Genomic DNA, 57,060 nt, shown 5'->3' with positions numbered 1-57,060 from the left:
ACCTCTGGGACCCGGACCGGATGCGGGACGCGGAGCAGCCCGACAAGCCGGTGGACAACGACATTTCCGGTGACGAGGGTGTCACCGACCCGACGCCCGCGCCGGTCCAGGCACAGCCCGTCAAGACCCCGTACACGACGAGCACTCCCGAGGCCGGGAAGCTCTTCTTCGACGGTCCCCAGGGTTCGATGGTCTGCTCCGCGACCGTCATCAAGGACCCGGCGCATCCCGGCAAGTCCAACATGGTGTGGACGGCCGGCCACTGTGTGCACGCCGGCAAGAAGGGCGGCTGGTACCGCAACATCGCCTTCGTCCCGTCGTACAACGACACCGGCAAGTCGGCCAAGGAGCTCGACGGCGCGCCGAAGAACGAGAAGGAAATCATGCCGCACGGCGTGTGGTGGGGCGACTGGGCACAGACGTCCGAGCAGTGGATCGCCCAGGGCGGCCCGACCGGCGGCGAAGGCGCTCCGTACGACTACGCGGTGCTGCACGTCACCCCGGAGAAGGGCAAGGGCGACGGCAAGTCGCTTGAGGAGACAGTCGGTTCGGCTCTTCCGGTGGAGTTCAACGCGCCGGCCACACCTGAGATCTCGAGCATGACGGCGACGGGTTACCCGGCCGCCCCGCCCTTCGACGGCCAGAAGCAGTACCAGTGCGCCGACAAGCCGGGACGCCTGTCCATCAAGGCCGGTGAGCCGACGATGTACCGCATCGGCTGCACCATGACGGGTGGTTCCTCCGGCGGTGGCTGGACGGCCCTCGGCCAGGACGGCAAGCCCGCGCTGGTCTCCAACACCTCGATCGGCCCGGTGACGGCCGGCTGGCTGGCCGGGCCGCGCCTGGGCACGGAAGCCAAGGGAATCTACGACGCGGTGAGCGGAAAGTTCGCCAACCAGTAGGTGCAGTCGTTCAGTGAATGCTGGTCAGGGGCCCTCGGCGGGTGTGCCGGGGGCCCCTGACCTGAACTACAGGGGGAATGGTTTCCATGCGCTCCATACGTCCGTTGCTCGCCGCCACCGCAACCGTGGCGGCTCTCGCTCTGACGGCCACCGCGTGTGGCCCCGGCGAGGAACAAGCCGCCGGCGAGGCGGCCGACAGGCCCAGCGCTTCCGCACCCGCCGGGGGCGCGGAAGCCGCCCTTCCCGCCGACCTCGCCGACAAGCTCAAGGAGCACGGAGTCGACGTCGACAAGTGGAGGGACGGCGGCTGGAAGGACTGGGACAAGAAGGACTGGCTGCGCAAGGCCGAGGACTACGTCAACCCGGTCATCGAGGGCCTGTGGAAACCCGAACGGATGAAAACGGCGAAGGCCCCGGCCAAGACGATGGCCACTGCCGGCACATCCGGCGGGCAGGGCGTGTCCGACCCTGAGCCGCGTCCGGTCGAGGCCGAGCGGGAGAAGACCCCGTACCACGACCACGCGGCGCCCGTCGGCAAGGTCTTCTTCGACTCCCCCGAAGGCTCGATGGTCTGCTCCGCGACCGTCGTCAAGGACCCGGAGAACCCCGGCAAGTCCAACCTGGTGTGGACGGCCGGCCATTGTGTGCACGCGGGTCAGGCCGGCGGCTGGTACCGCAACATCGCCTTCGTTCCCGCCTACAACGACCTGGGCAAGTCGGCGGCCGCCCTGGAGAACGCCCAGCAGCGGGAGATCTCCCCGTACGGCGTCTACTGGGCCGACTGGGTCTCGACCTCGGGCGAGTGGATCCGGGACGGCGGCCCGACGGGCGGCGCGGGCGCTCCGTACGACTACGCCGTCATGCACGTGAAGCCCGAGAACGGCGGCAAGTCGCTCGAGGAGACCGTGGGCAACGCCCTGCCGGTCAGCTTCAGCGCCTCCGACACCACGAGCATCGACGCGATGGGCGCCTGGGGCTACCCGGCCGCGCCCCCGTACAACGGCCTGATCATGCACAAGTGCGTGGACCGTCCGACCCGCCTGTCGATCAGCCCCGGTACGCCCACGATGCACCGCATCGGCTGCACCATGACCGGCGGTTCCTCCGGCGGCGGCTGGTTCGCCACGCAGCCGGACGGCAAGTTGGCGCTCGTCTCCAACACCTCGATCGGCCCGGTGACTTCGGGCTGGCTGGCGGGCCCGCGCCTGGACAAGGGTGCTGAGCGGATCTTCACGACGATGAGCGAGAAGTACGGCAGCAAGTAGCCACCGCGGAGCGCACACGCCGCCGCACAGCCCGAAGGCCCGCTCCCTCGTCGTGAGGGGCGGGCCTTCGGTATCGCTTTCCCGTACTAGCGAGTCGCCGGGACGTACGGCGCCAGGTCCGCCGCCAGCTCCTCGTGCACGCGCACCCTGATCAGCGTGCCTTCCCCGGTGTGCTCCTCGGAGATCACCTCGCCGTCGGCGTGTGCCCGCGAGACCAGCCCGCCGTGCGTGTACGGCACGAGAGCCTCGATCTCGACCTCGGGCCGGGGCAGCTCCGAGTCAATGAGCGCCAGCAGCTCCGCCATGCCCGCGCCCGTACGGGCCGACACCGCGATCGCGTGGCGTTCGATCCGCAGCAGCCGCTGCAGCACGACCGGGTCCGCCGCGTCCGCTTTGTTGATAACCACGATCTCGCGCACGTTCAGCGCGCCGACGTCGCGGATCACTTCGCGTACGGCCGCCAGCTGCTCCTCCGGCGCCGGGTGCGAACCGTCCACCACGTGCAGGATCAGGTCGGACTCGCCGACCTCCTCCATCGTGGAGCGGAACGCCTCGACGAGGTGGTGCGGCAGGTGCCGGACGAATCCGACGGTGTCGGCGAGCGTGTAGACCCGTCCGCTCGGCGTTTCCGCGCGGCGGACGGTCGGGTCGAGGGTGGCGAACAGTGCGTTCTCCACCAGCACGCCCGCGCCCGTGAGGCGGTTGAGCAGCGAGGACTTACCGGCGTTGGTGTATCCGGCGATCGCGACCGAAGGCACCTGGTTGCGCTTGCGCTCCTGGCGCTTGATGTCGCGGCCGGTCTTCATCTCCGCGATCTCCCGGCGCATCTTCGCCATCTTCTCGCGGATCCGTCGCCGGTCGGTCTCGATCTTGGTCTCACCGGGACCACGGGTGGCCATACCGCCGCCACCACCGGAACCGGCGCCGCCCATCTGCCGGGACAGCGACTGACCCCAGCCGCGCAGTCGCGGCAGCATGTACTGCATCTGCGCCAGCGCGACCTGGGCCTTGCCCTCGCGGGACTTGGCGTGCTGGGCGAAGATGTCCAGGATCAGGGCGGTGCGGTCGACCACCTTGACCTTGACGACGTCTTCGAGGTGGATGAGCTGGCCGGGACTGAGCTCACCGTCGCAGACGACGGTGTCGGCCCCGGTCTCGAGCACGATGTCGCGGAGTTCGATGGCCTTGCCCGAGCCGATGTACGTGGCCGGGTCCGGCTTGTCACGGCGCTGGATGACGCCGTCGAGCACGAGGGCGCCCGCGGTCTCCGCGAGAGCCGCCAGCTCGGCCAGCGAGTTCTCAGCGTCGAGCACGGTTCCCGAGGTCCAGACACCGACCAGCACCACACGCTCCAGGCGCAGCTGCCGGTACTCGACCTCGGTGACGTCTTCGAGCTCGGTGGAGAGGCCGGCCACGCGTCGCAGCGCGGCACGGTCGGAGCGCTCGAACTGGTCGCCGTCCCGCTCCTCGTCGACTTCGTAGCTCCAGGCGACGTCCTCTTCCATCAGGGCATCGGCCCGAAGGCTCTCGGTCACGTTCTCCGTGAAGCTCTGTGCGTCCTTGGAAGCGGAAGAAGAGGAGGTCATTGGATCCTTACGTCGATAGAAAAGTCGGTTACGTTAGTCACAACGCGTGACGTGGGCGGAAGATTCCCGAAGTGTCCGGAGGTCCCCCGTCCCGGCAGCGCCGACGACCCGTTGATAGTGGCACGGTGCGCCCCGGGCCGTCACTCCGGTTTATGCCCGCTTCCCTGCCGCCTTACCTGCCGCCTTACCTGCCGCCTCGCTCCGCCAGTCCGGGTGCCCCGGCATGGCCGGCGTCTTCTTGCCGTACAGCCACTCCTTGAAGAAGCCGGACAGGTCCCGGCCCGCGATCTCCGACGCGAGGCTCGTGAAGTCGCCGGTCGTGGCCGTGGAGTCCCGGTGGTCGCTGACCCACCGCCGCTGCAGCCGTCCGAACGCGTCCTTCCCGATCTCCTGGCGCAGCGCGTACAGCACGAGCCCGCTGCCGTCGTAGACGACCGGCCTGAAGAGGCTGATCTTCTTCCCCGGGTCGGGGCTCCGGGGAGCGGCGGGCGGTCCGCCCTGCTCCCGCCACGTGTCCGACTGCGCGTACGCCCGGCGCATCCTGTCCTCCAGCGGCTGCTTCGCGTGTTCCTCGGCGTACCGCGCCTCGTACCAGGTGGCGTGCCCTTCGTTGAGCCACAGGTCGGACCAGGAGCGCGGCGAGACGCTGTCGCCGAACCACTGGTGCGCCAGTTCGTGGACCATGATCGATTCGACGTACCAGGCGGGCAGGTCGGTACGGGTGAACAGCGACCGTTCGAAGAGCGACAGCGTCTGTGTCTCCAGCTCGAATCCCGTGTCCGCGTCGGCGACGAGCAGCCCGTACGTCTCGAGGGGATAGCGGCCGACCTGCCGCTCCATCCATTCGAGCTGCGCGGGTGTCTTCTTCAGCCACGGTTCGAGCCGCGCGCGGTACGCGGTGGGCACGACATCGCGTACGGGAAGCCCCTTCGGCCCGCTCCTGTGCACCACGGTCGACCGGCCGACAGAGACCTGCGCGAGTTCGGTCGCCATGGGATGGCTGGTCCGGTACGTCCAGGTGGCACCGCCCGCCGCCTTTTCGGCCCTTCCCACCGGCAGCCCGTTGGTGACTGCCGTCATGCCCTTCGGAGCGGTGACACGGAACGTGAAGAACGCCTTGTCCGCGGGATGGTCGTTGCACGGGAACACGCGGTGCGCCGCGTCGGCCTGGTTGGCCATGGCGAGACCGTCGCGCGTACGCACCCAGCCGCCGTCCGCGCCCTCCTTGGGGCTGGGATGGCTCGTGTGCCGGACGGTGATCCGCAGCGGCCATCCCTCGTACACCGGCTCCTCGGGCGTGACGATCAGGTCCTCCCCCGCCGTCGCGAACGCCGCCCGCTCGCCGTTCACCTCGACCGACGCGACGGTGCCGTGCGAGAAGTCGAGGTTGACCCGGTCGAGCTGCTCCGTGGCCACGGCGTCGATCTTCGTGACGGCGTCCAGGGGCTTGCTGTTGCTTCCGCCGTACGTGAAGGAGATGTCGTACGCGCGAACGTCGTATCCGGGGTTCCCCAGGTGCGGGAAGAGCGGATCGCCGATGCCGAGCGCGACGGGTGGTGCGGGGGCGGGCACGGTCGCGGCGACGAGGGTGGCCGATGCGGCGGCCAGCAGGGCGGCACGCAGGCGCCGGGAGGTGAGCAGCATGATCTACCGCTATCAGCGCCCTCCCCGGCCGCCGTGACGGCGCGCGACGCTCCCACTCGAAAGAGCTCTGTGTTCGATCAAGCGGTGGTCCGGTCAGCGGTGGTCCGGCCGGGCTCCTGCTCGCTCAGGCACCGGCGGGATGCTGGGCGCGGCCCACGTCGTACACACCCGGCACCTCGCGCATCGCGCGCATCAGCGCGGGAAGCAACGCGGCGTCGGGGAGCTGGAGCGTGTACGTGTGTCGCACGCGCTGCTCGCTCGGCGGTTCCACGGTGGCCGAGACGACCGCCGCTCCCGCGGTGGCGATGGCCTCGGTGAGGTCGGCGAGGAGTCGCGGGCGGCCGAAGGACTCGGCGACGAGGGTGACCCGGCAGTCGCCCGTGGCCAGCCAGCGCACGCCCACGGGCTCCCGCCCGCGCGCCTGCATCCGGCCCACCGCCGGGCACTCCTCGCGGTGCACGGTGACGACGCCGCCGCGCACCGCGAAGCCCGTGACGGCGTCGGGCGGTACGGGCGTACAGCAGCCCGCGAATCGTACGGTCGCGTCCGGCAGGTCCACGACGGCGTTCTCGGCGACCCGGCGCACCAGCGTGTCGATGCCGGGGGCCGGTGCCGCCCCTCCCCCGGGCCTGGGCTCCGGCGGCCGGCCGGCTCCTCCCGGCGCGGTTGCCTCGTCCTGCGGATGGGCGGAGAGCCAGCCGCTGATGGCGATCCTCGCGGCGGGCGTACGGGCGTGGTCGAGCCACTCGGGCGAGGGCCCCGAGCCGATGTCGTGGGCGAGGAGCAGCTGCACCGTGTCGCCGTCGCTGAGCACCGTGCTGAGCGTCGCCAGCCGGCCGTTGACCCGCGCGCCGATGCAACGGTGCGCCGCCTCGCCGTACTGGGCGTACGCCGCGTCCACGCAGCTCGCACCGGCCGGCAGCCCCAGCACGGCGCCGTCCGAGCGGAACACGGTGATCTCGCGGTCCTCGGCGAGGTCCGCGCGCAGCGACGTCCAGAAGGTGTCCGGGTCGGGTGTGGCCTCCTGCCACTCCAGCAGCCGGGAGAGCCAGCCCGGCCTCGTGGGGTCGGCGCGCTCCCCTTCGACGGCGGGCTCCGTCCCGTCGGTCGGCGTGTAGGGGTTGCCGAGGGCGACGACTCCCGCCTCCGCCACCTTGTGCATCCGGTGCGTACGGATGAGGATTTCGGCAACCTCGCCGTCCGGACTCGCGACGGCGGTGTGCAGTGACTGGTAGAGGTTGAATTTGGGCGCCGCGATGAAGTCCTTGAACTCGGAGATCACCGGCGTGAAGCAGGTGTGCAGTTCACCCAGTACGCCGTAGCAGTCGGCGTCCTCCGCGACGAGCACCAGCAGCCGTCCGAAGTCCGTGCCGCGCAGTTCGCCGCGTTTGAGCCTGACCCGGTGCACCGAGACGAAGTGCCGGGGCCTGACGAGCACTTCGGCGGCCAGACCGGCTTCCCGCAGCACTTTCCTGACCTCCTCCGCGATGACGTTCAGCGGGTCGCCCGCGGTCGCGTCCGCCGCGATGAGGGCGCGCGTGTGCTCGTACTCCTCGGGGTGGAGGATCGCGAAGACCAGGTCCTCCAGCTCGGTTTTGAGGGCCTGTACGCCGAGCCGTTCGGCGAGCGGGATCAGGACGTCGCGGGTGACCCTGGCGATCCGGGCCTGCTTCTCGGGGCGCATCACGGTGAGGGTGCGCATGTTGTGCAGCCGGTCGGCGAGCTTGATCGACATGACCCGGACGTCGTTGCCGGTGGCGACCAGCATCTTGCGGAAGGTCTCGGGTTCGGCCGCGGCGCCGTAGTCGACCTTCTCCAGTTTCGTCACACCGTCGACGAGGAAACACACCTCCTCGCCGAACTCGGAGCGCACCTGGTCGAGCGTCACATCGGTGTCCTCGACGGTGTCGTGCAGGAGCGCCGCGGTCAACGTGGTGGTCTCGGCGCCGAGTTCGGCGAGGATCAGTGTCACGGCCAGCGGATGCGTGATGTACGGCTCGCCGCTCTTGCGCATCTGCCCGCGGTGCGACGACTCGGCCAGTACGTACGCCCTGCGCAGGATGGTGAGGTCCGCGTCGGGATGGTGGGCGCGGTGGGCGTCCGCGACGTGGCCGATCGCGTCGGGCAGCCGGTCGCGCGAGGTGGGGCCGAGCAGTGCGACGCGGCCGATCCTGCGGAGATCGAGCCTGGTGCGGCCACGCCTGCGGCTGGTGGCACCTGGGTTGGCGGCCTCTGCACTCATGGGGCACCTCCGGCAGCGTCGACCGGCGGTGGACGGGTGGACCCACGTCCCCGGCCGGTGCTTGATGCTACCGAGCCCACCACGCCCCGCAGTCCCGCTCCCGCCCAGCGTGAACCGGATCACCCATTCGAGCGAAGCTCTATGCGATGCCCGTTTCCCGCTGGTCGTACGGGCCTCGGGAGACGTAGTGCTACCGGGCCGGAGCGATCCACTCCGGATCGATGGTGCCCTCGGCGACGATCACGGCGGGCCCGGTCATCTCGACGGCCCCGTCCGGCTGCTCGGTGATCACCAGTCGCCCGCCGGGGAGGTCCACGGTGTACGTCACGGGCTCACCGGTGGCGGCGGGATCCGCGCCGTCCCTGCGGGCCGCTGCGACGGCCACGGCGCACGCGCCCGTACCGCAGGAGCGGGTCTCGCCCGAGCCGCGCTCGTGCACGCGCATCGCGACGTGGCGCGGGCCGCGGTCGACGACGAACTCGACGTTGACGCCCTGCGGGTAGGCGGAGGCGGGGCTGAAGGGCGGGGCGGTGAACAGATCGCCGGCGTGGTCCAGGTCGTCGACGAAGGCGACGGCGTGCGGGTTGCCCATGTTCACATGGCGGGCCGGCCATTCGCGGTCGCCCACAGAGACCGTTACGTCGCCCTCCGGGAGAACCGCGCGGCCCATGGAGACAGTGATGTCACCGGTGTCGCCGATGTCGCCGCCGGCCTCGGCCTTGGCGATGTGCACCTGCTTGACGCCGCCGCGGGTGGCGACGGCCAGGTCACCCTCGCCGACGAGGCCCGCGCGCTGGAGGTAGCGGGCGAAGACGCGGACGCCGTTGCCGCACATCTCGGCGATCGAACCGTCGGCGTTGCGGTAGTCCATGAACCACTCGGCCGCGTCCGCCATCGGCCGGGCCTCGGGATGCTCGGCGGACCGTACGACATGCAGCAGGCCGTCGCCGCCGATTCCCGCCCTGCGGTCGCACAGTTTCGCGACGAGGGACGAGGGCAGGTCGATGTTGTTGCCCGGGTCCGGGACGATCACGAAGTCGTTCTCGGTCCCGTGGCCCTTGAGGAAGGCGATCGGCGAGGTACTCACGGCGTCAATCGTACGGGGCGGGTACGACAGCCGGTCAGCGGAGGCGGGCCACGCGCCAGACCGCCAGCGCGACCAGGCCACTGCCCACGACGACGTACAGCGCGATCAGCCGCCAGTCGGGCCGCTTGCCCGACTCCCTGGACGGCAGGCCCGGCCAGGTGTGCCCCACGCGGCGGGCGGCCATCATGCCCCAGCCCGCGGCGCAGCAGCTGATGAGCAGTCCCAGCATGGCGACGACCGCTCCGCCGTCGCCGAACTCGAAGGCGAGGGGGAAGGCGAACATCAGGGACCCCATGGCGGCGAGTCCCACGATCGGCGCGAGCTGCCAGATCCGCAGGCGCCGCTGCGGGCGCAGCTCGACCTCGACCTCGGGGCCCGTCCCGGTTCCGGGCGCCCCGTCCTGGTCGTCGGGCCCGTCGGGGCTCAAACGGTCCGGTTCGTCCTGTGCTGTGTCACGAGGGCCGGCTTCCATCGCCACACGCCCTCCCAACTTGGACTCACTGGTCGATCGAAGCTTGATGATGGCACGGGCCCGGGCACCCGGATGACGGGCGGAGCGTCCCGATGCCATCACGTGATCAGGCTGTAACCGCTCGTTCGACCAACGCCAGCGCCCGATGCGGGAGTTCCGCGCGGTCCTGTGCCGCGCCGCTCAGCCAGTGGACCCTGGGGTCCCGGCGGAACCAGGAATCCTGGCGACGGGCGAAACGCTTGGTGGCGCGTACGGTCTCGGCGCGTGCTTCTTCCTCGGTGCATTCCCCCGCCAGCGCGGCCAGTACCTGCTGGTAGCCCAGAGCGCGCGCCGCCGTACGCCCCTCCCGGAGGCCCTGCGCTTCGAGGGTGCGCACCTCGTCCACGAGGCCCGCTTCCCACATGCGGTCGACGCGCAGGGCGATGCGCTCGTCGAGCTCGGGGCGGGCTACGTCGACGCCGATCTGAACCGTGTCGTAGATCGAGTCGGGGCCGGGCAGGTTGGCCGTGAAAGGCTTCCCGGTGATTTCAATCACTTCGAGGGCGCGGACGATGCGCCGGCCGTTGCTCGGCAGGATCGCGCGCCCCGCGTCGGGATCGGCGGCCGCCAGCCGCGCGTGGAGCGCGCCCGGGCCGCGCAGCTCCAGCTCATCCTCCAGGCGGGCCCGTACCGCTGGGTCGGTGCCGGGGAATTCGAGGGCGTCGATGGCGCCCCGTACGTACAGTCCGGAGCCGCCGACGAGGACGGGCGTACGGCCCTCGGCGAGCAGCCGGTCGATCTCCGCGCGGGCGAGCTTCTGGTACTCGGCGACGCTCGCCGCCTCGGTCACGTCCCAGATGTCGAGGAGGTGGTGCGGGATGCCGCCGCGTTCCGCGGGCGTCAGTTTGGCGGTGCCGATATCCATCCCCCGGTAGAGCTGCATGGAGTCGGCGTTGACGACTTCCCCGCCGAAATGCTGGGCGAGGGCGACGCCCAGATCGGACTTTCCGGCTGCCGTGGGGCCGACAACGGCGATGACCCGCGGTGCGGGAGCTGCAGTTCTCACTCGCACAGTCTCGCAAACCTCACGCCCCCTCCCCGAACGAGTTACGTGACGGCACGCGGCCGGGTTCGTTGCCTGTTGCGAGGTTCCGACCGCCGGTTTACGGACCGGTGCCCCCGGGCGACGCAATGAGACGCTCCGGTCGGGCGCGGGATTTCGCCCACACGAGTAAGGTATGGAGCAGATATGGGCGTTTTTGCATGGTTTCGCCGCAAGTCCACGGATGCCGTTGAGGCGTCAACCGAGGAGGCGCAGGCCGCCACTCCGACGGCCGACTCTCCGCAGGCCGCCGCGACGGAAGCTGAGGAAGCCGGTGCCGCAAAGGGCGCCGAGGTTTCCGAGGCCGACGCAGGGGACAACGTGGAGATCCCCAAGCAGCAGTCCGCGGACGAAGCGGCGGACAATGAGGCTGGAGAGAGCGCCCGTAAGTAGTCCCCCGAAGAGCGAAGGTGATCCATGGGCTTCCTGGATTCGTTGAAGGCCAAGCTTGCTCCTGCGAAGGACAAGGTCTCGGAGCTCGCGCAGCAGCACGAGGGCAAGATCGAGCAAGGTCTGAGCAAGGCCGCCAAGGCGGTCGACAGCAAGACCAAGGGCAAGTACAGCAGTCAGATCGAGTCGGGCACGGGCAAGGCGAAGCACGCCCTGGACCGCATCGCGCACAAGGACGACGGGCCTGGCGGAACCGGGGGCCCCGGCACTGGCACCACGCCGCCGCCTTCTCCCCCTCCGGCCGGCTGACACGTGGCCTCCTGAACGACAGCAACGGTGGACGGCCGTGGAGCACATCGCTCCACGGCCGTCCCGTGCTTCCGTCCCGTGCTTTCCGCTGCCCCCTCAGGACCAGACGGCGACGAAGTATCCGACGCCATAGGGGGCGTCCTCGTACAGCAGCTGTCCGGCGAGACCGGCGCCCTCCGCGGCGCCCGCCAGGACCTGCCAGGGCGCCCGGCCCGCCGCCTTGAGTTCGTACGCCAGGTGCTCGTCCAGGGCCGTCAGCGCGGCCGTGTCGGCCGCGCCCAGCGCACGCGCGGCCGCCGCGTCGAACCCCTCGGCCCGTTCGTCCAGATAGCCGGGCGCCTTGAGCGTCCGGCAGGCGCTGCCGTCGCCGAGCACGAGAAGGGCGACCCGTTCCGCCCGTGCGGCGAGTTTCCGGCCCTCCTGTACGCACAGGGCGCCGGCGAGCCGTTCACCGACTCCGAGCCCTTCTACAGGGGCGTCCGCCCACTGCGTACGGGAGAGCAGCCAGGCGCCCACGGAGAGCGACGGCGGAAGCTCACGCTCTGCGGCGCTTCCCGGGAAGCTCTCCTGCGGCGTTTCCGTCGTTCCAAGGAACACTCCGAAATCCACGCCGAAGCCCTTGAAGCTTCCAGTAGCCCCCTGGGCATACGTTTCGGTGCCGTCCTGTCCTGCGGGGCCGACCACGACGAGCAGGTCGGGGCGGGACGCGGCCAGCAGCCCCAGGGCGTCCGCGCAGGCCGTCCGTACGGCGTCGAGTTCCGAGGCGGCACCGGAGGCGACCTCGGGGACCAGCAGGGGCGGGCAGGGGCATACGGCGGCGGCGACAAGCATGCCCGGCAGCCTAGTGCCCCGGCGGAAACCGGTCGCTGCGGTTACCGGGCCGCGGTTACTGGACGGAGCAGCCGCCGGTGGCCACCGGCAGCGGCTCCGGTACGCCGACCTTCGGCAGCCCCAGCAGAACGCCCGCGCCCTGCTGCGGCTCGGCCGTGCGCTTCTCCCAGGCGTCGCCCGCGCGAGTGCGGCGTACCGCCTTGGCGGGGCCCTCGGCCAGCAGGTGGTGGGGTGCGGCGTAGGTGATCTCGACCGTCACCACGTCACCGGGACGTACGTCCTGGTCCGGCTTCGCGAAGTGGACGAGGCGGTTGTCGGGGGCGCGTCCGGAGAGGCGGTGCGTGGCGCCGTCCTTGCGGCCCTCGCCCTCGGCGACCATGACCTCCACGGTCCGGCCCACCTGCTTCTTGTTCTCCTCCCAGGAGATCTCCTCCTGAAGGGCGACCAGACGCATGTAGCGCTCCTGGACGACCTCCTTGGGGATCTGGTCCTCCATGGTGGCGGCCGGGGTCCCGGGGCGCTTGGAGTACTGGAAGGTGAAGGCCTGCGCGAAGCGCGCCTCGCGGACGGTGTGCATCGTCTGCAGGAAGTCTTCCTCGGTCTCGCCGGGGAAGCCCACGATGATGTCGGTGGAGATGGCGGCGTGCGGCATGGCGGCCCGCACCTTCTCGATGATGCCGAGGAAGCGGTCCTGCCGGTACGAGCGGCGCATCGCCTTGAGCACGGTGTCCGAGCCGGACTGGAGCGGCATGTGCAGCTGCGGCATGACGTTCGGCGTCTCGGCCATCGCGGCGATCACGTCGTCCGTGAAGTCACGCGGGTGCGGCGAGGTGAAGCGGACGCGTTCCAGGCCCTCGATCTTCCCGCAGGCGCGCAGCAGCTTGGAGAACGCCTCGCGGTCACCGATGTCGGAGCCGTACGCGTTGACGTTCTGGCCGAGCAGGGTGATCTCGGAGACGCCCTCGGAGACCAGTGCCTCGATCTCGGCGAGGATGTCGCCCGTCCGGCGGTCCTTCTCCTTGCCGCGCAGGGCCGGGACGATGCAGAACGTGCAGGTGTTGTTGCACCCGACGGAGATGGACACCCAGGCGGCGTACGCGCTCTCGCGACGCGTCGGCAGCGTGGAGGGGAACGCCTCCAGCGACTCGGCGATCTCGACCTGCGCCTCTTCCTGGACGCGGGCGCGCTCCAGCAGCACGGGCAGCTTGCCGATGTTGTGCGTACCGAAGACCACGTCGACCCAGGGGGCCTTCTTGACGATGGTGTCGCGGTCCTTCTGCGCGAGGCAGCCGCCCACGGCGATCTGCATCCCGGGCCGCTTCGTCTTCATCGGGGCGAGCCTGCCGAGGTTGCCGTACAGCTTGTTGTCGGCGTTCTCCCGCACCGCGCAGGTGTTGAAGACGACGACATCGGCGTCACCGTCGGCACCCTCCGGCGCCCGCACGTATCCCGCGCCCTCCAGGAGGCCCGAAAGCCGCTCGGAGTCGTGGACGTTCATCTGGCACCCGTAAGTGCGCACCTCGTATGTCTTCTCGCTCATCTCGTACACCAGAGTACGGGGCCGGGACCCCCTGGTCGTCGAGGGGAGTGAACTGGCAGGATCGCGCGCATGCTCAAGGCCCTCCCCCGCATCAGCCGCCGCCGCGCCCTCCTGGGGGCCGTCGCCGCACTCGTGGTGTCCGGACTGCTGCTGTGGTGGCTCCTGCCGCTCGGGGAGTCCGCACCGCGCGGAAAGATCACCTTCAGTACGGGCGTGACGACCGGGGTCTACCAGCGCTACGGCGAGCTCCTGGACAAGGAGGTCGCCCGCGACCTCCCGGACGTGGGCATGGAACTGCGTACCAGCGAGGGCTCGCGGCAGAACCTCGCGCGGCTGGTCAACGGGCAGGCGGATTTCACCATCGCCACCGCGGACGCCGTGGCGCAGTACCAGCAGGACGGCCTCCCGGGAACGAATCGGCTGCGTGCCTGCGCGCGGCTGTACGACGACTACGTGCAGCTCGTCGTTCCGAAGCGTTCCAAGGTGCGGTCAGCGGCCGATCTGCGGAACAAGCGGGTCGCCGTGGGACAGGACGGCTCCGGCGTACGACTGATTTCGAACCGGCTGCTCAAGGCCGCGGGTCTCGATCCCGAGCTGGACATCACGCCGGTGTCCATCGGCATCGACACCATGCCGGGGCGTCTGAAGAAGGGCACGATCGATGCCTTCTTCTGGTCCGGTGGCCTGCCGACCGCCGCCGTCAGGAATCTGTCGGAGCGCTTCGACATCCGGCTCGTACCCCTGGGCGATCTGGTCGACGAGCTGCACGCGGAGGCCGGCCCCGCCCGCCACTACCGGTCCGCCGTGATGCCGGCCGACGCGTACCCGCAGGCGCAGAACGGGGAGGCGGTTTCGACGGTGGCGGTCGCCAATCTTCTGGTGACCACGGACACCGCGGACGCGCGGCTGACCGAGGGGCTCACCCGTACGGTCATAGGGAGCCGGGACAGCATCGGCAGGGAGGTGCACGCGGCCCAGCTGGTGGATCTGCGGACCGCCATCTACACGGATCCGCTGGAGCTGCACGAAGGCGCCCAGCGCTACTACCGGTCGGTCAAGCCGTAGGCGCTGTGCGCGGGACCGTCACGGTCACGCGCAGCCCGTGGGGTTCGTTGCGGGCGTACGAGAGGGTGCCGCCGCCCGCGAGCAGCAGGGCGCGCGAGATGGACAGGCCGAGGCCCGAGCCGGTGACGTTCTGGTGGCGGTTGCTGCGCCAGAAGCGGTCGCCGACGCGCGCGAGTTCGTCGTCGGTCAGGCCGGGGCCGCCGTCGGCGACGGTGATGGTGCAGGACTCGCCGTTGGGTACGACCGTGACCGTGACGTCCTCGCCTCCCGGGGTGAACTTCAGGGCGTTGTCGATCACCGCGTCCAGGGCGCTGGAGAGCGTCACAGGGTCTCCCCAGGCGGTGACGGCCGCAGGGCCTTCCCGGGTGAGGTGTACGCCCTTGTCGTCCGCCAGGGGTCGCCAGGCGGCGGCCCGCTCGGTGACCAGCTCGCCGATGTCGACGATCTGGAGGTGGGCGGGGGCCTGCTCGGCGAGCGCGAGTCCCAGGAGGCTGTCCAGGACCTGGGCGAGACGCTTGCCCTCCGTGCGGACGGAGGCGATCTCCTCGTTGCCCTCGGGCAGTTCGAGGGAGAGGAGTTCGATCCGCAGGAGAAGGGCAGCCAGCGGGTTGCGCAGCTGGTGGGAGGCGTCGGCGACGAAGGCGCGCTGCTGCTCCAGCACTTCCTCGACGTTGTCCGCCATCTCGTTGAACGAGCGGGCGAGACGCCTGAGTTCGGGCGGGCCGCCGGCCACCGCGACCCGCGAGTTCATCAGCCCCGTCGCTATGTCGTGAGTGGCCGCGTCCAGGATGCGTACGGGCCTGAGCACCCACCCGGTCAGCCGGAACGCGGCGCTCACCGCGACCAGCATCGCCGCGACCTCACCCGCCGCGATCAGCAGCCACCCGTGCAGGATCCGCGAACGCATCTGCCCGGTCGGCGAATCGGTGACCACGACCGCGACGACGTCGCCGTCCCGCACCACCGGTGAGGCGACGACAAGACGCCCTTCCTGCCAGGGCCACACCTGAGGGGGATCGTGGCTGCGGCGCTTGCCGAGCGCTTCCTCGAAGGCGTCCCGTCCCTCGCCGCTCTCGGGAACGGCCCAGTTCTCGGGTGCGCTCGCCATCGGGAATTTGTCGCGGTAGAAGACGCCCGCCCTGATTCCGTACACCTCGCTGTAGCTGGCGAGTTCGGTCTCCAGTGTGCGGCGGCGCTCGTCCTGGCCGCTCTCCATGCGTTCGGTGACGAACTGGGCGAGCGCCGCGAAGCGCGCGGTGTCGTCGATCCGGTCGACGACCACGCGCTGCTGCTGCGCGGCGGCCACGCTCAGCGCGAGGGGCAGGCCCAGGGCGAGCAGGATGCCCGCGAGCAGGACGAGGAGCAGCGGGAGGAGGCGGGTGCGCACGTTGCAGTTACCGGGCTACGGGCCCTGTACCGACGCGGCAGGGGCGACGAGCCGGTAGCCGACGCCGCGCACGGTCTCGATGAGCGCGGGCATCCGCAGCTTGGAGCGCAGGGAGGCCACATGCACTTCCAGGGTGCGGCCGGTTCCTTCCCAGCTCGTACGCCAGACCTCGCTGATGATCTGTTCCCGGCGGAAGACGACGCCGGGGCGCTGCGCGAGGAGCGCGAGCAGGTCGAACTCCTTGCGGGTGAGCTGCACTTCGCTGCCGGCGACACTGACGCGGCGCGTGGGCAGTTCGATGCGTACGCCGCCGAGCCGCAGCGCGGTGTCGTCGCCGGGCGCCGGAGCCTCGCCCGCGCCCTTGCGCCGGCTGACGGCGTGGATACGGGCGAGCAGTTCACCGGTGTCGTACGGCTTGACCACGTAGTCGTCGGCGCCGAGGTTGAGGCCGTGGATGCGCGAGCGGACGTCGGCCCGCGCGGTCACCATGATCACCGGGGTGTCGCTGCGCTTGCGGATCTTGCCGCACACCTCGTAGCCGTCCTGGTCGGGCAGCCCGAGGTCGAGCAGCACGCAACCGAAGGGCTCCTTGCCGGCCGGCAGGAGCGCCTGGATCGCCTCCTCGCCGCTGCGGGCGTGGACGACCTGGAAGCCGTGGCGGACGAGGATGGCGGAGAGGGCCGCCGCGACGTGATCGTCGTCCTCGACGAGCAGCAGTCTCATGGCACCCTCCCCCACCGGTGAAATGTTCGTGAACAGGTCTCGCGCAATATGCCTCATGGCATAAACGCCGATGTATCACGTTCCAGTCAAGACCCTTCCCGTTACGGGCATGTTCCGTTATGGAGCCGGTATCCCCGGCCGGAGTCCTGTTCACGCGGAGTGTCCGGTTGCAGCCGGATCGTTATGCTCAATTTCCGCTCAGATGTGATGACGCTGGTCGTAGCGGCTGACTAGGGTCCTCCCAACCGAGGAGGACGGAGCAAGAAGCCGATGAGCGGAGTTTCAGTGACCAAGGCCGCCGATGACGCTGCCCCCGCAGCCGACGACCTGGTCGTGCTGAGCAACGTCAACAAGCACTTCGGCGCGCTGCATGTGCTCCAGGACATCGATCTGACCATCGCCCGTGGCGAGGTCGTGGTCGTCATCGGACCCTCTGGGTCCGGAAAGTCCACGCTGTGCCGCACCATCAACCGCCTGGAGACGATCGACTCCGGCGCGATATCCATCGACGGCAAGCCGCTGCCCCAGGAGGGCAAGGAGCTCGCGCGGCTGCGTGCCGACGTCGGCATGGTCTTCCAGTCGTTCAACCTCTTCGCACACAAGACGGTGCTGGAGAACGTCACGCTGGGCCAGATCAAGGTCCGCAAGGCCGACAAGGCCTCGGCCGAGAAGAAGGCACGGGAGCTGCTCGACCGGGTGGGCGTCGGCTCGCAGGCGGACAAGTACCCGGCACAGCTCTCCGGTGGCCAGCAGCAACGTGTCGCGATCGCGCGTGCGTTGGCGATGGACCCCAAGGTCATGCTCTTCGACGAGCCCACTTCGGCGCTCGACCCCGAGATGATCAACGAGGTGCTGGAAGCCATGCAGCAGCTGGCGCGCGACGGCATGACGATGGTGGTCGTCACCCACGAGATGGGCTTCGCCCGCTCGGCCGCCAACCGCGTCGTCTTCATGGCGGACGGCAAGATCGTCGAAGAGGCCACGCCCGACCAGTTCTTCAGCAACCCGCGCAGCGACCGGGCCAAGGACTTCCTGTCGAAGATCCTTCACCACTGACGACCAACGACGACCTACGACATAAAGGGATGTTCACGATGAAGCTCCGCAAGACGGCCGCCGTTGCCATTGCTGTGCTCGCCCTGACCGCCACCGCCTGTGGCGGCGAGTCCGGTACCGCGGGTGACAAGCCGAAGGACCCGACCGGTGGCAAGGAAGCCCCCAAGCTTCCGACGTACACGGTCGCGAAGGACGTCAAGCTCGACTCGCCGACCCTGAAGAGGGCTCAGCAGGCCGGCAAGATCGTCTTCGGCGCCAAGAACGACCAGCCGTACCTCGGCTTCGAGGACACCGACGGCAAGCGCTCCGGCTTCGACATCGAGATCGCCAAGATGGTCGCCGCCGACCTCGGCTTCTCGGCCGATCAGATCACCTTCAAGACGGTCGACTCGGGTGTCCGTGAGACGACCATCTCGAAGGGTGACGTCGACCTCTACGTCGGTACGTACACGATGAACGACGAGCGCAAGAAGCAGGTCGGCTTCGCCGGTCCGTACTTCAAGGCGGGCGCCGACCTCCTGGTCCGCAAGGACGAGAGCGCGATCACCGGACCCGACTCCCTCAAGGGCAAGAAGGTCTGCTCGATCGTCGGCTCCACGCCGCTGCAGGAGATCAAGAAGCCGAAGTACGGCGCGAAGACCGTCGAGCTCTCGAAGTACTCCGAGTGCGTGCAGCAGCTCATCAACAAGGAGGTCGACGCCGTCACGACGGACGACGCGATCCTCAAGGGCTACGCCGCCCAGCGTCCGACGAAGCTCAAGGTGGTCGGCAAGCCGTTCACCGAGGAGCCGTACGGCATCGGCATGAGCAAGGACGACAAGGTGCTGCGCGAGGCGGTCACCAAGGCCCTCGAGGCGCACATCAAGAACGGCGACTACAAGAAGGCGTACGACGCGACGCTCGGCCTGTCCGGCTCCGCGTTCACCGAGCCGCCGGCGCTCGAGCGCTACTGATACCGCCGTATTCGGTGGTGACTTTCCGGGCCCCGTACGCGCTTGAGGGGAGCGTACGGGGCGCGGTGTCCCCTGCCCGTCCGCTGCTGCCGCCCACGAGGACTTCCCCGTGAATGTATTGCTCGACCACTTGCCGGAGTTCCGTGACGGTTTCATAGGAACCGTGCTGCTGACCGCCGCCAGTGCGCTGCTCGCGATGGTGCTGGGCGTCGTCATGGCCGGTTTCCGTGTCTCTCCCGTACCGCCCCTGCGGTTCTTCGGCGCCGCCTGGGTCACACTCTTCCGCAACACACCGCTGACGCTGCTGTTCCTCGTCGCGTGGTTCGTGGTGCCCGCCGTCTTCGGCACCGGCATGAACCCGTGGACGAAGGCCCTGCTGGCGCTCGGCTTCTACACGTCCGCGTTCGTCTGTGAGGCCGTCAGATCCGGTGTCAGTACGGTGCCGCTCGGCCAGGCCGAGGCCGCCCGCTCGCTGGGCATGACCTTCTCGCAGACGCTCCGCATGATCGTCCTTCCCCAGGCCACCCGCACCGTGATCCCGCCGCTGAGCAGCATCTTCATCGCGCTCACCAAGAACTCGGCGATCGCGGGAGCGTTCAGTGTCACCGAGCTCTTCGGCGTGCAGAAGCTGCTGAGCGACAAGGGCTTCGCGATCGCTCCGATCTTCCTCTGGGTGGCTCTCGCCTACCTGGTCATCACCTTCACCATCAGCGGTCTCTTCCGGCTGCTCGAGCGGCGCCTGGAGGTCGCACGATGAGTTCGAGCGTCCTGTACGACGCCCCGGGTCCCAACGCCCGGGTACGCAACCGCATCTACAGCGTGGTCGGTTCCCTGCTGGTCCTCGGTCTGATCGGTTTCTCGGTCTACCGGCTCGCGGACCGCGGTTACTTCGCGCCCGAGATGTGGAACATCTTCAACAACGCCGGTGTCCGGGCGAGCATCCGCGACGGCATCCTGTCCACCCTCCAGGTCTTCGTGGTGGCGGCAGTGCTGTCGCTGGTCCTGGGTGTGGTCCTGGCGGTGGCACGGCTCTCCGAGCACCGCCCGGTGAGCGCGCTGGCCGCGGGCTTCATCGAGCTGTTCCGGGCCGTACCACTGCTGATCACGATCTACGCCATGTGGGTCCTGTTCCTCTCGTACAAGGAGAACCTCGGCTTCATCGGCGAGAGCTCGGCGTACTGGGCACTGGTCATCGGACTGACCGTCTACAACGCGTGCGTCCAGGCCGAGGTACTCAGGGCGGGCGTCAACGCCGTGCCCAAGGGGCAGGTGGAAGCGGCGTACGCGCTGGGTCTGCGCAAGTCGCAGGTCATGACGATGCTGCTGCTCCCGCAGGCCGTCCGCTCCATGCTGCCGACGATCATCAGCCAGCTGGTCGTGACCCTCAAGGACACCTCGCTCGGCTACATCATCACGTACGCGGAGCTGCTGTACGCGGCCCGGACGATGGCCAACAACATCATCGTCAATGACGACAATCCGTATGTCCCCGTCGTCATCGTGGTCGGTGCCATTTACGTCACCATGTGTCTGGCGCTCTCGTCGCTGGCCACCTGGATCGAGAAGCGCGGCCGCCGCGCCAAGACCGGCATCATGCCGGCCGCTGCCGCCGAACCGCTGGAGGCGCCGGGCGTGCTCGAGACCGCCGTCGGACCGGTCGGACCGCACGGGGAAGGCGGGACCGAAGGTACCGAAGGGCCTGCCAGCAAGAAGAACTGACGAAATGTGAGGCAGCGGCCACCGCGCCGCTGCCGCTGTCACTTGACGCAAGCACCCGCAGTGGGTTGCATACGTTCTGTGATCGTGCACCGGGTTCCACCTGCCACTTCCCGCATGTCCGTACGGACTGGAGGGGACGCGCCGTGGACCCGGTGATCGTCGTTGGGGCCGGTCCTGTCGGACTGGCCCTTTCGCTGGCTCTCGCGGGCCACGGTGTGCCCTCCGTCGTGCTCGACGAGGGGCCGGGCAAGGACGAGCCCCGCACGGCCCGTACGGCCGTCCTGCGGCCGGACACCGCCGAGCTGGTCGAGCGGCTGGGGTGCGCCACTGTCCGTGACCACGGAACGCGCTGGTCCGGATGGCGTTTGATGCGGCGCAATCAGGACGTCAGGCAGATCGAATTCGGCGACGAAGGTGATCTGCCCGAGCTGCCCGAACTGCCTTCTCTGTCTCCTGTGCATCTGCCGCAGCACGAGCTGACGCGCGGGCTGCGGGACGCCGTCGCGGCGCACGAACTCGTGCGGACCGTGCCGCACGGGCGACTCGACACCATCGAGCAGGACGGCACCGGCGTCACCGCGCACACGCGCGAGCCCGGGGCCACCTGGTGGCGCGGCAGCTTCCTGGTCGGCTGCGACGGGGCGAGGTCGACGGTGCGCAAGCTCCTCGACGTCCGCTTCCCGGGGCGCACGGCGGTCGAAAGGCATGCCGTTGCCGCGCTGCGTACGGAACTGCCGTGGGACGGCGAAGCGTTGCTGCACCGCATGCCGCCGTGGCGGACCGGCGGGCAGGAAGTGACGGCGCGGCCGCTGCGGGACGGTGCGTGGCGGCTCGACTGGCTGCTGCCTCCGCGCGGTGAACTCGTCACGCCCGACGCGCTGGTGGCGCGGGTGCGGGACACGCTGGCCGGCTGGTGCGGTGAGACACCTCCGTACGAGCTGATCGACACGGGCGTGTACACGCTGCACCACCGGCTGGCCCGCAGGTGGCGGGTGGGACGGGCGTTCCTCGCCGGTGACGCGGCCCACCTGCTCGGCGCGCTCGGGACGCAGGGCCTCGACGAAGGCCTGCGGGACATCGACAACCTGGCCTGGAAGCTGGCGCAGGCGTGGCACCTGGGGGCGTCGGAGACGCTGCTGGACAGCTACCAGGCCGAGCGGCGTGCGGCGGTGGCCGGGCGCCTGCGCGCCGCCGACCAGGCGCTGCCGATACTGCGGGGCAGCGGACTGCGGACGTACCTGCCCGGCACCACGCGCGGTCACGACACGCTTCTCACGGACGGGCACCTGGGGCGCGGGGCGCTGGGGGCGCCGCCCGAGTACACGCGCTCTCCGCTCGCGCCGGAGCCCTCCGAGGCGCAGACGCTCGTGGGTACGCCCCTGGGGGCGCCGGTTGCGGACGTACGGGCGACGGCGCCCGACGGCACCACGGTGCGGCTGCGGGACCGGCTGGGGCGGGGGCGGCAGCTGGTGATGCTGGTCGCGCCGGGTACGGGCGTGTGGGACCGGCGGCACTGGATGACGGCGGGGGTGATGCCGCGGCTGGCCGCGGCCGTCACGGCGCTGCCGGTGCGCGCCGAGCTGCTGGTTACGGAGGGCTACCCAGGGGCGTCGGCGCACACCGTGCTGCTGGTACGGCCCGACGGGCATCTGGTCGCGGCGTTCCAGGGGGTGCGTCCCGCCGAGCTGTACGCGGCCGCGGACGCGGCGCGCGGGGGCCCGCCGGAGTCGGCGCAGGCCGGGGTGGGTCCGCAGCGTTCCGGAGAAGCCGACCAGCAGGACGAGACCGACCGTACTGACCTTACTGACCGGACAGCGGACATCAATTGACCGCCGCGGGCGTGCGTGGTGTACTCCGGAGCGTGACCGACACCAACGTGCGCCTGTGGCGGAGGGTCCATATGGACCTCGTCCGCTATGCGGGCTGCGTGTGTCGCCCGTCCTGCTGATTCGCCCTTCTTCTCGTCGCGCTGTGCCGTGCTGTGTTTCCGGCCGCGCGTTCTCGCGAACATCTTCAGGACGGTCCCCTGTGTCTCTTTCCGTACGTTCCTCCGACGCGCCCGAAAGCGTTCCCCGGAACGCATCGCCCGCTCCCTCTTCCGCGGAACTGCTCGAATTCGTGCGCCGTACCGCCGTCGACGCTCCCCTGGTGGCGTCCCTTCCGCTCGATCCCGAAGGCCGTACCTGGGTACGGCTCGACGGGCCCGGCGGAAGCGAGGCCTGGCTGATCGGGTGGCCGCCCGGCACCGGTACCGGCTGGCACGACCACGGCGGCTCGCACGGTGCCTTCGCCGCCGCGGCGGGCACCCTGCGGGAGGAGTCGCTCGCGGCGCGCATCCCCACGGAGGGCTGGAAGACCCTCGAACTGGCCGACGGGGTGGACCGGGAGCGGCAGCTGACGGCCGGCCGGGGACGGGCCTTCGGCGCGCACCACGTGCACCAGGTGCTGAATGAATCGGCGGACAAACACGCCGTCTCGGTGCACGCCTACTACCCGCCGCTGCCGATGATGCGGCGCTACAGCCGCACGGGCGCGGTGCTGCGTCTGGAGCACGTCGAGCATCCCGAGGAGTGGCAGTGAGTGGCGAACACGTCGGCATCGACGAACTGCTGGAGCGGGTGCGCGAGGGGCTCGACCGGATCGGGCCGCAGGAGGCGTACGACGCCGCAGCGGCCGGTGCGCTGCTGGTGGACATCCGGTACGCGGCGCTGCGGGAGCGGGACGGACTGATCCCGGGGGCGCTCGTCGTCGAGCGCAACGAGCTGGAATGGCGGCTCGATCCGCAGGGCAGCCACCGCGCTCCGGAGGCCACCAGCCACGATCTGCGGATCGTGGTGATCTGCAACGAGGGATACGCGTCGAGTCTCGCGGCCGCCTCCCTGCGGCAATTGGGGCTGCACCGGGCGACGGATCTCGACGGTGGGTTCCAGGCGTGGCGAGCGGCGGGCCTCCCGGTGACTCCTTAAAGAGGCACGCGGTCAGGGGCGTCCGCGCGGGAGGGCGCCCCTTACCGCGTTGCTGTCTCTACTGCTTGGCGGTGGTGGCGACCTCCACCGGGCGGGACGCGAAGGCTGCCCGGCCCGGGAGTGCCGTGGCGACCAGGGCGAGAAGTCCTGCCACGCCGACGACTTCGGTGCGCAGCATGCGCAGGACCTGTCGGCGCGTGGCGCCGGCGAGCCTGAGCGTCGCGAACTCCCGGATGCGGTCGGAGACTGGAGCGGACCTGCATCTTCGTCCGGGGGCTACCCCCTACCCCACGGACGTGGAACCGGCGGGCGGGTATGCCTGGTTGGGTACGCCTGGCAGGGGGCCGGCGCCCCGCCGCTACGATCCGCCGCGGCTAGAGCGGGTCGTAGTCCAGGCCGTCCGTGTTCTCGCCGGCCTCGCCCTCTTCCTCCAGGGCGCGTCTGACCACCCGCAGGGCCATGCCCTCGGGGTAGCCCTTGCGGGCCAGCATGCCGGCGAGGCGCCGCAGCCGACGGTCGCGCTCCAGGCCGCGGGTGGAGCGGAGTTTGCGGGCCACCAGCTCGCGGGCCCGCTCTTCCTCCTGATCGGCGTCGAGCTGCCCCATCGCGTCGTCGATGAGGGTGGGGGCGACGCCCTTGTTACGCAGCTCACGCGCGAGCGCCCGCCGGGCGAGGCCCCGGCCGTGGTGCCGGGATTCCACCCAGGCATCCGCGAAGGCCGCGTCGTCGATGAGCCCAACCTCCTCGAAGCGGGACAACACCTCGTCCGACACGTCGTCCGGGATGCCCCGCTTGTGGAGAGCGTCCGCGAGCTGTTTGCGGGTGCGCGCTGTTCCGGTGAGCAGCCGCAGGCAGATCGCCCGCGCCTGCTCACCCGGATCCTGAGGCGGCAGCCCCTTACCGGCCCTCGACGGGTCGGGGCTGCCGCTGTCCTCGGCACCCGTGCCTTCGCTTGCGCTTCCCGGCCAGTCCATCCTCCGGGTCACGGTCTAGCTCTTGGCTGCCGCGGGCTTGGCCGTCTTGGCCTTGGTCGCCGGAGCCGGTACCGACTTCGCGTCGGCCGCGGCCGGGGTGCTGACCGCCGCGTCCGCGCCGGGCTCGGCCCCCGGGGCCACGGGCTTGACGCCGACGCCCAGCTTCTCCTTGATCTTCTTCTCGATCTCGTCGGCGAGATCGGGGTTGTCCTTCAGGAAGTTACGGGCGTTCTCCTTGCCCTGGCCGAGCTGATCGCCCTCGTACGTGTACCAGGCACCCGCCTTGCGGACGAAGCCGTGCTCCACGCCCATGTCGATCAGACCGCCCTCGCGGCTGATGCCCTGGCCGTAGAGGATGTCGAACTCCGCCTGCTTGAACGGCGGCGCGACCTTGTTCTTGACGACCTTGACGCGGGTGCGGTTGCCGACCGCGTCCGTGCCGTCCTTGAGGGTCTCGATGCGCCGGATGTCGAGCCGCACCGATGCGTAGAACTTCAGCGCCCGGCCACCGGTCGTGGTCTCCGGGGAGCCGAACATCACACCGATCTTCTCGCGGAGCTGGTTGATGAAGATGGCCGTGGTCTGGGACTGGTGCAGCGCACCGGTGATCTTGCGCAGCGCCTGGCTCATCAGCCGGGCCTGGAGACCGACGTGCGAGTCGCCCATCTCACCCTCGATTTCCGCTCGCGGCACCAGGGCCGCGACGGAGTCGATGACGATGAGGTCGATGGCGCCCGAGCGGACCAGCATGTCCACGATCTCGAGTGCCTGCTCGCCGGTGTCCGGCTGGGAGAGGATCAGGTTGTCCGTGTCGACGCCGAGCGCCTTGGCGTACTCCGGGTCGAGCGCGTGCTCGGCGTCCACGAAGGCGACGGTGCCGCCGGCCTTCTGCGCGTTCGCCACGGCGTGCAGCGTCAGCGTCGTCTTACCGGAGGATTCCGGTCCGTACACCTCCACCACACGCCCGCGCGGCAGCCCGCCGACGCCGAGCGCGATGTCCAGCGCGGTCGACCCGGTAGAGATGACCTCGATGGGTTCGTTCGGCCGGTCGCCGAGGCGCATGACAGCGCCCTTGCCGAATTGCCGTTCAATCTGCGCGAGCGCGGCGTCGAGCGCCTTCTCGCGGTCGGTGCCTGCTGCCATGGGTTCCACCCGATTTGCTTGAGTCGATCGCTTCACGTCAAAGACGCTATCTCCTGCCACTGACAACGCGTCCCGGCGTCGCCCTGACCTGTGGATAAACCGTCGCAGCTTCCCGGCCAGAACCCCATCAGAATGGATGTTCGATTTTGGTGTCAAGGGCGACGGGGCCGGCGCGGTGGGCGTGGTGCGCTCATGTCCCTCCCCCGGCGCACCGTGCCGCTCGTCGTCGCGGCCTGCGTCGCCCTGGTCACAGTCGTCGGCACGCTGGTGCGCGACCGGGACTCCTTCTCTGCCGCCGCTGGAGCGGGACACCGGGGCCGATCTGTCGCCATCGTCGTGGGGCTTTCCGCGCTGCTGCTGCTCGTCGTGTTCCGGTCGGTCCTGATCCCCGTAAAGGCCGCGCTGCTCAATCTGATCAGCATCGGGGCGGCGCTCGGCGTGATCACACTGGTCTTCCAGCACGGCTGGTTCGGTGTGGAGCCCGGCCCCGTCGAGGCGTTCATTCCGGCGATGATCTTCGCGATCGTCTTCGGGCACTCCATGGACTACGAGGTTTTCCTGCTCTCCCGCATCCACGAGGAGTGGGAGCGCACCGAGGACGCGCCGGGTGCGGTGCGCGAGGGGCTCGCCGCGACGGGCAAGGTGATCACGGCGGCTGCGGCAATCATGATCGTGGTGTTCTCGGCCTTCATGCTCGGCCCGGACCGGATGCTCCAGCAGTTCGGCCTCGGCCTGGCGGTCGCGATCCTGCTGGACGCCGTCGTCATCCGCTGCCTGATCGTGCCCGCGGTGATGCAGTTGCTCGGGCGCCGCGCGTGGTGGCTGCCGGTGTGGCTGCGCAGGGCACTGCCGCGGGTGGAGCTGGAGCGCCACTGACCGCGCGTACGTGACCTCAGGCGTCGCCGTCCGAGGGCGGCGGCGCCTGATCCGTGCGCGGCTCCCGCCCGGGCTCGTCGCGCCCCGTGCGCCCCGTGCGTCGCAGACGTACGAAGGCCGAGATGCCGCGGCCTCGCGGGTGTCTGCCATGCACACGCGGGTCGTCCGTCACGGCGTACCGCTTCACATACGCGCCCAGGAAGGCCTGCAGCGTCGCGATCGCCGGAATCGCGATCAGCGCGCCGACGGCCCCCATGAGCGCCGTGCCGGCGACGACCGAGCCGAAGGCGACCGCCGGATGGATGTTGACGGTCGTCGCGGTCAGCTTGGGCTGCAGTACGTAGTTCTCGAACTGCTGGTAGACGACGACGAAGCCGAGCACCCACAGCGCGTACCAGGGGTTGACGGTGAAGGCGATCAGCATGGGCAGTGCGCCCGCCAGGTACGTACCGATCGTCGGAATGAACTGCGAGATGAGCCCCACCCACACCGCGAGGGCGGGCGCGTACGGCACGTCGAGGATCAGCAGCAGGATGTAGTGCGCGACGCCGGAGATGAGCGCCATCAGACCGCGCGAGTAGATGTAGCCGCCGGTCTTGTCGACGGCGATCTCCCAGGCGCGCAGCACCTCGGCCTGGCGGGCCGGCGGGAGTACGGAGCACAGGGCGCGGCGCAGCCGTGGTCCGTCGGCCGCGAAGTAGAAGGAGAACAGGAAGATCGTCAGCAGCTGGAACAGTCCGCCGAGCACGGTCGCCGACACGTCCAGGACGCCGGTCGCGCTGTTCTGTACGTACCTGCGCAGCCAGTCGGAGTTCAGGACGCTGGCCTGGATGTCCACCCGGGAGAACTCCGTGCGGAACGTCTGGTTGATCCAGTTGATCACCTGATCGACGTACTTGGGGAAGTCCTCGACCATCTCGATGATCTGGCCGGCCAGCATCGAGCCGAGCAGCACGATGAAGCCGACGCCCGCGACCAGCACTCCGATGAAGACCAGGAAGGTCGCGAGGCCGCGCCGCATGCCGTGGGCCGCCATCCGCCCCACGGCGGGCTCGATCGCGAGAGCCAGGAAGAAGGCGATCAGGATGTTGATCAGCAGGCCGACGAGCTGGTGGAACGCCCAGTTGCCGAGCTGGAAGCAGGCGTAGAGAGCGAGCGCGAGCACCATGGCACGCGGCAGCCACCGGGGCATGCGGGCCGGACCGCTGTCCGCCCTGGGGCGCGCGGGCGGGGGTGCGGTCGTCGAGTCTTCTTGCCCGGCGGGCTCGTCAGTGGATGCCACGGAGTCAGTCTGGCCCATGCCGGTGACATCCGGCCCCTCCGCCCCTTGCCCCCATGCACGTCAGCGCTTGTCGGCGGGCACGTCCATCGCGACGCAGACACCGCGCCAGACGCTCTTGGCGTCCCAGCCGGCCGCCAGGGCCTGGTTCACCGTGCGACCGCCGAGCTCGGCCATCACATGATCGCGGGCGAAGGAATCGGCGTACGCCTCACCGAAGTGCTCCGCCATCCGCTCCCAGAAAATCGTCAACCGCATGACTCCAGTATCGCGCCCCTGAGAGTGCAGACCGGTCCGCGGAGCTTCCCGAGAGCGCTTTCCGTCCTACGGTCGTTCCATGGCTGGATCCGGAGCATCCCCCCTTGCACGCGCCGAGCACTTCATCTGGCTGACGGCCCGCGTGCTCGAACAACGGCGGTTCGCCCATCACTTCCTGGACGGCGCCCCAGACACGGTCGAAAGGGCGCTCGCCCCGTACCAGGGCGATGACGGCGGTTACGGCTACGCACTGGAACCCGATCTGCGCGGTCCCGTGAGCCAGCCGCTGCACGTCGCTCACGCGCTGCGGGTCCTCGATTCCATCGGCCGCTGCGAGGGCGTACGGGTGGAGCGGATGTGCCGCTATCTGTCCGACGCGTCGACGAAGGAGGGAGCACTGCCTGCGGTGGACCCTTCGCTGCGCGGCTATCCGGCCGCGCCGTTCGTCCCGGTCGTGGACGACCCTCCGGGTGATCTCCTGGCTACGGGCCCTGTGGTCGGGCTGCTGCACCGCAATGAGGTGTGGCACGCGTGGCTCTTCAGGGCCACCGATTTCTGCTGGGCCGCGGTCGAGGCGCTGGAGAAGTCCCATCCGTACGAGATCCAGGCGGCGGTCGCCTTCCTCGACGGCGTGCCCGACAGGACCCGGGCGAAGGCCGCCGCGGACCGGCTCGGCCGGCTGGTGCGCGAGCAGCGGCTCGTCGTCCTGGATCCGGCGCGGGCCGGGGAGCAGCCCGTCGCCGCGGGGTACGCGCCTGGCGAGCACCATTTCGCGTACGACTACGCCCGTACGCCGGGATCGCTCGCCCGTGACTGGTTCACCGACGAGGAGATGAGCCGCTCGCTGGACTTCCTCGCGGCCGGACAACGGGAGGACGGGGGCTGGCCGATCCGCTGGCGGGAATGGGCGCCGGGGACCGCGCTGGAGTCGCGTCCGATCGTGACGATCGACGCGCTGCTGACGCTTCGGGCGTACGGACGCGTCATCGGCTGATTCCGGCGAGCCGGCGCGCGGCAACAGAGCGGCGGTTGTTCGTCAGCCGCTGATCGCCCGTACACCCGCCGTGACGACCACCGCGGCCCCGACCACCACGAGGAAGGGGGCGCGCAGGACGAGCGCGAGCGCCGCCGCCGCGAGTCCCGCGCCCCTGGCGTCCAGAGCCAGGTACTGACCGGTGCTGAAGGTCTGCTGGGCGGTGAGCGCCGCCAACAGGGCCACCGGCAGCAGGGCGGCCAGGCGCTTCACGAGCGGGCGTTCCAGGGCCCCCGCGGGCACCAGCAGGCCGAGCAGTTTGACGAGGTAGCAGCCGACGGCAGTGGCGCCGATCGCGATCCAGACACTCATCGCCCCTCCTCCTTCGCGGTGAGACGTGCCGCCCTGCGGCCCTGTACGTAGAGCACGGCGGGAGCAGCGAGCGCGGCGACGAGCACCGGCGCGCCCGCCGGCAGTACCGGCAGGAGCCCAAGGGTCAGGAGCACCGCGAGACCCGCGACAGCCCGTTCCATGCCGGTACGCAGCATGGGCGCCAGCAGAGCGAGGAAGACAGCGGGGCTCGCGGCGTCCAGACCCCACGCGTCGGTGTCGCCGATGGCCTCCGCGCCGAGCGCTCCGATGAGCGTGGTGAGGTTCCACAGCACGTACAGGGACAGTCCCGTGACCGTGAAGCCGAGCCGGGCGCTGCGGCGCGAGGGCTGCGCGAGGGTGACGGCCGTCGTCTCGTCGATCACCCAGTGAGCGGCGAAGGGGCGTACGAAACGCGGGAGAGCCAGCAGCTGGGACAGCCGCAGCCCGTAGAAGGCGTTGCGCACGCCGAGGAAGAAGGCGCCCGCTGCGGCGGTGAACGGATTGCCGCCCGCGGCGAGCGCACCGACGAGCGCGAACTGCGAGGCCCCCGTGAAGACGAGGAGGCTGAGTGCGCACGTTTGGAGGAGGGTGAGGCCCGACCCCGCGGAGGTCACACCGAAGGCGAAGCCGGAGAGACCGACGGCGACGCCCACGCCGAGCGCGTCACGGACGACGGCGCTGTCCGGTTTGGACACGGGTGGTTCTGCGGGTGGTTCTGCGGGCGGTTCTGTGCGTATTGCCGGGGGTGCTGTCTGTTCTGCCACGTCCGGACACTACGACGGGCGGCCGCGCCCGGTCTTGTACGTTCTTGCGCGCTCCCGCTGGTATGCGCCGGGCGGCACCCCGACGATCCGGGTGAAGTGCCGGTTCAGATGCGGCTGGTCGCTGAACCCCACAGCGGCGGCGGCCTCGACGGGGGCCGTCCCGGCCTCCAGGAGCCGCCGGGCGCTGCGCACGCGCGCGTTGGTGAGCCATGTGTGGGGCGGCATACCGTACGCCGATTTGAACGCGCGCAGGAGCGCGAACGGACTGGTCCCGAGTTCGTTCGCGAGCTGTTCCAGGGAAGGCGGCTCAGCCATGCGCTCCTCCAGGAGGCTCTTCGCCAGCGCCGCCGTGCGCGCGCCCGCCGCGGTCGGCGCACGTGCGGGCAGGCTCTGGCCGTGCCGGCGCAGCAGCCTGGCCACGGCGATCCGCAGGAGGCTGTCGGCGGCGAGCGCGTTGCCCTCCTCGGCCGCCTTGTGCACCGCGCGGATGAGCCGCGCGGTGTCGGCGTCCTCGACGATGGTCTCGGCGAAACCGGCTGTACCGCGCAGGCTCGTCGTCTCCTCGGCGATGCCGGCGACCACCTGCGCCGAGGGGTACAGGGTGGCGTACGACCAGCCCTCGGGCACGCCCGCGTGCGCGGCGTGCGGCACCTCCGGGTTGATCATGACGACGGTGCCCGGGCGTGCTTGGATCGTGCCCTGCGGCATGACCACGTCCTCGATTCCGCGGAAGACCGCGCCGAAGACGAACCCCTCGTGGCTGTGCCGCGAGAAGGAATGGCGCACATAGCGAGCCCGCAGCAGATCGAGGCCGGGCACACCGGGGTACTGCCAGTGCCGCGCCCATTCGTCCTTCCCGCCCGCCACCTCTCGCACGTCCCGCAGGTCTCCCGCGTTCCCCATGCCTCCCGCGTCCCCCGTGCCTGCCGCGCCTCCCGCCTCCGTCGCCATACAGCCATTCTGCGCCCCGCCCGCGCGCCGCTGACCTGCACGTCCATGTTCTGGGCGCCCGTTGTCAGTGGTCGGGTGCACGATGGGGGACATGTCCAGGACTGCGCTCGACTCCTTCTCCCCCGCGACCCGCGGCTGGTTCACGGGGGCCTTCAGCGCGCCCACCGCGGCGCAGGAAGGCGCCTGGCAGGCCATCTCCGAAGGTTCCGACGTCCTGGTGGTGGCCCCGACCGGCTCCGGAAAGACCCTGGCCGCCTTTCTCGCCGCGCTCGACGACCTGGCGTCCAAGCCCCCGCCCGCGGACCCCAGGCAGCGCTGCCGGGTGCTGTACGTATCACCGCTCAAGGCCCTCGCGGTCGACGTCGAGCGCAACCTCCGCAGCCCCCTCACCGGCATCCGCCAAGAAGCCGTACGACTCGGGATGAGCGAACCCGACGTCCGCGTCGGCATCCGCTCCGGCGACACTCCGGCCGCCGAGCGGCGGTCGCTCGCGACGAAGCCGCCGGACATCCTCATCACCACACCCGAGTCGCTGTTCCTGATGCTCACGTCCGCCGCGCGCGACGCCCTGGCCGGCATCGAGACGGTGATCCTGGACGAGGTCCACGCCGTCGCGGGGACCAAGCGCGGCGCGCATCTCGCCGTATCGCTGGAGCGGCTGGACGAGCTGCTGCCTCGCCCCGCCCGCCGGATCGGCCTGTCCGCGACGGTCCGGCCGGTGGACGAGGTCGCCCGTTTCCTCTCCCCCCAGCGCCAGGCCGCCATCGTCCAGCCGCCCTCGGGCAAGGAGTTCGACCTGTCGGTGGTCGTCCCCGTGGAGGACCTGGGCGAGCTGGGCGGCGCCCCGGCCAAGGGCGACGACGCGGGCGACAAGCCGTCGATCTGGCCGCATGTCGAGGAGCGCATCGCCGACCTCGTCCAGGCGCACCGCTCGACGATCGTCTTCGTGAACTCCCGCCGCCTCGCCGAGCGCCTGTGCAACCGGCTCAACGAGATCGCGTACGAACGGGCCACCGGCGAACCACTGCCCGATGACCAGTCACCCGCCGAGATCATGGCTCAGGCGGGCGCCGCCAAGGGCGCGCCGCCCCTGCTCGCCCGCGCCCACCACGGTTCGGTCTCCAAGGAGCAGCGCGCCCAGGTGGAGGAGGACCTCAAAGCGGGCCGGCTGCCCGCCGTGGTCGCCACGTCCAGCCTGGAGCTGGGCATCGACATGGGCGCGGTGGATCTCGTCGTCCAGGTCGAGTCACCGCCGTCCGTGGCCTCCGGCCTTCAGCGTGTCGGCCGCGCGGGGCACCAGGTCGGCGCGGTCTCGACCGGCGTCGTCTTCCCCAAGTACCGCGGCGACCTCGTCCAGTCGGCCGTCGTCACCGAGCGCATGCGCAGCGGCTCCATCGAGGCCCTGCGCGTCCCGGCCAACCCGCTCGACGTCCTGGCGCAGCAGCTCGTCGCCATGGTCGCGCTCGACACCTGGCAGGCCGACGACCTGCTCGCCACCGTCCGCCGCGCGGCCCCCTTCGCCTCACTCCCCGAGTCCGCCTTCACGGCGGTCCTCGACATGCTCGCCGGCCGCTATCCGTCCGACGCCTTCGCGGAGCTCCGCCCCCGCGTGGTCTGGGACCGCATCGCCGGTACGGTCACGGGCCGCCCAGGGGCACAGCGCCTGGCCGTCACCTCCGGCGGCACCATCCCCGACCGCGGCCTCTTCGGCGTCTTCCTGGCCGGAGCCGACCCCAAGAAGGGCGGCGGCCGCGTCGGCGAGCTCGACGAGGAGATGGTCTACGAATCCCGGGTGGGCGACGTCTTCACCCTCGGCACCACCTCCTGGCGCATCGAGGACATCACGCGCGACCGCGTGCTCGTCTCCCCCGCCCCCGGAGTGCCGGGCCGGCTGCCCTTCTGGAAGGGCGACCAGCTGGGCCGCCCTCTCGAACTGGGCCGTGCGCTCGGCGCGTTCGTCCGCGAGGTCGGCTCCCTCACCCCCGAGGATGCCCGGCTGCGCCTGACCGCCGCCGGCCTCGACGCCTGGGCCGCCGAAAACATCCTGTCGTACCTCGGCGAACAGCGCCGCGCCGCCGGTCACGTCCCCGACGACCGCACCATCGTCGTGGAACGGTTCCGCGACGAGCTCGGCGACTGGCGGGTCGTCATCCACTCCCCCTTCGGTGCCCAGGTGCACGCCCCCTGGGCACTGGCGCTCGGTTCCCGTCTGACCGAGCGGTACGGCATGGACGCCCAGGTCATGCACGCCGACGACGGCATCGTGCTGCGCCTGCCCGACGCCGACCTGATGGGCTTCGACCTCCTCGACGACGAACTGTCCGGACTGTCCCGGCAGAGCACCGCGTTCGACAACGACCAAGCCCCGCTCGGCGCCACCGACGTCGTCTTCGACAAGGGCGAGGTCAACCAGATCGTCACCGACCAGGTCGGCGGATCGGCTCTGTTCGCCGCCCGCTTCCGCGAGTGCGCCGCCCGCGCGCTGCTCCTGCCGCGCCGCAGCCCCGGCAAGCGCACCCCGCTGTGGCAGCAGCGCCAGCGCGCCTCGCAGCTGCTCCAGGTCGCCTCCGAGTTCGGCTCGTTCCCGATCGTCCTCGAAGCCGTGCGGGAGTGCCTCCAGGACGTCTTCGACGTTCCCGGCCTCACCGAACTCATGGGCGACATCGAGTCCCGCCGCGTCCGGCTCGTCGAAGTCACCACCCCCGAGCCGTCCCCCTTCGCCCGCTCCCTCCTCTTCGGTTACGTCGCCCAGTTCCTGTACGAGGGCGACTCACCCCTCGCCGAGCGGCGCGCCGCCGCGCTCTCCCTGGACTCCCGGCTCCTGGCCGAGCTGCTCGGCCAGGCGGAGCTGCGGGAGCTGCTCGACGCCGATGTCCTGACCGAGCTGGAGCAGGAACTCCAGTGGCTCACCGAAGACCGCCGTATCAAGGATCTGGAGGGTGTCGCCGACCTCCTGCGGGTCCTGGGCCCGCTCACCGACACCGAGCTGGCGGCGCGAGGCGCCGAACCCGGCTGGGCCGAGGCCCTGTCGACCGCCCGCCGGGCCATCCGCGTCCGTATCGCCGGGGCGGACCACTGGGCGGCCGTCGAAGACGCGGGCCGGCTGCGCGACGCGCTGGGCACCGCGCTCCCGGTCGGCGTGCCGGAGGCGTTCACCGAGCCCGTGAAGGACCCGCTCGGCGACCTCCTCGCCCGCTTCGCCCGCACCCACGGCCCGTTCACGTCCGCCACAGCTGCCGCCCGGTTCGGCCTGGGAGCGGCGGTGACGGACGGCGCCCTGCAACGCCTCACCGCCAACGGCCGGGTCGTCCAGGGCGAGTTCCACCCCGCCGGGATCGGCCAGGAGTGGTGCGACGCGACGGTGCTGCGCCGCCTGCGGCGCCGGTCCCTCGCCGCCCTGCGCCACGAGCTGGAGCCGGTTCCGCCGGCCGCGCTCGCCTCATTCCTCCCCCAGTGGCAGCACCTGGGCAGCAGCAGTCTGCGCGGCATCGACGGACTGGTGCGCGCCGTCGAGCAGTTGCAGGGCGCCTCAGTGCCCGCGTCCGCCCTCGAAAAGCTGGTCCTCCCGTCCCGCGTGGCGGGCTACTCACCCGCCATGCTCGACGAGCTCACCACCACCGGAGAGGTCCTGTGGGCCGGGTCGGGCGCACTGCCCGGCAAGGACGGCTGGGTGTCCCTCTACCTCGCCGACGCGGCGCCCCTGCTCCTCCCCCAGCCGCACCCCCTCGAACTCACCGCACTGCACGAGTCCGTCCTCACCACGCTCTCCGGCGGGTACGGCCTCTTCTTCCGCCAGATCGCCGACCAGGTCCGCGCCACCACCCACCCCGACTGCACCGACCCGCAACTCGCCGACGCCCTCTGGGACCTGGCCTGGTCGGGCCGTCTCACCAACGACACGCTCGCCCCCCTGCGCTCCCTCCTCGGATCGGGCCGTACGGCGGGCTCCACCGCCCACCGCGCCAAACGCACGGTCCCGCGCGGGCGTTACGGCACCCTCAGCGCGGCCGGCCGTCCCGCTTCCCGCACCGGTCCGCCCACGGTCTCCGGCCGCTGGTCCCTGCTTCCCGCCCACGAACCGGACCCGACCCACCGCGCCCACGCGCTCGCCCGCACGCTCCTCGACCGGCACGGCGTGGTCACGCGCGGCGCGGTCGCCGCCGAAGGGGTCGAGGGCGGCTTCTCGGCGACGTACCGCATCCTGGCCGCTTTCGAGGACAGCGGGCAGGCCCGCCGCGGTTACGTCGTGGAGGGCCTCGGGGCCGCCCAGTTCGCGATGGACGGCGCCGTCGACCGCCTGCGGGCCGCTGCCACCGCACGCGAGCGCGCCGAAACGGATTCCCCGAACCGCGCGGTGATCCTCGCCGCCGCCGACCCCGCCAATGCGTACGGAGCGGCCCTGCCCTGGCCCGAACCGCCCTCCGACGCGGGCCACAAACCCGGCCGCAAAGCCGGGGCCCTCGTTGTCCTGGTCGACGGCGAGCTGACCCTCTACATGGAGCGCGGCGGCAAAACCCTGCTGGCCTGGCCCACCGACCCCAACGACCCGGCATCCCCCGATCCGCGCCTCACCGCGGCTGCCGAAGCCCTGGCGAAAGCGGCCAGGGAAGGCGCCCTGGGCACGGTCACAGTGGAACGCACCAACGGCACCCCCGCCCTGACTTCCCCCCTGGGCAAAACCCTCGAAGCAGCAGGCTTCCACCCCACCCCCCGAGGACTCCGCCTCCGCCCCTGAGCCCGTCCGTCGTGCGATCCCTGCCGGGCTCAGTACCCCACACCGCCCGCTCCACCGCATGATGGACCCATGCCCGAAGGAGACTCCGTCTGGCAGGCCGCCCAGCACCTGCACACCGCCCTCGCCGGACACCCCCTCACCCGCGCCGACCTCCGCGTCCCCCGGTTCGCCACCGCAGACCTCACCGGCCGCACCGTCCTGGACGTCACCCCTCGCGGCAAACACCTCCTCGCCCGCATCGAGGGCGGCCTCACGCTCCACTCCCACCTCGGCATGGACGGCGCCTGGAAGATCTACGCCCCCGACGAGCGATGGCGCGGCGGCCCGGCCCACCAGATCCGCGCCATCCTCGGCACCCCCGAACACACCGCCGTGGGCTACCGCCTCCCCGTACTCGAACTCATCCGTACCCAGGACGAAGCCCAGGCCGTCGGCCACCTCGGCCCCGACCTCCTGGGCCCGGACTGGGACGCCGACGAAGCACTCCGCCGCCTCCTGGCAGACCCCACCCGCCCCCTGGGCGAAGCCCTCCTCGACCAGCGCAATCTCGCCGGAATCGGCAACATCTACAAGTCGGAGCTGTGCTTCTTCGCCCGCGCCACCCCCTGGCTCCCCATCGGCGAACTCCCCGCCCCCGAACGCCTGGTCGCCGCCGCCAAACGCCTCCTGGAGGCCAACCGCGACCGCCTCGGCCGCCGCACCACCCTCCGCGAACGCGCCCACACCTCACTCCTCTATGTGTACGGCCGCGCCGGCCGCCCGTGCCTGCGCTGCGGCACCCCGATCCGTCACGCCGACCAGGGCGACGGAAGCCGCGCACGCCCCACGTACTGGTGCCCCCGCTGCCAGTCGGGCCCAACCCCGTAACCAACACGTCCACCACGGGAAGCACGCCCGGTACCCAGCCCAGCCCCGCCACACCAGTTGACGCCCCGTCAGGTCCAGTCGTACCGTCCCCGCATGGCCCTCAAGGCGTACGACCTCACCGGCCGCACCGCACTCGTCACCGGCGCCGCGAGCGGCATAGGCCGGGCCGGCGCCCTCCTTCTCGCCGAAGCCGGCGCCACCGTCCACTGTGCGGACCTCGACGAGAGCGGCCTCCACGAGACCACCGCGCTGATCACCAAGGCGGGCGGCACCGCGCACCCCCACCACCTGGACGTCACCGACCGAACCCAGATCGCGGCGGCGGTCTCCGCAGCCGGCCGCCGTCTCGACATCCTCGCCGCCATCGCCGGAATCATGCACAGAAGCACCGTCCTGGAGACCCGCGACGAGGACCTGGACCGCGTGCTGGCGGTCAACTTCAAGGGGGTTCTGTACGCGTGCCAGGAGGCGGCCCGCGCCATGATCGCCGCCAAGACTCCCGGCAGCATCATCACCATGGCGTCGGGCGCGGTCGACGCGGCGAACCCCGGTCTGCTCTGCTACAGCACGGCCAAGGCAGCCGTCGTACAGCTCACCAGGACACTCGCCACCGAGCTCGGCCCCCACTCCATCCGCGTGAACGCCGTGGCCCCCGGCTGGATCCGCACCCCCATGACCGACCGCCACGACGCGGCGCTCCAGCACCGGGCCGAAGCCGCCATGGTCCGCGCGACCCCGCTGGGCCGCGTCGGCGAGCCCGAGGAGATCGCGCACGCGGTCCTCCACCTGGCGTCGGACGCCTCCTCCTTCACGACGGGCCAGATCCTCCGCCCGAACGGCGGCGTCGCAATGCCCTGGTAACCGCGCGGGTAACCGCCCCGGTAACCCCGCTACGCCGCAGTACCGCCCCTGGCGTACGCCCCGGCCCGCGACGCCGGCGCCGCGAATCCACCCCGGCCGCAGCCGCCGAAACCACGTGAACCGGCAGCAGGCTCAGCCCCCAGCCGCCCGCCGCCACCGCGCCCTCCACGACGCCCGTCCGCTCCGGCACCAGGACCAGCCGCAGCACGGCACCCCACCACACCGCACCGAACACCACCATCACCACCAGCGCCGCCCCGCGTCCGCGGAAGTCACGCCATGCCATGGCTGCCTCCTCCGACCGACGCTAGACGGGCCCCCGCACACGGCGGGAGGGCGCACCGGAAGCACACCCGGCGCACCCACCCGAACCGCGCACCCACGAACACCGCACACCAACCGCACCAACCGCGCCCCGCGCTCTACGCGCTCTCGGCCTGGAACATCCACGCATGCTTTTCGAGGTCCGCCGTGAGCCCGATGATGATGTCCTGGGTCACCGGATCCGGCTCAGCGGTTACGTCGATCCGCTCCCGCATGCGTCCGACCACGACCCCGAGCGCGTCCACCAGGATCCGTACGGCGTCCACATCCTTGATCCACCCCGACGGCACCTCCCGGATCGCCGTCGCACGCGCCACGCTCGCGGACCGCCCGTCCGGATTCACACCCAGCGCCGAGGCCCGCTCGGCCACGGAGTCGGAGTGCTGCCGCGCCGTGCCGACCACCTCGTCGAGCTGCAGGTGTACGGACCGGAATCGCGGCCCCACCACGTTCCAGTGGACCTGCTTGGCGACCAGCGAAAGATCCACCAAGTCCACCAGCGCCCCCTGCAGGGCCTCGCCCACCACCTTGAGATCCGCCTCGGCCAGGCTGCTCTTCACGACAGACATCCGTTTTCCTCCTCAGGAAACGACTGATTCGACCGGCCTTTCACAGTTCCCACCACCATGGCACATACACCCCAAAACGGTCACACGAAGGCATGAAAGAGCCCCGGGGGTCCCTCAGGACCCACCGGGGCTCTTCCCCAAGCTCTACAAGCCTCAGACCAAAATCGCCGCAGTCAGGCGGCGACCACGTCCACCGCTTCCGCGGGTGCCTTGATCGTCACCCGCTCCGGTGGAGCACCTGCCACCGACGTCACCGAAACGGAATTGAGCATCGGGCGTACCGGTGGACGCACCGGCTCGCTCGCAGCCGACTCCGCCAGCTCGGCCAGCGACAACTCATCACTCACTTCGCGCATGAGCTCGGACATCCGTACGTCAAGCGCGTCGCAGATAGCGGAGAGCAGCTCGGAGGATGCCTCCTTCTGCCCCCGCTCCACCTCGGATAGATAGCCGAGTGAGACTCGGGCGGACGAGGAGACTTCGCGCAGAGTACGGCCCTGGCGCTGGCGCTGCCGACGCAGCACGTCACCAAGCAGGCGACGGAGCAGAATCATCGGTGGCTCCCTCCTCGGACCGCGTAGCCGCATCCTTCACGCCCCACCGTACCGCCTCGCACTGCGGCCGTGCGGGGAGCGATGTCGTGTTCACTCAGGGCTGCAAACATCAATTCCCCCCGTTCTGTTCCGTATCCTGTGCCCGCGCATTTTCATTCAGTTCGTCGGAGAGCAGAGTCAATACTCTCCGTACACTCTCCATACGGATTACCGCCCGGTCCCCGTTCAACCTCAACCGGGCCACTTTCCCGGCGCCGTCCGGCCCCGCGACCGCCACGAACACGGTCCCGACGGGCTGCCCGTCGTGCGCTTCGGGCCCCGCGACTCCCGTCGTCGCGACTCCCCAGTCGGCCCCGAGGACCCGCCGCACCCCCGCGGCCATCTGCCGCGCGACCTCGCCGTCCACGGCTCCGCGCTCCTCCAGGAGTGCCGCGTCGACGCCGAGGATGTCCCTTTTGAGCTGCGTGGCGTACGCCGTGACGCCCCCGCGGAAGACTCTTGAAGCACCAGGCACGGAAGTCAGCTCCGCGGCCACCAGACCGCCCGTGAGCGATTCGGCGACAGCGAGCGTCTCGCCCCGCCCAGCCAGTAGCTCCAGCACCTCAACGCCACCACTCGCACGCACAGCGGAGCCATCGGTCACTTTGACGACTCCTCCGCCGCGATCCCGGCCCGCCGCAGCACCACGGCCTGGCGCACATAGTCCAGCCCGCTCACCACGGTCAGCACGACCGCCACGGCCATCACCCAGAACCGCAGCGTCGCGAGCGGCCCCGTCAGCGCCAGCACGTACATCCCGACCGCCACGCCCTGCAGGAGCGTCTTCATCTTGCCGCCGCGGCTGGCCGGAATGACCCCGTGCCTGATCACCCAGAAGCGCAGCACCGTGATGCCCAGCTCCCGGAAGAGAATGACGCCCGTCACCCACCACGGCAGGTCCCCGAGCGCCGACAGGCAGATCAGCGCCGCGCCCATGATCGCCTTGTCGGCGATGGGGTCGGCGATCTTCCCGAAGTCGGTGACCAGGTTGTACGTACGGGCCAGATGCCCGTCAAAAATATCGGTGATCATCGCGACGGCGAAGGCCGCCCATGCCCACGCGCGCCAGGCCGGGTCGTACCCGCCGTCCTGGAGCATCAGCATCACGAAGCCGGGCACCAGCACCAGCCGCATCATGGTGAGGATGTTGGCGATGTTCCACAGGCTGGCCTGATTGACGGCCGCAGCGCCCAGCTTGCCGCCGGGCGCCGGCTTCGCGCCGGTTCCACCGGCAGCGGATGCCGGGACTCCGGTCATCTGCCTGCCTCCTCGTCGGGGGTCTGGGGGTCGCCTCCCAGAAGGTCGCAGTGTTCCGCCACCAGGTCCACGCCCTCGGTACCGACCACCTTCGCCACGACCATACGGCCGACCGCCAGCCCCTCGCCGGACGTGAACAGCACCTGCCCGTCCGTCTCGGGCGCCTGGTGCGCCGCACGCCCCACCGCGCCGTCCTCACCGTCCACCGACTCGACGAGCACCTCGACCGTCTCACCGAGCCGCTCCTCGGCCCGCTGGGCGGTCAGCTCGTCCGCGAGCCGCGAGATGTGCTCGAGCCGCTCCGCGATGACCTCGGCGTCCAGCTTGTTGTCGTACGTGACGGCCTCGGTGCCCTCCTCGTCGGAGTACCCGAAGACGCCGATCGCGTCCAGTCTGGCACCCGTGAGGAAGCGCTCCAGCTCGCCGAAGTCCGCCTCGCTCTCGCCGGGGAACCCGACGATGAAGTTGGACCGCACACCGGCCTGCGGCGCCTTGTTCCTGATGGTCTCCAGCAGCTCCAGGAAGCGGTCGGTGTCACCGAAGCGCCGCATCGAGCGCAGCACACCGGCCGCCGAGTGCTGGAAGGACAGGTCGAAGTACGGCGCGATCTTCGGCGTGGACGTCAGTACGTCGATCAGTCCCGGCCGCATCTCCGCGGGCTGCAGGTAGCTGACACGTACCCGCTCGATGCCGTCGACCTCCGCCAGCTCCGGCAGCAGCGTCTCGAGCAGCCGGATGTCACCGAGGTCCTTGCCGTACGACGTGTTGTTCTCGGAGACCAGCATGATCTCCTTGACGCCCTGCTCGGCCAGCCAGCGCGTCTCCCCCAGTACGTCGGAGGGGCGCCGCGAAATGAACGATCCACGGAACGACGGAATGGCGCAGAAAGAACACCTGCGGTCGCACCCGGACGCGAGCTTCACGGAAGCGACCGGGCTGTTCCCCAGACGCTGCCGCAGCGGCGCACGCGGTCCCGAGGCCGGCGCGAGCCCCTCGGGCAGGTCCTCAGGAGGCGTGTCCTGAGCGTGCCCGGGAAGCGCCACGTCGGAGGCGCTGGAGGCGTCCTGGCGCTCCGCGGGGCTGATGGGCAGCAGCTTGCGCCGGTCGCGCGGGGTGTGGGAGGCGTGGATGCCGCCGTTGAGGATGGTCTGGAGGCGGTCGGAGATGTCGGCGTAGTCGTCGAATCCGAGTACGCCGTCGGCCTCCGGCAGCGCTTCCTGGAGTTCCTTGCCGTACCGCTCGGCCATGCAGCCCACGGCGACGACGGCCTGCGTCTTGCCGTGATCCTTCAGATCATTGGCTTCCAGCAGGGCGTCGACGGAGTCCTTCTTGGCGGCTTCGACGAATCCGCAGGTGTTGACGACGGCGACGTCCGCGTCCGAGGCGTCCTCGACGAGCTGCCAGCCGTCCGCTGCCAAGCGGCCTGCCAGCTCCTCCGAGTCCACCTCATTACGGGCGCAGCCAAGAGTGACAAGGGCGACGGTGCGGCGTTCGGGCATGGGCTCAAGACTACTTTGTCCCGGCGCGCGCCCCCGCCGCGAGGGTTCCACGGGGCCGGCGCCCCCGAAATCCGGGCCCGGCCCCGGCCTCCCCGGCCTGCTCGCGGCCCGGAAGGCGTCCAGGTCAGCCGACCTCGGGGTCGCCCTTCGTGTACGTCAGCCGCTCGACCTGCCCCGGCTGGAACTTGTCCCCGACCTCCTTGCCGTTCACGAACAGCTGCATCGCCCCGGCGTCGCCGAGCACGAGCTCGATCTTCTCCTTGTCCGTGAAGGTCTTGGACTCGCCCTTCTCCAGCAGGCCGTCGAAGAGCAGCCTGCCGTTGTGGTCCTTCGCCGAGATCCAGCTCTTGCGGTCCTTGGCGGTGAGGGCGACCGTCACCTGGTCCTGCGGGACGGCCGCGATGGCACTGTCCGACGGGTCGGGCTTGGGGTCGACGGGCTTGGTCGGGGCCGGCTTCGCGGGCTTGGTGGCGGCCGGCGTGGAGCCGCCGGCGACGTCCGTGGAGCCGCCGTTGCCGTTGCCACCGTTGAAGAGCGTGAAGCCGACGAAGCCCACGACGGCGACGATCGCGGCGACCATGGCCGCGGTCCAGTTGGGGCGACGCGCCTCGGGACGGATCCGTTCCGCCTCGAAGAGCGGCGCGGCGGGCGTGGGCGCGGGACGACCGCCGTGCTCGTCGTCGTACTGCGCGACCAGGGCGTCCGCGTCGAGGCCGACGGCGCGCGCGAGCGTACGGATGTGCCCGCGTGCGTAGACATCGCCGCCGCAGCGGCTGAAGTCGTCCTGCTCGATCGCGTGCACGATGGGGATGCGCACCCGTGTCGAGCCGCTGACCTCGTCGACCGTCAGACCCGCGTCAACGCGGGCCTGCTGGAGAGCGCGTCCGATCGAGGGCCGGTCGTCTTCGATCGAGGACCGGTCATCTTCGATCGAAGGCCGGTCGTCTTCGGGAGAGTTGCCGATGGACACGGGGGCGCCTTTCGAGCGTGAGCCACCTGCTGGGTGTTCAGTCTAGGGGTGGTACGAAAGCGTGAGGCAACTGGGAGGGCGGACTTTGTACGCCATCAGAACCGCTCGCCAGAACGGCCTGGCAGCCCGATGGTGACACCATCTGTCTCCCCCTTCCCTCAACTGGACGTACGAACACGGGAAACGGTTGCCCACCGTTCTCTTACGGGTGAGAATCTCCCCGGATCATAGCGAGCATTTCATCCAATTCATCCGGTTTCACGAGTACATCGCGCGCCTTCGATCCCTCACTCGGCCCCACGATGTTCCGAGATTCCATCAGATCCATGAGCCTGCCCGCCTTTGCGAAACCGACACGCAGCTTCCGCTGGAGCATCGAGGTCGAGCCGAACTGCGTGGACACCACGAGCTCGGCCGCCTGGCACAGAAGGTCCAGGTCGTCACCGATATCCTCGTCGATTTCCTTCTTCTTCGCCGTCCCGACCACGACGTCTTCCCGGAAGACGGGCGCCATCTGGTCCTTGCAGTGCTGGACGATCGCCGCGACCTCGTCCTCGGTGACGAACGCGCCCTGCATACGGGTCGGCTTGTTCGCGCCCATCGGCAGGAAGAGACCGTCGCCCTTGCCGATGAGCTTCTCGGCGCCCGGCTGGTCGAGAATGACCCGGCTGTCCGCGAGCGAGGAGGTCGCGAAGGCGAGCCGCGAAGGCACGTTCGCCTTGATCAGACCGGTGACGACGTCCACGGAAGGACGCTGGGTGGCGAGCACCAGATGAATGCCCGCCGCGCGGGCCAATTGGGTGATGCGGACGATGGAGTCCTCGACGTCGCGCGGCGCGACCATCATCAGGTCCGCGAGCTCGTCGACGATCACCAGCAGGTACGGGTACGGCGACAGCTCCCGCTCGCTGCCCTCCGGCGGCTTCACCTTGCCGTTGCGCACGGCCTGATTGAAGTCGTCGATGTGCCGGTAGCCGTACGCCGCCAGGTCGTCGTAGCGCAGGTCCATTTCCCGTACGACCCACTGGAGCGCCTCGGCGGCCCGCTTGGGGTTGGTGATGATCGGCGTGATCAGGTGCGGGATGCCCTCGTACGCCGTGAGCTCGACCCGCTTCGGGTCGACCAGCACCATCCGTACGTCCTCGGGGGTCGCCCGCACCATGACCGAGGTGATCAGGCAGTTGATGCAGGACGACTTTCCCGACCCGGTGGCGCCCGCCACCAGCACGTGCGGCATCTTCGCGAGGTTGGCCATCTCGTAGCCGCCCTCGACGTTCTTGCCGAGCGCGACGAGCATCGGATGGTCGTCCTCGGCGGCATCGGCGAGCCGCAGCACATCACCCAGCTTGACCATCTCGCGGTCACTGTTCGGGATCTCGATGCCGACGGCGGACTTGCCGGGGATCGGACTGATGATGCGTACGTCCGGACTGGCGACGGCGTACGCGATGTTCTTCGCGAGCGCCGTGATCCGCTCCACCTTCACGGCCGGGCCGAGCTCCACCTCGTACCGCGTCACCGTCGGCCCCCGGGTGAAGCCCGTGACCGCCGCGTCGACCTTGAACTCCGTGAAGACGTTCGTCAGCGAGGCGACGACGGCGTCGTTGGCGGCGCTGCGCGTCTTACCGGGACCGCCGCGCTCCAGCAGGTCCAGCGAGGGCAGGGAGTAGGTGATGTCCCCGGCGAGCTGGAGCTGCTCGGCGCGCGGCGGCAGCGGCTGGGAGACCTCGGGCTGCGCCTTGGTCAGATCCGCCACCTTCGAACCGGCCGCAGGCGCACCACCCGTACCCACCGCGGGAACGGGCGTACGTTCCGGCTTCCCGGCGCCCTCGCGCGCGGGCGGCACAGCGGCCGGACGCTCGGTCGTGACCCCCTGCGTCAGATCGGCCACGAGCGCCGAGGGCGGCAGCCCGTTCAGTACGGCGCCGTCCAGCGCGGCAGCGGCGGCCGCGGCGAAGTCGACAGGGTCCATGGGCTCCATGGCACGCGACGCGGATGCGGGCTGCGCGGCGGCCCTGCGGGGCCGGCGGCGCCGGGTGAGTGCCTCCTCCTCGGCGAGGTCCGCGTCGTACTCCGCGGGCGCCGGGCCCCGGCGCGCGGACCCCCGGCGCGCGCCGGGGGGAAGCGCCTCGCGCCACTGCTCCTCGTACCGCTCGTCGTCCTCGAAGTCGTACTCCTCCGGCGGCGCCGGGAGGATGCCCAGCATGATTCCGAGCTGACGCAGCCGCTCCGGGATGGCATTGACCGGCGTGGCGGTGACGACCAGCAGCCCGAACACGGTGAGCAGCAGGAGGAGCGGTACGGCGAGGACGCTGCTCATGGTGAAGACCAGCGGCGTGGAGGCGGCCCAGCCGATCAGTCCGCCGGCGTCCTGCAGCCCCTCGATGCCGTCGCCGCGAGCGGGCGATCCGCAGGCGACGTGCACCTGTCCGAGGACACCCACGACGAGGGCCGAGAGCCCGATGACGATGCGGCCGTTGGCCTCGGGCTTCTCCGGATGCAGGATCAGCCGTACCGCCATGACGCCCAGCAGTATCGGCACCAGCAGATCGAGCCGCCCGAACGCACCGGTCACCAGCATCTCGACCAGATCGCCGACCGGGCCGCGCAGCTGCGCCCACGTCCCGGCGGCGACGATCAGCGCGAGGCCGAGCAGGAGCAGCGCGACGCCGTCCTTGCGGTGCGCCGGGTCAAGCCCCTTCGCGCCACGCCCTATTCCGCGCAGCAGCGCGCCCACGCCGTGCGCGAGGCCAAGCCAGAGAGCGCAGACGAGGCGGTACACGCCGCCGGTCGGCGACGGCGCCGCCTTGGGCGCGGGCCTGGCCGCCGCCTTCTTGGCAGGCGCCTTCTTGGCGGGCGTCTTGGGCGAGGTCTTCTTCGCTGCGGCGGCGGTCTTCTTGGCGGGCGCCGCCTTCTTCGGGGCGCCGGTGGTACGGCCGGCGCGCGGCTTCGCGGTGCCCGCCGTGCCCTGGGAACCCTTGCCGGACGTACGTGAGGCCATGGTGGTGAGGTTACCTGTGCGGGCCGCGACGGACACGTGTGCCCACTGCTTCACCCGTCCGTGTCGTGCCGCGGGAGGCCGGATGCTGACGCCACCTCACGCGGCCTTCCGCGCCCGTCAGTACGACCCTCAGTACGTCCGTCAGTGCTGCGAAGGAAACGGGGGCGCCGCGCCGTTGGTACCAGGTTCGAGCGCGTCGAGCGCCCGGCGCAGGCCCGTCAGTTTACGCTCGAGGTGAGCCGCCGTGGCGACGGCCGCGGCGTCCGCCGATTCGTCGTCGAGCTGCTTGGAGAGCGCCTCGGCCTGCTCCTCAACGGCGGCAAGCCGCGCGGAGAGTTCAGCGAGGAGCCCGGCAGGCTCCTTCGATTCGCCCACGCCGCCCGCCTGACCGCCGCCCTCCAGCTGGAGGCGCAGCAGCGCCGCCTGCTCGCGCAGTTGGCAGTTCTTCATGTACAGCTCGACGAAGACCGAGACCTTGGCGCGCAGCACCCACGGGTCGAACGGCTTCGAGATGTAGTCCACCGCGCCCGCCGCGTAACCCCGGAAGGTGTGGTGCGGACCGTGGTTGATGGCGGTGAGAAAAATGATCGGGATGTCCCGGGTCCGTTCTCGCCGCTTGATGTGCGCGGCGGTCTCGAAACCGTCCATTCCTGGCATCTGAACGTCCAGCAGAATGACCGCGAAGTCGTCCGTCAGCAGCGCTTTGAGCGCTTCCTCCCCTGACGATGCCCGTACCAGTGTCTGATCCAGCGCAGAGAGGATGGCCTCCAGCGCCAACAGATTCTCCGGCCGGTCATCGACCAGGAGGATCTTGGCCTTCTGCACCATGGCCCGCCCTCCTCGCCCCGGCAGTGCACCGGGCGCCGCCCCAGGGGACGACTCTCTTGCGTCGCCCGTCCTTGTGCCGGTCATCGTAGCCGCACCCCGCCTGTCGCCACACCCTGTCACCGCGATGTCACTGTGCACGTAGCAGAAACGCGGTGGGAGACCAGAAGGTTCCCCGAATACCGCCGACTCACACGCCTTCGGCCACAGTCAGTCAGCAACCCGCCCAGATTCGCACACTCAACGATCACTCCCCACGCATCCACTGATCCATCACAGAGAGCAAATGGTCGGGATCGACCGGCTTCGTAACGTAGTCGGAAGCGCCGGACTCGATGGCCTTCTCCCGGTCGCCCTTCATCGCCTTCGCCGTCAGCGCGATGATCGGCAGCCCCGCGAACTGCGGCATCCTGCGGATCGCCGTCGTCGTCGCGTAACCATCCATTTCCGGCATCATGATGTCCATCAGTACGACCGTCACATCGTCGTGCTGCTCCAGGACTTCGATGCCCTCCCGGCCGTTCTCGGCGTACAGCACCGAGAGCCCGTGCTGCTCCAGCACGCTGGTGAGCGCGAAGACGTTGCGGATGTCGTCGTCGACGATCAGCACCTTCTCGTTGGAGAACATGATGCCGCGACGCGTCTGTGGTGCCGCGGCCTCCTGACCGCTCCCCGTCCACGACTCCTGGGAAGCCTGCGCCTGCTGCCCGCCCGAGGGCTGACCGGTCTGAGCAGTCTGGCCGTTCTGACCATTCTGACCGGCCTGCCCCGGCAGCGCCGTCCGCTGATCCGCGGCGCCCACCGCCTTGCGACGGCGCCGGAACAGCCCGGCCGGACCGGTCTGCGGGTCCGAGGGCAGCCGGGCGGGCCCGTTGTCGGCCGGCTGCGGGACGTCCGTCCCCGAGGCGTCCTCCGGGAGGCTCCCGCGCAGCGGCTCCATGCCGCCGGGCGTGAGCTGCGGGTAGCCCTGGGGCGGCAGTTCGCTCGGGTGCAGCGGCAGGTAGAGCGTGAACGTCGACCCGCGGCCCGGCTCGCTCGCCGCGTGGATCTCGCCGCCCAGCAGCCTGGCGATCTCCCGGCTGATGGACAGCCCCAGACCCGTGCCGCCGTACTTCCTGCTGGTCGTCCCGTCGGCCTGCTTGAACGCCTCGAAGATCACCCGCATCTTGCTGGCCGCGATCCCGATGCCGGTGTCGGTCACCGAGAAGGCGATGAGATCGGCGTCCGCGTCCCGCAGCGACCCGGCCTCCAGCAGCTGCTCACGGATCGCGTTCGGTACGTCGGCCTTGGCCGGCCGGATGACGAGCTCGACGGCCCCGCTGTCGGTGAACTTGACCGCGTTGGACAGAAGGTTGCGCAGGACCTGGAGCAGCCGCTGCTCGTCCGTGTGCAGCGTCGCGGGCAGCTCCGGGGACACCCGTACCGAGAAGTCGAGTCCCTTCTCCGCCGTGAGCGGCCGGAAGGTCGCCTCCACGTAATCGACGAGCTGGACCAGCGCGATCCGGGTCGGGCTGACGTCCATCTTGCCCGCCTCGACCTTCGACAGGTCGAGGATGTCGTTGATCAGCTGGAGCAGGTCGGAACCCGCCCCGTGGATCGTCTCGGCGAACTCCACCTGCTTCGGCGAAAGATTGCCCTCCGCGTTGTCTGCGAGCAGCTTCGCCAGGATGAGGAGCGAGTTGAGCGGCGTACGCAGCTCGTGCGACATGTTCGCCAGGAACTCGGACTTGTAGCGCATCGAGACCGCGAGCTGCTCGGCGCGCTCCTCCAGGACCTGCCTGGCCTCTTCGATCTCGGTGTTCTTGACCTCGATGTCGCGGTTCTGCTGGGCCAGCAGCTCCGCCTTCTCCTCCAGTTCGGCGTTGGACTCCTGAAGGGCCTTCTGCCGGTTCTCCAGCTCCGCCGAGCGCTCCCGCAGCTGCTCGGTCAGCTCCTGCGACTGCTCCAGCAGCACCTCGGTCTTCGTATTGACGCTGATGGTGTTGACGCTCGTCGCGATCATCTCGGCGATCTGGTTGAGGAAGTCCTTCTGGATCTGCGTGAAGGGCTGGAACGACGCCAGCTCGATCACACCGAGGACCTTCCCCTCGAAGAGCACCGGCAGCACGATCACGTGCGCGGGCGGCGCCTCGCCGAGACCGGAGGAGATCTTGAGATAGCCCGGCGGCACGTTGTCCACCAGGATGGTGCGCTTCTCCTCCGCCGCGGTGCCGATGAGCGTCTCACCCGGCTTGAAGGAGGTAGGCATCGAGCCGGCCGAGTAGCCGTAGCTACCGCGCATGCGCAGTTCGTACGGGCTCTCCGCGTCCGCCCCCACCTCGGAGCTGCCACGCGTGGTCAGGGCCAGGAAGAACGCGCCGTGCTGCGCCGAGACCACCGGCGTCAGCTCGCTCATGATCAGCGAGGCCACGTCGTCGAGATCACGGCGGCCCTGCATCAGACCCGAGATACGGGCCAGGTTGCCCTTGAGCCAGTCCTGTTCCTTGTTGGCGAGGGTGGTGTCGCGCAGGTTGGCGATCATCGTGTTGATGGTGGTCTGGAGCACCTGGATCTCGCCCGCCGCATCGACGTCGATCTTGAGATTCAGGTCGCCGCGGGTCACCGCGGTGGCCACGGCCGCGATGGCGCGCACCTGCCGGGTCAGGTTCCCGGCCATCTCGTTCACGGACTCCGTCAGGTCGCGCCAGGTGCCGTCCACATCGCGTACGCGCGCCTGGCCGCCCAGGATGCCCTCGGTGCCCACCTCACGGGCGACCCGGGTCACCTGGTCGGCGAAGGACGACAGCTGGTCAACCATCGTGTTGATGGTGGTCTTGAGCTCCAGGATCTCGCCGCGCGCGTCGATGTCGATCTTCTTGGTCAGGTCGCCCTTGGCGATGGCCGTGGTGACCATCGCGATCTGGCGGACCTGCCCGGTCAGGTTGGACGCCATCGAGTTCACCGACTCGGTGAGGTCCTTCCACGTACCGGAAACGCCCGGCACCCGCGCCTGGCCGCCGAGTTCGCCTTCCGTACCCACCTCGCGGGCCACTCGCGTGACCTCGTCGGCGAACGAGGACAGCGTCGTCACCATGGTGTTGACGGTGTCGGCGAGCTGGGCGACCTCGCCGCGCGCCTCGACCGTCACCTTCTTCGTCAGGTCACCGTTGGCCACCGCCGCCGAGACCTGCGAGATGTTCCGCACCTGCGACGTCAGGTTGTTGGCCATCAGGTTGACGTTGTCGCTGAGGTCCTTCCAGATGCCGGTGACGCCGCGTACGCGCGCCTGGCCGCCCAGGATGCCCTCGGTGCCCACCTCACGCGCGACCCTCGTCACCTCGTCGGCGAACGACGAAAGCTGGTCGACCATCGTGTTGACGGTGGTCACCAGCTCCAGGATCTCGCCCTTGGCATCGACGGTGATCTTCTTCGACAGATCGCCCTTGGCGACCGCCGTCGTCACCTCGGCGATGTTGCGCACCTGGGAAGTCAGGTTGTTGGCCATGGAGTTGACGGACTGCGTGAGGTCCTTCCACGTACCGCTGACGCCCTGCACCTCGGCCTGGCCGCCCAGCATGCCCTCGGTGCCCACCTCACGGGCCACCCGGGTCACCTGCTCGGCGAAGTTCGACAGCTGGTCCACCATCGTGTTGAGGGTGTTCTTCAGCTCCAGGATCTCGCCGCGCGCGTCCACGTCGATCTTCTGCGACAGGTCACCACGGGCCACCGCCGTCGCGACCTGCGCGATGTTGCGGACCTGAGCGGTGAGGTTTCCAGCCATTCCGTTCACGGAATCGGTCAGATCGCGCCATACGCCGGCGACACCCGGCACCTGCGCCTGGCCGCCCAGCCGGCCGTCCGTACCCACCTCGCGGGCGACCCGAGTCACCTGGTCGGCGAACGAAGACAACTGGTCCACCATCGTGTTGATGGTGTTCTTCAGCTCCAGGATCTCGCCGCGCGCGTCCACGTCGATCTTCTGCGACAGGTCACCACGGGCCACCGCCGTCGTCACCTGCGCGATCTGGCGTACCTGCGAAGTCAGGTTCCCCGCCATGAAGTTGACGGAGTCGGTGAGTTCCTTCCACGTACCGCTGACACCGTCGACCCGCGCCTGGCCGCCGAGGCGGCCCTCCGTACCCACGTCACGCGCCATCCGCGTCACCTGGTCGGCGAACGAAGACAGCTGATCCACCATCGTGTTGACGGTGTTCTTCAGCTCCAGCATCTCGCCGGAGACGTCGACGGTGACCTTCTGCGACAGATCACCATTGGCGACCGCCGTCGTGACCTGCGCGATGTTGCGCACCTGCCCGGTCAGGTTCCGGAAAGCGGTATTGACGGAGTCCGTCAGGTCCTTCCAGGTCCCCGCCGCGCCAGGCACCTGCGCCTGGCCACCCAGCAGTCCCTCGACACCGACCTCACGCGCCACTCGCGTCACTTCGGAACCGAAGGACTGGAGCTGGTCCACCATCGTGTTGACGGTGTTCTTCAGCTCCAGCATCTCGCCCGCGACATCGACGGTGACCTTCTGCGTCATGTCACCGTTGGCCACCGCCGTCGTGACCTGCGCGATGTCCCGCACCTGCGTCGTCAGATTCCGGAAGACCGTGTTGACGGAGTCCGTCAGGTCCTTCCACGTGCCCGCCGCGCCCGGCACCTGCGCCTGACCGCCCAGCAGACCCTCGCCACCGACCTCGCTCGCCACTCGCGTGACCTCGTCCGCGAACGTACGCAGCGTCTCGGTCATCTGGTTGATCGTCTCCGCGAGCTGGGCGACCTCGCCCCGCGCACTCACGGTGACCTTGCGCGACAGATCGCCATTGGCGACCGCCGTCGTCACCTCCGCGATCCCGCGCACCTGAGCCGTCAGGTTCCCGGCCATCAGGTTGACGGAGTCCGTCAGGTCCTTCCACACACCCGCGACGCCGGGCACCTGGGCCTGCCCGCCCAGCTCACCCTCCGTACCGACCTCACGCGCGACACGGGTCACCTCGGAGGAGAACGACGACAGCTGGTCGACCATCGTGTTGACGGTGTTCTTCAGCTGAAGCATTTCGCCGGCCACATGCACGGTGACCTTGCGTGACAGATCACCCTTGGCGACCGCCGTCGTAACGAGAGCAATGTCACGCACCTGAGCCGTGAGCCGGTACGCCATGGTGTTGACGGAATCCGTGAGATCTTTCCACGAACCGGACATACCGCGCACCTGAGCCTGGCCGCCCAGTTTGCCCTCGGTACCCACCTCGAGCGCGACCCGCGTCACCTCGTCCGTGAACGCGGACAGCTGGTCGACCAGGTTGTTGACCGTACGCCCGACCTTCAGGAACTCCCCGCGCAGCGGGTGCCCCGCACCGTCCGCGCCGTCGCCCCCCTGCGTCCGCAGCTCCATCCGCTGGTCAAGATCACCGTCCGCCACCGCGGACAGCACCCGCCCGACCTCGGAAACAGGCCGCGCGAGGTCGTCCACGAGCGCGTTGGACGCATCGATCGCGGTGGCCCAGGAACCCTCACAGGCCCCTGTTTCCAGCCTTTCGGCCAGTTTTCCCTCACGTCCGACCATGCGCCGCACTCGGGCGATCTCACCCGTCAGATGCAGATTCCGGTCAGCCACCTCGTTGAAGACAGCGGCGATCTCGGCCATCACGCCGTCGCCCGACACCGTCAGGCGTTTGCGGAAATTGCCGTCCCGCATCGTCACAAGGGCCTGCAGCAGCCTGTTCAGGGCCGCCGTATCCACTTCGGTTGTCCCATTGTTCCGGGACCGTCCGCCTTTTGCGCGCGTGCTGGTGCTCCGCGCGGCTACGCCAGACTCCACCGTGTCCCTCCCGCAGGGGTTGACCGTACTCATCGGGCTTCGCCCGAAGCCTTCCCAGTGTTTCACCATGGCCGAACCAGGCCATAACAGTTCGGCAGCTTCGCACACCCCTCCCCGGACTCCCGAGGCGGAAACACTGGTAACCGGCATCCGTTCGGACAGCGAAGGTAAGTAACCTGGCTTCCGGCTGTCCAGCCGCCCCGGTCCGCCCGGCGGGGGCGGTGACGTGAGATCCACAACCGGGCACCGGAGGGGCGGGCCGATCATGGCAGAGCCGGGCGTCGAGACGCGTACGAGGAGTTCTGTGATCACCGCGCGGGCGGCTGCCAGCTTCGACCCCGTGGGACGGTCCGTCGCGACCGCCCGCGCTTTTGTCAGGGACACACTCCAGGGGTGGGGGTATTCCGACATCGTGGACGACGCCGTCGTCCTCACCAGCGAGCTCGTCACCAACGCGGTGGTGCACGCCGGCACCACCGCCGACGTCCTGTGCCTGCGTACGGAAGAAGGCGTCCGCGTCGAGGTCGGCGACCGCTACCCCGAACGCGAGGTCCCGCTCCAGGGCACGGCCCAGTCCTTCGGCAGCCCCGACCGCGAAGGCGGCCGCGGCCTGCTGCTGTGCGCCGCCCTCGCCTCCCGCTGGGGCGTCGAGTACGCACCCACCAACAAACACGTCTGGTTCCAACTCGATCTCCCCGAACGCCCGGTGGGTATCCGCTCCGCCGGCCCCGTCCTCCCCGTCGAGCTCCTCCCGGTCGCCGACGGCCGCATCCGCGTCGCCGTCGTCCAGATCGACCGCTCCGGCGCCATCAACGCCTGGAACGAAGACGCGGAAGATCTCTTCGGATACAGCGCCGACCAGGTCATCGGCAAGCAGCTCACCGACTTCGCCGCCTGGCCGCACACCCCCGGCATCGCCACCGGCATCGCGGACGCCCTCCAGCTCTCCCGCTGGGAGGGCAGCTACGGCATCCGCGCCGCCGACGGCCGCACCGTCGCCGTCTACGCCTCCCACCTGCGCGTACGGGACACCTCCGGCGAGCCCTCCACCATCTGCCTCCTCGTACGCGACTTCGAGCGCGCCGTGCTCCAGTCCCCCCAGCGCACCCCCAGCGACACCGCCAAGGGCTCGCTCTCCGAGGGCCGTACGACGGACCCCTTCGAGGTCTTCATCGGCTCCCCCGCCCCCGACGACCTCGACGGCCTCCTCCAGCGCACCGTCGAGCGCTCCCGCGACATGCTGGACGCCGACTCCGCGTTCCTGCTCCTGGCCACCGACGACGAGACCGAGCTGGAGGTACGGGCCACCACCGGCCTCCCCTCCGCCCGCCAGCGCTTCGCCCGCGTCCCCGTAGAGGCCGGCACAGGCCGCTACGGCTCCGCACGCATGCCCGCCGTCCACGAGGACCTCACGGCCGTCCCGGGCGCCGTCCCGCTCCTCAACGGCACCGGCATGCGCTCCGTCGTCACCGTCCCCCTCAAGGTCGAGGGCCGCCTCACCGGCTCACTCGGCGTCGCCGCCGAAGCCCCCGGCCGCTACTCGAACGAAGAGGCCCTGCGCCTGCAGTTCGCGGCGGACCGCATCGCCCTGGCCGTCGAGTCCGCCCGCCTCGGCGAGCTGGAACGCCTGCGCAGAGGCTCGCTCTCCTTCCTCGTCGAAGCCTCCGACCTCCTCGCCGGTACGCTCGACCGCGACCAGACCCTGGCCCTCATGGCACAGATGACGGTCCCCACCCTGGCGACCTGGTGCGCCGTCTACACGATCGCCGACCAGTCCTCCGAGCCGTACCTCTCGTTCGTACTCCACGAGGACGAGGAGCGCATCGACGGCCTCAAGGCCCTCCTCTCCAAGATCGACCCCCCGGAGCCGGTCCCGAGCCCCGGCGCCCGCATCTGGAACGCCCCCAGCGAAGCCGCCCACCAGGCAGCCCTCCGTACGTCGATGCGCAGCCTCGGCCTCGGGTCCACCCCGCACCTCGGCTCGGGCATCGGCACCACGCTCGCCACAGCGGCAGCAGTGGGCGGCGAGACGGTCGTCCTCCCTCTGGTCGCCCGCAACCGCGTCATCGGCATGCTCACCCTCGGCAAGCCCACCGACGACCACTTCCGCCAGGAAATCCTCGAACTCGCCGAGGATCTCTCCCGCCGCGCCGCGCTCGCCCTGGACAACTCACGCCTGTACTCCGAGCGCATGGCCATCAGCCAGTCCCTCCAGCGCAGCCTGCTCCCCCCGGAGCTTCCACACGTCCCCAACGTCGAGGTCGAGGTCATCTACCGAGCCGCGGGCGAGGGCAACGAAGTGGGCGGCGACTTCTACGACCTCTTCCCGATCCGCGACGGCGCCTACGGCTTCGCCATCGGCGACGTCTGCGGTACGGGCCCCGAGGCGGCCGCCGTCACCGGCCTCGCCCGCCACGCCCTGCGCCTCCTCGCCCGCGAAGGCTTCGGCGGCCCCGCCGTCCTGGAGCGCCTCAACGCGGCAATCCTCGACGAGGGCGCCCGCAGCCGCTTCCTGACGCTCCTGTACGGCGAGCTGTGGCCCCAGGAGGACGGCAGCGCCATCCTGAAGGTCGTCTGCGCCGGCCACCCGCTGCCGCTGCGCCTGCGCCCGGACGGCACGGTCGAACCGGCCGCCGAACCCCAGCCGCTGCTCGGCGTCATGGAGGACCTCGAGCTGTACGAGCAAGTGGTCACCCTCGACCCCGGCGACGTACTCCTGTGCGTCACCGACGGCGTCACCGAACGCCGTGAGGGCACCCGCATGCTCGGCGACGACGGCCTGGCCGACGTCCTGGCCACCTGTACGGGCCTGACGGCCGGCGCGGTCGCAGGCCGCATCCTGCGCGCAGTGGAACGCTTCGCGGCGGAACCTGCCTCCGACGACATGGCCATCCTGGCCATGCGCGTACCGATGCCGCACGCCCCCCTGTAGCGAGTACGTGGGTACGCGAAAGGCCCCCGCCAACCGGCGGGGGCCTTTCGTGTGTTGAGCCCCAATACGGAATCGAACCGTAGACCTTCTCCTTACCATGGAGACGCTCTACCGACTGAGCTATTGGGGCCTTGCTGCGCTGCGGCAACGGGATAGATCATACCCCGAATCCAGCCATGCTCTGAACCTGCCATTCCTCTGGACCGGCCACGCCCCCGCTGCCACCATGCCCGGATGCGGACCCGTCCCGGCACGCTCACGCACATACCGCTCTGGTCAGCCGTAGTGGCCATGCTCCTCTCACTCACCGCCTGCGGCTCGGACGACGCCAAGAAGCCCAGGAAGCAGCGGAAACCGACCGCCGCCGCGCGCGAGACACCTCGCCCCGGTGTCCAGAAGGTGACGATGACCTGGGACGGCAAGAAGCGCGTCTACAGGGTGCACGCACCGCCCGGCTACACCCCCGGCAAGAAGCTCCCCCTGATCGTCGCCATGCACCCGTACCCGAGCACAGGCGAGTTCGTCGCCAAGCTCAGCGGCCTCAACAAGAAGGCCGACAAGGAGAACTTCCTGGTGGCGTACCCCGACGGCCTCGACCTCGGCTACAACGCGCTGAGCTGCTGCGGCGACGAGGACGACGTCGGCTTCATCCGGGCGATGACCAAGCGCCTGGTCGACAAGTGGAAAGCCGACCCGGACCGCATCTACGCCACAGGCATCTCCAACGGCGCCGACATGTCGTTCAAAGTCGCCGTCGAACTCCACGAGATCTTCGCCGCGGTCGCCCCGGTGAGCGGCGCCTACAGCGGCCCAGCCACACAGGCCACCACCTACATACCCAGAACGCCGGTCCACGTCATGACCTTCATGGGCGGCCTGGACAGGATTTACGACACAGCGGACGCGGCTATCAAGACGTGGCAGAAGCGCCTGTCCTGCAAGGCATCTTCACCACAGAAACTCAAGGAAGAGATCACGCGAACGCACGCGAAGTGCGCGGACAAGTCAGAAGTGGTCACCTACCGGATCCCCACCATGGGCCACAGCTGGCCGGGCGCAGAACCGGGCGACATGGCGGAACCGGAAGCAGGCGTCAACGCGACCGACTTGATGGTGGAGTTCTTCACCTCACACCCCAAACAAAGGTCCTAAAAGGCCGGTTGCAGGAGCCCGCCAAGTGCATTGCAGGAAGCCACGACGCGCTGGAGATCACGCCGGGACAGCGAGCCGCCGACAGACAGCGCGAGCGTCTCGTCCGCGGCATGCTCGGTCTCCGGCAGACAGATCTCCCGCCGGAAAGCGGCCAGCCGGTGTACGGGCGTCTTCACGGGCACCTCACACTCCACACCCCGGCGCCGAACAGCGCGGGCAAAGGCATCACGATCGGGCCGCCCATTCCCGGGAACGCGCACAACGTACTGCTGATACGTGTGCCCCACGCACGCCTGTGGAGTCCGTACGCCGGTGAGCCGCCTGTCCAGATAGGCGGCGTGCACCTGCCGTTGAGCGAGCGCACGCGGCTCAGGAGTCGCCTCTTCGCGATGCTCCATCACCAGTAGCCCCCGCCGACGCCCGAGCTCCTGCAACGGCCGCATACCGGCCAGGTACCCGAACCGCGGTACGGCGACGACGGCCGCCGTACGCGACGTCACGGCAGCCTCCACCGCGACCGTATCCAGGCAGTACGTCGCCCCATCGATGTCCGCGAACACGGGCACCGCCCCGACGGCCAGCACGGCCTCGGCCACCTCGATGTTCCCGTACGCCGACACGATGACCTCATCGCCGGCACCGACACCCGCGGACTTCAGCATTCCGATCGTCCCCATGTGCCTGGATGCTGGTCGTACAACGTGAACACCAAGTAACAGGGCATAAAAAAACGCTGGTCCCCGAACCGAAGTTCAGGGACCAGCGTTGAATAATTGTTCGGCGGCGTCCTACTCTCCCACAGGGTCCCCCCTGCAGTACCATCGGCGCTGAAAGGCTTAGCTTCCGGGTTCGGAATGTAACCGGGCG

Annotated in this window: 48 protein-coding genes, 1 tRNA gene, 1 rRNA gene and 1 pseudogene (1 of these 51 only partly in view); 20 read left to right on the top strand and 31 right to left on the bottom strand. The window is 69.9% G+C overall.

Going from position 1 to position 57,060, the window contains the following annotated elements; all coding sequences use genetic code 11:
• Positions 1 to 902 carry the 3' portion of a hypothetical protein gene (locus tag ABZX79_RS29180; RefSeq protein ID WP_355264054.1) on the top strand. 331 nt of this gene lie to the left of the window's left edge, so 902 of the gene's 1,233 nt are visible here — the last part of the coding sequence; its start codon lies beyond the left edge, outside the window; the stop codon is at positions 900 to 902.
• A gap of 86 nt (positions 903 to 988) precedes the next feature.
• On the top strand, positions 989 to 2,167 hold the full coding sequence (locus ABZX79_RS29175) for a hypothetical protein (protein ID WP_355264051.1): 1,179 nt from the start codon (positions 989 to 991) through the stop codon (positions 2,165 to 2,167).
• Positions 2,168 to 2,253: 86 nt separating this feature from the next.
• Here the strand turns inward: ABZX79_RS29175 and hflX are convergent, their stop codons facing one another.
• The 6 genes from hflX to miaA form a co-directional block, all read right to left on the bottom strand.
• The gene (gene hflX / locus ABZX79_RS29170) at positions 2,254 to 3,753 is read right to left on the bottom strand and encodes a GTPase HflX (RefSeq protein WP_355264048.1); all 1,500 of its coding nucleotides are present in this window, start codon (positions 3,751 to 3,753) and stop codon (positions 2,254 to 2,256) included.
• Positions 3,754 to 3,903: 150 nt separating this feature from the next.
• A complete protein-coding gene (locus ABZX79_RS29165; RefSeq protein WP_355264045.1) occupies positions 3,904 to 5,397 on the bottom strand; it encodes a M1 family metallopeptidase in 1,494 nt (497 codons plus the stop codon).
• A gap of 124 nt (positions 5,398 to 5,521) precedes the next feature.
• Positions 5,522 to 7,639, bottom strand: a complete 2,118-nt coding sequence (locus ABZX79_RS29160; protein WP_355264042.1) for an HD domain-containing protein — start codon at positions 7,637 to 7,639, stop codon at positions 5,522 to 5,524.
• A gap of 190 nt (positions 7,640 to 7,829) precedes the next feature.
• On the bottom strand, positions 7,830 to 8,726 hold the full coding sequence (dapF, locus tag ABZX79_RS29155; protein WP_355264039.1) for a diaminopimelate epimerase: 897 nt from the start codon (positions 8,724 to 8,726) through the stop codon (positions 7,830 to 7,832).
• Between the two features lie 34 nt (positions 8,727 to 8,760).
• The gene (locus ABZX79_RS29150; RefSeq protein WP_214973139.1) at positions 8,761 to 9,198 is read right to left on the bottom strand and encodes a hypothetical protein; all 438 of its coding nucleotides are present in this window, start codon (positions 9,196 to 9,198) and stop codon (positions 8,761 to 8,763) included.
• Between the two features lie 106 nt (positions 9,199 to 9,304).
• Entirely contained in the window at positions 9,305 to 10,243 is a 939-nt protein-coding gene (miaA, locus tag ABZX79_RS29145) for a tRNA (adenosine(37)-N6)-dimethylallyltransferase MiaA (protein WP_355264036.1), read from the bottom strand.
• A 183-nt stretch (positions 10,244 to 10,426) separates the two neighbouring features.
• On the opposite strand from miaA, the gene ABZX79_RS29140 reads away from it, so the two are divergent.
• Positions 10,427 to 10,672, top strand: a complete 246-nt coding sequence (locus ABZX79_RS29140; RefSeq protein WP_355264033.1) for a hypothetical protein — start codon at positions 10,427 to 10,429, stop codon at positions 10,670 to 10,672.
• A 24-nt stretch (positions 10,673 to 10,696) separates the two neighbouring features.
• Positions 10,697 to 10,978 (top strand): antitoxin, encoded by a 282-nt coding sequence (locus ABZX79_RS29135; RefSeq protein WP_355264030.1) that lies wholly within the window; start codon positions 10,697 to 10,699, stop codon positions 10,976 to 10,978.
• Positions 10,979 to 11,074: 96 nt separating this feature from the next.
• Here ABZX79_RS29135 and ABZX79_RS29130 read toward each other — a convergent pair whose 3' ends face one another.
• Positions 11,075 to 11,809, bottom strand: coding sequence for a class III extradiol dioxygenase subunit B-like domain-containing protein (locus ABZX79_RS29130; RefSeq protein WP_355264027.1), 735 nt, complete (start codon positions 11,807 to 11,809; stop codon positions 11,075 to 11,077).
• Positions 11,810 to 11,864: 55 nt separating this feature from the next.
• Positions 11,865 to 13,349 (bottom strand): tRNA (N6-isopentenyl adenosine(37)-C2)-methylthiotransferase MiaB, encoded by a 1,485-nt coding sequence (gene miaB / locus ABZX79_RS29125; protein WP_355264024.1) that lies wholly within the window; start codon positions 13,347 to 13,349, stop codon positions 11,865 to 11,867.
• A gap of 69 nt (positions 13,350 to 13,418) precedes the next feature.
• Here miaB and ABZX79_RS29120 point away from each other — a divergent pair, with 69 nt between their 5' ends.
• Positions 13,419 to 14,414 (top strand): TAXI family TRAP transporter solute-binding subunit, encoded by a 996-nt coding sequence (locus ABZX79_RS29120; protein ID WP_355264021.1) that lies wholly within the window; start codon positions 13,419 to 13,421, stop codon positions 14,412 to 14,414.
• Here ABZX79_RS29120 and ABZX79_RS29115 read toward each other — a convergent pair.
• Together ABZX79_RS29115 and ABZX79_RS29110 are read right to left on the bottom strand one after the other, a co-directional pair.
• On the bottom strand, positions 14,404 to 15,801 hold the full coding sequence (locus ABZX79_RS29115) for a HAMP domain-containing sensor histidine kinase (protein WP_355264018.1): 1,398 nt from the start codon (positions 15,799 to 15,801) through the stop codon (positions 14,404 to 14,406). The two genes, ABZX79_RS29120 and ABZX79_RS29115, sit on opposite strands and share 11 nt — an antisense overlap.
• Before the next feature lie 15 nt (positions 15,802 to 15,816).
• On the bottom strand, positions 15,817 to 16,524 hold the full coding sequence (locus ABZX79_RS29110) for a response regulator transcription factor (RefSeq protein ID WP_355264015.1): 708 nt from the start codon (positions 16,522 to 16,524) through the stop codon (positions 15,817 to 15,819).
• Between the two features lie 270 nt (positions 16,525 to 16,794).
• Here ABZX79_RS29110 and ABZX79_RS29105 point away from each other — a divergent pair, with 270 nt between their 5' ends.
• The 8 genes from ABZX79_RS29105 (at position 16,795) to ABZX79_RS29070 (ending at position 23,218) form a co-directional block, all read left to right on the top strand.
• Positions 16,795 to 17,580, top strand: a complete 786-nt coding sequence (locus ABZX79_RS29105) for an amino acid ABC transporter ATP-binding protein (protein ID WP_355264012.1) — start codon at positions 16,795 to 16,797, stop codon at positions 17,578 to 17,580.
• 38 nt (positions 17,581 to 17,618) lie between these two features.
• Positions 17,619 to 18,533, top strand: coding sequence for a glutamate ABC transporter substrate-binding protein (locus ABZX79_RS29100; protein WP_355264009.1), 915 nt, complete (start codon positions 17,619 to 17,621; stop codon positions 18,531 to 18,533).
• A 109-nt stretch (positions 18,534 to 18,642) separates the two neighbouring features.
• Entirely contained in the window at positions 18,643 to 19,290 is a 648-nt protein-coding gene (locus ABZX79_RS29095) for an amino acid ABC transporter permease (RefSeq protein WP_355264006.1), read from the top strand.
• Positions 19,287 to 20,252 (top strand): amino acid ABC transporter permease, encoded by a 966-nt coding sequence (locus ABZX79_RS29090; protein WP_355264003.1) that lies wholly within the window; start codon positions 19,287 to 19,289, stop codon positions 20,250 to 20,252. Before ABZX79_RS29095 ends, ABZX79_RS29090 begins: the two co-directional genes overlap by 4 nt.
• Positions 20,253 to 20,395: 143 nt before the next feature.
• Positions 20,396 to 22,081, top strand: a complete 1,686-nt coding sequence (locus ABZX79_RS29085) for an FAD-dependent monooxygenase (protein WP_355264000.1) — start codon at positions 20,396 to 20,398, stop codon at positions 22,079 to 22,081.
• Between the two features lie 71 nt (positions 22,082 to 22,152).
• Positions 22,153 to 22,200: a hypothetical protein gene (locus ABZX79_RS29080; protein ID WP_309506048.1), complete on the top strand. Its 48-nt coding sequence runs from the start codon at positions 22,153 to 22,155 to the stop codon at positions 22,198 to 22,200.
• Positions 22,201 to 22,280: 80 nt separating this feature from the next.
• Positions 22,281 to 22,832, top strand: coding sequence for a cysteine dioxygenase (locus tag ABZX79_RS29075; protein WP_355263997.1), 552 nt, complete (start codon positions 22,281 to 22,283; stop codon positions 22,830 to 22,832).
• Positions 22,829 to 23,218 carry a rhodanese-like domain-containing protein gene (locus ABZX79_RS29070; RefSeq protein ID WP_355263994.1) on the top strand — a complete coding sequence of 130 codons (390 nt, stop codon included), beginning with the start codon at positions 22,829 to 22,831 and terminating at the stop codon, positions 23,216 to 23,218. Before ABZX79_RS29075 ends, ABZX79_RS29070 begins: the two co-directional genes overlap by 4 nt.
• 58 nt (positions 23,219 to 23,276) lie before the next feature.
• On the opposite strand, the pseudogene ABZX79_RS29065 reads toward ABZX79_RS29070, so the two are convergent.
• The 3 genes and pseudogenes from ABZX79_RS29065 to recA form a co-directional block, all read right to left on the bottom strand.
• Positions 23,277 to 23,465, bottom strand: a pseudogene (locus ABZX79_RS29065) (FtsX-like permease family protein); the annotation flags it as partial.
• A gap of 127 nt (positions 23,466 to 23,592) precedes the next feature.
• Complete coding sequence (gene recX / locus ABZX79_RS29060) at positions 23,593 to 24,192, bottom strand: recombination regulator RecX (protein WP_355263991.1); 600 nt, start codon at positions 24,190 to 24,192, stop codon at positions 23,593 to 23,595.
• Between the two features lie 15 nt (positions 24,193 to 24,207).
• Entirely contained in the window at positions 24,208 to 25,344 is a 1,137-nt protein-coding gene (gene recA / locus ABZX79_RS29055; RefSeq protein ID WP_355263988.1) for a recombinase RecA, read from the bottom strand.
• A gap of 123 nt (positions 25,345 to 25,467) precedes the next feature.
• Between recA and ABZX79_RS29050 the strand changes: the two genes are divergently transcribed.
• Positions 25,468 to 26,211 carry an MMPL family transporter gene (locus ABZX79_RS29050; protein WP_355263985.1) on the top strand — a complete coding sequence of 248 codons (744 nt, stop codon included), beginning with the start codon at positions 25,468 to 25,470 and terminating at the stop codon, positions 26,209 to 26,211.
• A gap of 16 nt (positions 26,212 to 26,227) precedes the next feature.
• On the opposite strand, the gene ABZX79_RS29045 is transcribed toward ABZX79_RS29050, so the two are convergent.
• Together ABZX79_RS29045 and ABZX79_RS29040 are read right to left on the bottom strand one after the other, a co-directional pair.
• Positions 26,228 to 27,403 (bottom strand): AI-2E family transporter, encoded by a 1,176-nt coding sequence (locus ABZX79_RS29045; RefSeq protein WP_355264176.1) that lies wholly within the window; start codon positions 27,401 to 27,403, stop codon positions 26,228 to 26,230.
• Between the two features lie 150 nt (positions 27,404 to 27,553).
• Positions 27,554 to 27,748 carry a DUF3046 domain-containing protein gene (locus ABZX79_RS29040; protein ID WP_355263982.1) on the bottom strand — a complete coding sequence of 65 codons (195 nt, stop codon included), beginning with the start codon at positions 27,746 to 27,748 and terminating at the stop codon, positions 27,554 to 27,556.
• Positions 27,749 to 27,827: 79 nt separating this feature from the next.
• Between ABZX79_RS29040 and ABZX79_RS29035 the strand changes: the two genes are divergently transcribed.
• Positions 27,828 to 28,742, top strand: a complete 915-nt coding sequence (locus ABZX79_RS29035) for a hypothetical protein (RefSeq protein ID WP_355263979.1) — start codon at positions 27,828 to 27,830, stop codon at positions 28,740 to 28,742.
• A 42-nt stretch (positions 28,743 to 28,784) separates the two neighbouring features.
• Here ABZX79_RS29035 and ABZX79_RS29030 read toward each other — a convergent pair whose 3' ends face one another.
• The 3 genes from ABZX79_RS29030 to ABZX79_RS29020 are packed head-to-tail and all read right to left on the bottom strand — an operon-like array spanning position 28,785 to position 30,760.
• A complete protein-coding gene (locus tag ABZX79_RS29030; RefSeq protein WP_355263976.1) occupies positions 28,785 to 29,093 on the bottom strand; it encodes an AzlD domain-containing protein in 309 nt (102 codons plus the stop codon).
• A complete protein-coding gene (locus ABZX79_RS29025) occupies positions 29,090 to 29,830 on the bottom strand; it encodes an AzlC family ABC transporter permease (RefSeq protein WP_355264173.1) in 741 nt (246 codons plus the stop codon). The genes ABZX79_RS29030 and ABZX79_RS29025 overlap by 4 nt, the downstream gene beginning before the upstream one ends.
• Before the next feature lie 36 nt (positions 29,831 to 29,866).
• Entirely contained in the window at positions 29,867 to 30,760 is an 894-nt protein-coding gene (locus ABZX79_RS29020; protein ID WP_355264170.1) for an AraC family transcriptional regulator, read from the bottom strand.
• Between the two features lie 139 nt (positions 30,761 to 30,899).
• Between ABZX79_RS29020 and ABZX79_RS29015 the strand changes: the two genes are divergently transcribed.
• From ABZX79_RS29015 to ABZX79_RS29005, 3 genes are all read left to right on the top strand, one after another.
• Positions 30,900 to 35,543 carry an ATP-dependent helicase gene (locus tag ABZX79_RS29015; RefSeq protein WP_355263973.1) on the top strand — a complete coding sequence of 1,548 codons (4,644 nt, stop codon included), beginning with the start codon at positions 30,900 to 30,902 and terminating at the stop codon, positions 35,541 to 35,543.
• A gap of 69 nt (positions 35,544 to 35,612) precedes the next feature.
• Complete coding sequence (locus ABZX79_RS29010; protein WP_355263970.1) at positions 35,613 to 36,410, top strand: DNA-formamidopyrimidine glycosylase family protein; 798 nt, start codon at positions 35,613 to 35,615, stop codon at positions 36,408 to 36,410.
• A gap of 93 nt (positions 36,411 to 36,503) precedes the next feature.
• Positions 36,504 to 37,271, top strand: coding sequence for an SDR family NAD(P)-dependent oxidoreductase (locus tag ABZX79_RS29005; protein ID WP_355263967.1), 768 nt, complete (start codon positions 36,504 to 36,506; stop codon positions 37,269 to 37,271).
• Here the strand turns inward: ABZX79_RS29005 and ABZX79_RS29000 are convergent.
• From ABZX79_RS29000 to ABZX79_RS28955, 10 genes are all read right to left on the bottom strand, one after another.
• Positions 37,219 to 37,557, bottom strand: a complete 339-nt coding sequence (locus ABZX79_RS29000) for a hypothetical protein (protein ID WP_355263964.1) — start codon at positions 37,555 to 37,557, stop codon at positions 37,219 to 37,221. The genes ABZX79_RS29005 and ABZX79_RS29000 overlap by 53 nt on opposite strands.
• A 136-nt stretch (positions 37,558 to 37,693) precedes the next feature.
• Positions 37,694 to 38,164 carry a DNA starvation/stationary phase protection protein gene (locus ABZX79_RS28995; protein ID WP_355263961.1) on the bottom strand — a complete coding sequence of 157 codons (471 nt, stop codon included), beginning with the start codon at positions 38,162 to 38,164 and terminating at the stop codon, positions 37,694 to 37,696.
• Between the two features lie 173 nt (positions 38,165 to 38,337).
• Positions 38,338 to 38,718, bottom strand: a complete 381-nt coding sequence (locus ABZX79_RS28990; RefSeq protein WP_355263958.1) for a helix-turn-helix transcriptional regulator — start codon at positions 38,716 to 38,718, stop codon at positions 38,338 to 38,340.
• A 109-nt stretch (positions 38,719 to 38,827) separates the two neighbouring features.
• The gene (locus ABZX79_RS28985) at positions 38,828 to 39,319 is read right to left on the bottom strand and encodes a CinA family protein (protein WP_355264167.1); all 492 of its coding nucleotides are present in this window, start codon (positions 39,317 to 39,319) and stop codon (positions 38,828 to 38,830) included.
• Positions 39,320 to 39,357: 38 nt separating this feature from the next.
• Positions 39,358 to 40,014, bottom strand: coding sequence for a CDP-diacylglycerol--glycerol-3-phosphate 3-phosphatidyltransferase (gene pgsA, locus ABZX79_RS28980; protein ID WP_355263955.1), 657 nt, complete (start codon positions 40,012 to 40,014; stop codon positions 39,358 to 39,360).
• Positions 40,011 to 41,513: a 30S ribosomal protein S12 methylthiotransferase RimO gene (rimO, locus tag ABZX79_RS28975; RefSeq protein ID WP_355263952.1), complete on the bottom strand. Its 1,503-nt coding sequence runs from the start codon at positions 41,511 to 41,513 to the stop codon at positions 40,011 to 40,013. Before rimO ends, pgsA begins: the two co-directional genes overlap by 4 nt.
• Before the next feature lie 124 nt (positions 41,514 to 41,637).
• Positions 41,638 to 42,483 carry a helix-turn-helix domain-containing protein gene (locus ABZX79_RS28970; RefSeq protein ID WP_355263949.1) on the bottom strand — a complete coding sequence of 282 codons (846 nt, stop codon included), beginning with the start codon at positions 42,481 to 42,483 and terminating at the stop codon, positions 41,638 to 41,640.
• Between the two features lie 202 nt (positions 42,484 to 42,685).
• Positions 42,686 to 45,484, bottom strand: coding sequence for a DNA translocase FtsK (locus ABZX79_RS28965; RefSeq protein ID WP_355263946.1), 2,799 nt, complete (start codon positions 45,482 to 45,484; stop codon positions 42,686 to 42,688).
• 141 nt (positions 45,485 to 45,625) lie between these two features.
• Entirely contained in the window at positions 45,626 to 46,312 is a 687-nt protein-coding gene (locus ABZX79_RS28960) for a response regulator (RefSeq protein ID WP_355263943.1), read from the bottom strand.
• Positions 46,313 to 46,556: 244 nt separating this feature from the next.
• Positions 46,557 to 52,109 (bottom strand): HAMP domain-containing protein, encoded by a 5,553-nt coding sequence (locus tag ABZX79_RS28955; RefSeq protein WP_355263940.1) that lies wholly within the window; start codon positions 52,107 to 52,109, stop codon positions 46,557 to 46,559.
• A gap of 265 nt (positions 52,110 to 52,374) precedes the next feature.
• Here ABZX79_RS28955 and ABZX79_RS28950 point away from each other — a divergent pair, with 265 nt between their 5' ends.
• Entirely contained in the window at positions 52,375 to 55,041 is a 2,667-nt protein-coding gene (locus ABZX79_RS28950) for a SpoIIE family protein phosphatase (RefSeq protein WP_355263937.1), read from the top strand.
• A 57-nt stretch (positions 55,042 to 55,098) separates the two neighbouring features.
• Here the strand turns inward: ABZX79_RS28950 and ABZX79_RS28945 are convergent.
• Positions 55,099 to 55,171, bottom strand: a tRNA-Thr gene (locus tag ABZX79_RS28945).
• Between the two features lie 104 nt (positions 55,172 to 55,275).
• On the opposite strand from ABZX79_RS28945, the gene ABZX79_RS28940 reads away from it, so the two are divergent.
• A complete protein-coding gene (locus tag ABZX79_RS28940) occupies positions 55,276 to 56,193 on the top strand; it encodes a PHB depolymerase family esterase (RefSeq protein WP_355263934.1) in 918 nt (305 codons plus the stop codon).
• On the opposite strand, the gene ABZX79_RS28935 is transcribed toward ABZX79_RS28940, so the two are convergent.
• Both ABZX79_RS28935 and rrf read right to left on the bottom strand, forming a co-directional pair.
• Positions 56,190 to 56,855, bottom strand: a complete 666-nt coding sequence (locus ABZX79_RS28935; RefSeq protein WP_355264164.1) for a DegT/DnrJ/EryC1/StrS family aminotransferase — start codon at positions 56,853 to 56,855, stop codon at positions 56,190 to 56,192. The two genes, ABZX79_RS28940 and ABZX79_RS28935, sit on opposite strands and share 4 nt — an antisense overlap.
• A 113-nt stretch (positions 56,856 to 56,968) precedes the next feature.
• Positions 56,969 to 57,060: ribosomal RNA gene (gene rrf / locus ABZX79_RS28930) — 5S ribosomal RNA — on the bottom strand; the annotation flags it as partial.

It is taken from the genome of Streptomyces sp. NPDC002994 (assembly GCF_040611155.1).
Lineage (GTDB): Bacteria > Actinomycetota > Actinomycetes > Streptomycetales > Streptomycetaceae > Streptomyces.
This window is presented reverse-complemented; position numbering and strand designations above follow the sequence as displayed.

Excerpts from the sequence above, each read along its gene's own strand:
- rimO (WP_355263952.1), bottom strand. The coding sequence starts at position 41,513 with ATGCCCGAACGCCGCACCGTCGCCCTTGTCACTCTTGGCTGCGCCCGT.
- ABZX79_RS29010 (WP_355263970.1), top strand. The coding sequence starts at position 35,613 with ATGCCCGAAGGAGACTCCGTCTGGCAGGCCGCCCAGCACCTGCACACC.
- ABZX79_RS29110 (WP_355264015.1), bottom strand. The coding sequence starts at position 16,524 with ATGAGACTGCTGCTCGTCGAGGACGACGATCACGTCGCGGCGGCCCTC.
- ABZX79_RS29165 (WP_355264045.1), bottom strand. The coding sequence starts at position 5,397 with ATGCTGCTCACCTCCCGGCGCCTGCGTGCCGCCCTGCTGGCCGCCGCA.
- ABZX79_RS29015 (WP_355263973.1), top strand. The coding sequence starts at position 30,900 with ATGTCCAGGACTGCGCTCGACTCCTTCTCCCCCGCGACCCGCGGCTGG.
- ABZX79_RS29100 (WP_355264009.1), top strand. The coding sequence starts at position 17,619 with ATGAAGCTCCGCAAGACGGCCGCCGTTGCCATTGCTGTGCTCGCCCTG.
- ABZX79_RS29040 (WP_355263982.1), bottom strand. The coding sequence starts at position 27,748 with ATGCGGTTGACGATTTTCTGGGAGCGGATGGCGGAGCACTTCGGTGAG.
- ABZX79_RS29105 (WP_355264012.1), top strand. The coding sequence starts at position 16,795 with ATGAGCGGAGTTTCAGTGACCAAGGCCGCCGATGACGCTGCCCCCGCA.
- pgsA (WP_355263955.1), bottom strand. The coding sequence starts at position 40,014 with ATGACCGGAGTCCCGGCATCCGCTGCCGGTGGAACCGGCGCGAAGCCG.
- ABZX79_RS29050 (WP_355263985.1), top strand. The coding sequence starts at position 25,468 with ATGGATGTTCGATTTTGGTGTCAAGGGCGACGGGGCCGGCGCGGTGGG.
- ABZX79_RS29045 (WP_355264176.1), bottom strand. The coding sequence starts at position 27,403 with ATGCCCCGGTGGCTGCCGCGTGCCATGGTGCTCGCGCTCGCTCTCTAC.
- ABZX79_RS28940 (WP_355263934.1), top strand. The coding sequence starts at position 55,276 with ATGCGGACCCGTCCCGGCACGCTCACGCACATACCGCTCTGGTCAGCC.
- ABZX79_RS29160 (WP_355264042.1), bottom strand. The coding sequence starts at position 7,639 with ATGAGTGCAGAGGCCGCCAACCCAGGTGCCACCAGCCGCAGGCGTGGC.
- ABZX79_RS29030 (WP_355263976.1), bottom strand. The coding sequence starts at position 29,093 with ATGAGTGTCTGGATCGCGATCGGCGCCACTGCCGTCGGCTGCTACCTC.
- recX (WP_355263991.1), bottom strand. The coding sequence starts at position 24,192 with ATGGACTGGCCGGGAAGCGCAAGCGAAGGCACGGGTGCCGAGGACAGC.
- ABZX79_RS28960 (WP_355263943.1), bottom strand. The coding sequence starts at position 46,312 with ATGGTGCAGAAGGCCAAGATCCTCCTGGTCGATGACCGGCCGGAGAAT.
- miaB (WP_355264024.1), bottom strand. The coding sequence starts at position 13,349 with ATGAGCGAGAAGACATACGAGGTGCGCACTTACGGGTGCCAGATGAAC.
- ABZX79_RS29130 (WP_355264027.1), bottom strand. The coding sequence starts at position 11,809 with ATGCTTGTCGCCGCCGCCGTATGCCCCTGCCCGCCCCTGCTGGTCCCC.
- ABZX79_RS28965 (WP_355263946.1), bottom strand. The coding sequence starts at position 45,484 with ATGGCCTCACGTACGTCCGGCAAGGGTTCCCAGGGCACGGCGGGCACC.
- ABZX79_RS29090 (WP_355264003.1), top strand. The coding sequence starts at position 19,287 with ATGAGTTCGAGCGTCCTGTACGACGCCCCGGGTCCCAACGCCCGGGTA.
- ABZX79_RS28995 (WP_355263961.1), bottom strand. The coding sequence starts at position 38,164 with ATGTCTGTCGTGAAGAGCAGCCTGGCCGAGGCGGATCTCAAGGTGGTG.
- ABZX79_RS29020 (WP_355264170.1), bottom strand. The coding sequence starts at position 30,760 with ATGGGGAACGCGGGAGACCTGCGGGACGTGCGAGAGGTGGCGGGCGGG.
- hflX (WP_355264048.1), bottom strand. The coding sequence starts at position 3,753 with ATGACCTCCTCTTCTTCCGCTTCCAAGGACGCACAGAGCTTCACGGAG.
- ABZX79_RS28935 (WP_355264164.1), bottom strand. The coding sequence starts at position 56,855 with ATGCTGAAGTCCGCGGGTGTCGGTGCCGGCGATGAGGTCATCGTGTCG.
- ABZX79_RS29135 (WP_355264030.1), top strand. The coding sequence starts at position 10,697 with ATGGGCTTCCTGGATTCGTTGAAGGCCAAGCTTGCTCCTGCGAAGGAC.
- ABZX79_RS29140 (WP_355264033.1), top strand. The coding sequence starts at position 10,427 with ATGGGCGTTTTTGCATGGTTTCGCCGCAAGTCCACGGATGCCGTTGAG.
- ABZX79_RS29000 (WP_355263964.1), bottom strand. The coding sequence starts at position 37,557 with ATGGCATGGCGTGACTTCCGCGGACGCGGGGCGGCGCTGGTGGTGATG.
- ABZX79_RS29150 (WP_214973139.1), bottom strand. The coding sequence starts at position 9,198 with ATGGAAGCCGGCCCTCGTGACACAGCACAGGACGAACCGGACCGTTTG.
- ABZX79_RS28950 (WP_355263937.1), top strand. The coding sequence starts at position 52,375 with ATGGCAGAGCCGGGCGTCGAGACGCGTACGAGGAGTTCTGTGATCACC.
- ABZX79_RS29120 (WP_355264021.1), top strand. The coding sequence starts at position 13,419 with ATGCTCAAGGCCCTCCCCCGCATCAGCCGCCGCCGCGCCCTCCTGGGG.
- ABZX79_RS29035 (WP_355263979.1), top strand. The coding sequence starts at position 27,828 with ATGGCTGGATCCGGAGCATCCCCCCTTGCACGCGCCGAGCACTTCATC.
- ABZX79_RS29175 (WP_355264051.1), top strand. The coding sequence starts at position 989 with ATGCGCTCCATACGTCCGTTGCTCGCCGCCACCGCAACCGTGGCGGCT.
- ABZX79_RS28990 (WP_355263958.1), bottom strand. The coding sequence starts at position 38,718 with ATGATTCTGCTCCGTCGCCTGCTTGGTGACGTGCTGCGTCGGCAGCGC.
- ABZX79_RS29005 (WP_355263967.1), top strand. The coding sequence starts at position 36,504 with ATGGCCCTCAAGGCGTACGACCTCACCGGCCGCACCGCACTCGTCACC.